The sequence below is a fragment of the Spirulina subsalsa PCC 9445 genome (assembly GCF_000314005.1).
Classification (GTDB): Bacteria; Cyanobacteriota; Cyanobacteriia; order Cyanobacteriales; family Spirulinaceae; genus Spirulina_A; species Spirulina_A subsalsa.
Window position 1 is genome coordinate 2,877,981 of record NZ_JH980292.1, and the last position, 57,671, is coordinate 2,935,651.

Genomic DNA, 57,671 nt, shown 5'->3' on the forward strand with positions numbered 1-57,671 from the left:
CCACAGAATCTCAAAACCGCTTTAATTTAGTCTTTCAAAAGTTTATTGCTGTCTTTACCCAAGCAGAACACCCCCTCGTTATCTTCTTAGATGATTTACAGTGGGCAGACTCTCCCTCCCTTAAATTTCTTAACCTTTTAGTCACCAATCCTGAAAGCCGTTATTTACTCATTATTGGGGCGTATCGAGACAATGAAGTTAGCCCATCTCATCCCCTAATGTTAACCCTTCATGCCATTGAAGAAAGCGAAGTTATAGTTAAAACAATTGAAGTAAAACCGCTTGACTTAGACACAACAAACAAGCTAATTAGTGACACATTATATCGACCAACAGAGGACACCTTAGAACTCGCTCAACTTTGCCATAATAAAACGGGTGGAAATCCCTTCTTTTTGACCCAACTCTTGAAATCTTTGTACAGTGAAGAACTTTTTTATTTCGACTACATTAACGGTCAATGGAATTGGGATGTCGCAGCCATTCGTCAGTGTGACATTACCGAAAATGTCGTTGATTTAATGATTAACAAACTCAGGAAGCTGCCAGCCACCACTCAGGAAAGTTTAAAACTCGCCTCCTGCATCGGGAATCGTTTTAGTTTACACATTTTAGCCACCGTCAGTGAGCAATCCTTACCCGAAGTTGCCAACTCCCTCTGGGATGCCTTACAAGAGGGCTTTATTATCCCTTCTAGTGATACTTATAGAATTCCCTTACTGTGGCAAAAAATAGAGGAAGTAGACAAAATCTCTGTCGATTACCGCTTCCTCCATGACCGAGTACAACAAGCTGCTTATACCCTGATTCCTGAATCAGAAAAAGCCATCACTCACCTCAAAATGGGTCGCTTACTACTGAAACAAGTGACCAACCTTGAGGAAGACGAAAAACTATTTGATATTGTCAACCATTTAAACGCAGGGTCGGCTTTAATTGAAGAAGACAAGGAGAAACATCATTTAGCCTCTTTAAATCTCGTTGCCGGTCAAAAAGCTAAAGATTCCACAGCCTACGAACCCGCCTTAAAATACTTCTCTTCTGGGTTAGTCTATTTAGGTGATAATGCTTGGCAAATGGATTATGATTTAGCCTTTAATTTATATCAAGAACGCTCAGAATGTGAATATTTATGTGGCAATTTTGAAACAGCAGAAAATTTATTTGATCTCATTATTACCCAAGCAAAAACGAGTTTAGAAAAAGCGCAAGTTCAAATTGTCCGCCTTGCCCTATATGACAATACAGGCAAGTTTGTTGAAAATATTCGTCTAGCGTCTCAAACCCTTGAGGTATTTGGCTTAAATATACCCACTGGAGGAGATGATATTCCCCCGGCTTTTGAGGCAGAACTCACAGTTTATCGGGAAAATTTAGCAAAACATAAAATTCCTGAACTTGCATTAATTCCAGATAATACAAACCCAGAAATTGAGATTTGTATGAATGTCTTGATGAATATGACAGGCCCAGCTTATTTCACCAATCAAGACTTACTGGCTTTAATTACTCTTAAAATGGTGAATTTATCGATAGAATACGGCAATTCGGAAGCTTCCGCTCATGGTTATGCCTTTTGGGGAATTGTGGCAGGTTCTCGACTCTTAGAGTACGAAAATGGCTATGAATTTGGGCAATTAGCCTTAAAAATGAATGAAAAGTTCCACACCGCTAACCTGACTTGTAAAGTCTTTAACTTGGTTGCAGGTTTAATTAGTCATTGGCGCAGTCCCATGAAAAATAATCTCCCTATTTTGCGTCAAGGCTATCAAGATGGAGTAAATACGGGAGATGTTTATACCAGTTATATTTCCTATCATGTTATCTTGCAACGGATTTTAATGGGTCATGATTTTAACAGTATTTTAGATGAGTCGGACAAGTTTTTAGACTTTCTGCGGCAAAGTAAAAACCACGTTTTTGTTGGGGTTCAACAAACTTATCAACAAGTCATTCGCAACTTACAAGATTTGACCCGTGAGCAAGCTTCTTTAAGTGATGAAAACTTTGATGAGATGGCCTGTGTACAGATGTGGATGGATAATCAATTCCTCCCCGGTGTTGCGATGTACAACATTTTTAAAATGCAACTGTTATATCTCTATGGGTCTTATTCAGAAGCCTTAGTTTTTGCTAAAGCGAGTTGTAACACCGTTGTTTTTGTCTCAGGCATTCCCAACCAAGTAGAACACAATTTTTATTATTCCCTCACCTTAGCTCAACTCTATCCTACGGCTTCTCCCTCAGATCAGCAACAATATTTTGCCCAACTCGACGAAAATCAAAAAATGCTCAAAATTTGGGCGGATAACTGTCCTGAAAACTTTGGTCATAAATATCTCTTAGTGGAAGCAGAAAAAGCCCGTATTCAAGGCAAGATTCAACAAGCTTTAAACTTGTATGAAGAGGCTATTAGTTCAGCCCAAGTTAATGACTTTATCCAGAGTGAAGCCTTAGCCAATGAACTGGCTGCCCGTTTTTGGATTCAGCAAGGAAATCAAAAATTTGCGAAGTTATATATGACCGAGGCTTATTATGGTTATACCCGTTGGCAAGCCACCCGTAAAGTGCAACAACTGGATCAAAATTATCGACATTTAATTAATAAAGTTGCCACGGCACCCCTGTATAAGAAGACTCGGACAACCAGTTCTAGCAGTTCCACGGAAATGGACACGGGATCTTCTTTAGATTTTGCCACAATTATGAAGGCTTCTCAAGCCTTAGCGGGTGAAATTTTATTGGAACGATTGCTGACTAAGTTAATGGAGATACTCTTAGAAAATACGGGGGCAACTGTTGGTTATTTACTCCTGAATAAATCTCCTGAAACGGCAATTAGTCATCTGGAAGATTTCCTCATTGAAGCGTCTGTCAGTGTTACCCATAAAAAGGTGGCGGTTTTACAAAGTTTAGCTATTGGGAATAAGTTGCCAAAATCTATTATTAACTATGTCCTCCGAACCAATCAAAATTTAGTATTAGAGGATGCAAATCAAGAGCATAAATACAGTGGAGATCCCTATTTTCAACTTTTCCCACCTAAATCTATTCTCTGTACTCCTTTGTTGAATCAAGGTAAATTGACGGGCATTATTTATCTAGAGAATAATTTGACGGCTTCGGCGTTTACCTATGACCGGATTGGGGTGGTTCAGTTACTCTCAGGACAGGCGGCTATTTCGATTGATAATGCCCGCCTTTATAAGAACTTAGAAACGAAAGTAACTCAACGTACCCAAGAACTGCAAAAAGCTTTAGAAGAGTTACAAGCGAGTCAACAGCAGTTAATTCAATCCGAAAAAATGGCGGCACTGGGTCAACTGGTGGCTGGAGTGGCTCATGAAATTAATACTCCATTAGGGGCGATTCTTTCCTCTTCTGAAAATACCAGTAAAGCGTTAACGGAAACGTTGGCGGAGTTGCCGAAAATTCCAGAAAAGCTAAATACGGAACAACAGAAGTGCTTCTTTGATTTACTAGAGGCTTCTTTAGAAAGTTCTACGGCGATTTCATCCCGTGATAAACGTCAACATAAGCGCAATGTTATTCGGGAGTTGGAGGCTTTGAATATTCTCAATAATCGCCGCATTGCGGACAGTTTAACGGATATGGGGATTTATAAGAATGTGGGGGAATTTTTGAGCATTCTACAAAGTCCTGATGTGGACTGGTTGCTGAAGATTGCCTATAATATCGCCCGCTTGCAAGGCAACAATCGGAATATTATAACGGCGGTGAATCGCGCCTCTAAGGTGGTGTTTGCGTTAAAAAATTATGCTCGTTATGACCATTTAGGTGATCCTCAAAGGGTTAATATTATTGAAAGTATAGAGACGGTGCTGGAGTTGTATCATAATCAACTTAAACATGGGGTAGAAGTTCATCGAGATTTTGCGGCTATTCCCGATATTCCTTGTTTCCCGGATGAGTTGATTCAGGTCTGGACGAATTTAATTCATAATGGGATTCAAGCGATGAAAAATCAAGGAGATTTAAGGATTCGGGTGTTGACAATAGAGGATGAAGTTCTGGTTCAGATTGAGGATTCAGGACAGGGAATTCCGGTGGAGATTCAAGACCGGATTTTTGAGCCGTTTTTCACGACAAAACCGGCCGGAGAGGGGAGTGGTTTAGGTCTGGATATTGTGAAGAAAATTATTGAGAAACATCGGGGAACGTTGAGTTTTACCTCTCAACCGGGGAAAACGGTTTTTACGGTGGCTTTGCCGATGGTTTAATGACTGAGGGGCAATTCCCCCCTTGCCCCTATAAACTGCCTAGAACTTTAATCAATTGATCCATTTCTGAGGGGAGGGTGAGATAGTGGACACAAGCGCGAATACAGTCGGGGTTTTTGAGGGTGCGGACGAAAAAGCCCTGTTGTTCTAGGGCTTGGGCAAGGCGGGGGTGTAGGATTTCGTTGGTGGTGAGACGGAAGGAGACTAAACCGGATTCGGGGGGAAGGCTGCGTAAACATTCGATTTGGGGTAGGAGATAGAGGCCTTGCCAGAGGTATTCGCTGTTGTAACAGATTTTGGTGTAGCGTTCTTCGGGAGGTCCCCAAGCTTGATGGGTTGCGATCGCCTGTCTTAACCCCGCATACTGAGGATAGGCGGTAGTGGCGACTTCAAAGCGTCTCCCGTCGGGTTGCCATCCGGTGGGCATTCCTGCCCCATCCATGGTAATACTCCGCCAACCGATAAAAGTAGGATTCAGTTCTTCTAAGGCGTGGGGATGAACGTACAACCCCCCCACTCCAGCCGGCCCACAGAGCCATTTATGCCCGGTGAAGGCGTAAAAATCCACAGCCAGTTCACTGAGATTGAGGGGCAATTGTCCGACGGATTGGGCGGCATCGACGAGAATCTGAATAGGACGTTCACTTTTAAAGGTGCGACAAGCTTGGATAATCTCCGGGAGGGGTAACACTTGGCCGCTATTCCAGAGGACATGGGATAACACGACTAAGCGGGTGTTGGGTTGTAGGTGTTGCTCGATGACGACGCTGGGGTTGCCTCGGTTGAGGGTGGCCATGATGGGGCAGGTGGAGACGCGCAAACTAAAGCGCCGGGCCACTTCTTTGACGGAAGCAATAATTCCGGGGTGTTCACAGTCGGTGATTAGGATATGATCCCCTGCTTGCCACTGAATGCCCCAGAGGACGATATTACAGCCTGTGGTGACGCTATCGGTGAGGGTGATGGTGGCGGGGGAGGTGCGCAGTTCTGAGGCGATCGCATGGCGTAATAATTGACATTCCTGTTCAATCCAATCATTGACCTGGCGAGAAAAGGGGCCTTTTTCTTGCAGGAATTCATAGGCCTGATAAATGGCTTTTAAAGAGGCTTGGGGCATAGTTCCCTGTCCCCCAAAGTTAAAATAAGCCTTGTCCGCTAAACCCGGAAAGGCTTGACGATGCTGCTTGAGGGGAACGGTGGCAGGGGTCTGATTGGTCATCTTGAATTTAGGGGACAAGTCTCACGGTTTCCCCTACTTTACCCTGAAACGCGACCCCGCTTTTGTTAGGCGGGGGACTTCACAAGGGGAGAGGAGGACTTTAACTGATTGACGGCAAAACGCATCAATTCCGCTTTCGTTTCTGGGGAGAGCAAATGAATTAATTCCACTAATTCCTGCTCCCGATCTTCACAGAGCAACTTAAGGGCCGCAATGGAAAGCGCTCGTAAAACGTGATCGGGTTCGTGATGGGTCAGAGGGGATACGGGGGGAGGAGTCATGGGCGTAGGACAAACTCATGGATTTTACCGTTGATTTTAGAAGAAAGTTGTGGTAGGCGGCGCAAAACTTTGAATAATGTTACATTCTCTCATCAAGGTAAATTCAGACTAACTCGATCTGTCTGCGCACCACCCCAGCGCGATCGCATTTTGCCGTCACCTCTACCGTTCCCCCAGCAGGCGCACGAACAATCCATTCTATTTTAGCGCGATCGCTCGTTTCATCCCCCACCCGTCCCGCAGGCGCAGAAGGCTTATAAGCGCGTCCCTCCAAATGTCCCACATTCACCGTCCTTTCCCCTAACTCCAAACTCGCCCCCTCCGGCAATTTTAGCGTAACAATACAACCCTGAACTTGTTTTTTCCTCCGTCCCTTTTGGCTAATATACGTCGGCAACCAGCCCGTATTTTGCACCAAGACCCGCAACAAAAACACCTCACTCCCCACCCGTTGCACCTTCATTTCATACCAATCTAATAGAGGTGAAATCAACAAATGCCACACCAACCAACCCGGAAACCGAGACACCTCCTTTTCTAACAATTCATGGGGAGGATTGCGCCAAAAATAGACCTCATCCCAGCCCCCCAACTCCACCATTCCTAACTGAGGATGTTCAAAAGGATACCAGTTAATATAACCCTTCCCCCCCAAAACTTGATCATTCCAAGCCAATAACTTTAAATCATCTTCTAAGGGATGCTCCTCATACCATTTCACATAATCATAATCCGTAATTCCCGCCTGTTGTTGAGGACTCCAAATTTCCACTGTCCAAGCAAATAACCCTAACGCTTCATAACACCAATCATCAAAAGCTCCCGTCACATAACTCTCATGATGTTGGCGAAAACCATGATAAACTGAAACCGCCGGATAGCCTGTTAATTCCGTCCCTTTCTTAGCAATTTTTTGATAAATTGTCAAGTCTTGATGGGAAAATTTTTCATCATCTTGATAACTATAGGGACGCAATAAAACCCCGCTCATCGTATGAAAAGAAACCGCCCCGGTAATATTGGGATGTTGAGTAATAAAATCCACTAACGCCCTAACTTCTGGTTCAGAAGTAGGATAATCTCCCGCCCCTTGTTGTTCCCCCTCCTCCCGCCAACAAACGGGAAAATTTCGGTTAAAATCCAACTGTTGTTTAAGGGGTTTTGTGGGAATTAATACCCCATCATACTGATCTATTTTTCCCTCCGGTAACAGTCGGTAATATTCCCCTCCTACCTCCGTCGGTTCTCGGGGAATCATCAATCGAGAATCATCAGGACATACCTTCCAGTTGCCATTGCCATCAGGAATTCTCATCATTAAAATTCGTCCATCCCCATCTATATCTTCCATCACTAAACCCGGTAAATCTAGGTCAGAATAGGGGTAAAAACGAGTACCAGAACGGAGGAATTGCGGAGAGTCAGCTAACGCTAATTCTGCCCCATCAGGATTCACCCGAGGGCAAATATAAAACGCCCGAGTTTTGAGGCAGCGCGTAATATCAGGATCTTGTTCATATCCCCTCACTAACGTCTCCAAAAAATACACACAAGCCACCGAAGGGGCTAACTCAACAGAGTGAATATTTCCATCGACCCACAGGGCGGGTTTTTCCCTCGCTAAACCCGTTTCCCAACAAGTCACCGTCACTAACCACAAATCCCGGTTTTCATGACTTTGACCCATAGTTTCTAAGCGTACTAAATGGGGGTAATTGTTGGCGTAGTTTTGTAAAACCGTCACCAGTTCATTGTAACGGTAATAATGATTAAACGTCGGAGGATTGATCATGATTTCAAAGAATAAGCTATCATCATTGAACGAAGGTATACATTTTTTAGATAATTTGTTCCCTATTCCCGATGCCTTGTTCCCTCAAACCCAAGATTCTGTAACTCAACACTTCTGGTAAATTACTATAGATTAACTCAAGGGTTTATCCGCTTTAACAAACATTTGCTTACCAATGAAAGACCAAAAAATTGGTAAATTTAAATAAAGCCGTAATAAACGAGTAGATGTGGGTGCATTGTGGGTAGAATAGGGGAGAAATCGGGGGATAAGTACAGGAATTTTAAACCCAATAGCATAAAGAATTTCTTGTAAAGAAATATGGGTTAAAGGTAGTTGATGATCAATGAAATCATAATACTCACGATAGGCATACTTAAAGTTTGGTTGAATGACTAACAAACTCCCCCCGGGTTTGAGCAACTTAAAACATAATACTAATACTTGTAATAATTCTTCTTTTGTTGCCAGATGTTCAAAAAAGTTAGAAATAAAAATAACATCAAAATAATTGTTTTGTGGTAAATATTCGGCAACACTCAAAAAGTCTACCTGTAGGACTTTAACATCAGGATTGGCATAAACTTGAGCGTCAGGATTGAGATCAACGAGATATTTTTCCCGGGCTGTGACTTGATTAATAAATTCACAATACCCACCTCCTACATCTAAAATGGTCGCATCTGTTTTAATATATTGCTGTAAAAAAACATCAATTAGAACCCGCCATAATCGAGTTTTGGATTTAAGTAATTTTGCGTCAAATCGATTCGCATAAAGTCGCTGAAGATAGGCTTCAATTTCAATCAGTTGGCTGTTCATACAATTTATTTCTTAAAGAGTTTTAAACGGATGATTCTCGCGCATTTGTTACCGAAGCAGACTCGACGGTATCAAGGGGGAAGATCTAGAAGATACTCACCTAGTATGACACAAGGATAGCGCGAGAAAGCAACAAAGCCAAAAAACGAAAGACTTTGGGAAAAGAGGAAGAAAGATGACAGAAAATCTAGGATTGGCTTTCCTGCTTCTAATCACTTGTGCAGTTTAGCGGGGGATTCTCGATTCTCAGGCTCTTAGCTAGGGCGTTACCGTTGAACCGTAACTGTTCTTTGTTAAGCGACCCAAGTTTGTTGAGCAAAACGAATGGTTACTGTCACTAAAAGTAAGCCCAAAAAGCCCATAAAACCATAACCAAATCGGGGATATCTTGCCAAAACAACCCCAGCCGCCATTGATAAACTGACAATACCATAGGCCAGACGTTCCGACGAACTACTGCGACCTGAACTCAAAATAATTCCCAAATTAAACAAGCCATATAATATCACCCCGGGGGGAAGTTTACGACAGGTGATTAACAACAAAATCAATCCCCCCCAAACCATCCCTAATCGCAAAAAAGAATCCCCAGCTAACAGCCAGAGAATCACCAACAAAACCACGGTACCATAGGGGGAAATTGCCCCCAATTTCTGGCGAAAATACCAAAAAATGAACCCCAGCCCTGCCACTAAAAGCATTGCTACCGGATAAAAAATATCCTGAAGTTGTCGAGCATTCCAATTCGGCACGCCAATGAGGGTATACATAACAATCCGTTGCCAATCGGTCCAATCAAATCCCCTCGTTCTCCCCCAAGCGACTTGTACATGAACAAATGCTAAAGGATCACCAAATTTTAAACCACAATAGACACTATAAGCAACAATTCCTCCCGCCATTGCTAAGGAGGCTAAATAAGCTACTGGAGGCTTACGTTTCCACAGGGCTATGATTAAAAAAGCTGGAATCATAGCCACCCCCGGAGAACGAGTGGCTGTGGTTAATATTCCCAATAATGCAACCCTACCATACTGTTCTTTTTCAAACGCCCACAAGGTCGCTGTTGTGAGCAATAAAAACAGGCCTTCTGTATAAAGAACTGTGCCGTAAAGAGAGTAAGGACACCAGCTTAAGGTGGCAATAGCCCACCGCGCTACATTTTCCCCCTGCTGTTGTTTTAACCAGCGATAGATGAGCCACAATGCCCCAAAAAAGGCTGTATTATTGATTAAAATTCCAGCGACCAAAGGCGAAATTCCGAACACCATTAACCCACGCATTAGTAAGGGTAAAAGGGGAAAGAATGCTACGGAATGGTATTCTAAATCATTAATATAGCTATATCCTTCTGTTGCAATTTCAATATACCAGAGTCCATCCCACCATGAGAGTGCTTCTAAGCCAATTACAGCCCTTGCGCCTCTTGGTGGAACAGGAATAAGCGGTGCAATACCCCAAAAACTAAATAAAATCAATAGGCGACTCAAGCCCCACATAGTAAGGACAAAATTAAGGTCATTTTTGAGGGCAATTTTTTTAATATTAAACTGTTTGAATTTATGGATATTTGAGCTAATGTTAACTGGGTCTTGAGCCATTGTTTTTGCAGATTGAGTATGAGTTTTGACTAAATCATAATGTAGGTTCAGCGAGGGGCAACATTAGGGTTAGGTTGGGAGTATTTATATCATAGATTTTTAAGGGTGTGTTGACGGCCTACAGTCGATTGATTCTGTTGGTTGAGAATTCATCCCCAGTCTTCTATAGAATGGGGAATTCTTTTTGACATTTCCGTTAAAATACTAAAGACAGTTGTGTGAGGGCAAGGAAAATCATGGGACATCGCTGGCAATACTGGGCTTTAGCCGCAGGAGTGATCATAGGAGTCCATCTAGGGGAGGCGGTTTGGGCAAAGCCTACCCCCCCTATTGTGCGCCAGAAACAGGTGATTGATGGCCTCTATACGGAGGATTTAGACGCGGCGATTCATTTCCAGCAGGGGGTGTTGCGTTACCAAAAGGGGGAGTTTGCCCGGGCTGAAACGGAATTTCGGGAGGCTTTGCGTTTTGATCCTTTGATGGCGATCGCTTACTATATGCTGGGGAATGTCCTAATCCAGCAGGAGAGTGTTGATGAGGCGATTGGACAATTTCAACGGGCGATTAGTTTAGACCCCTCCCTCAATGATGCCTATTACAATTTAGGGGTGGCTCTCTTTCGCCGAGGGGCCCTCCCTCAAGCGTTACAGGTCTTTGAGCGGTCGGTACAACTTAATCCTAAGTTTAGCCCAGCTATCTATAATTTAGCCCTCACCTTGGACGCGCTGGGGCGTTATCAGGAAGCGAGTCAAGCCTATCGTCAGGTGATTTTACTAGATCCCCGCAATGCTGAGGCTCATTACAATCTAGCCTTGATTTTGGCACGGGATGGGTCTACGGGGGAAGCGATTTCCCTCTATAACCGGGCGATTGAAATTAACCCCAGATTCATTGATGCCCATTATCAAGTGGGGTTACTCTATGCTCGTCAAGGTCAGTTAGAATTGGCGCGGGATGCCCTACAGCAGGCGGTGAATCTGGCCCCAGATAATGCGTTAGCCCAGTATCATTTAGGCTTAGTCTTTGCTCGTTTAGAACAGCCGGGGGCTGCGGTGGGGCGTTTGCGGGATGCGATCGCCTTAGATCCCAATAATGCCATAGCCTACCAACAACTCGGAGCCGCCTTAATTGAAAGTGGCAACCCCCGCGAGGCTATTTCTATCCTACAACAGGCCATTCGCCTGAATCCCGATGAGGCGAGTAATTATTACAATTTAGGCATTGCTTACCAAGACACGAATCAATGTGAACTTGCCGTGGAAGCCTATCAAAACACCCTGCGGCGAAATCCCATTTCGGCTGATGCCTTCTTTAACCTAGGGGTGTGCTATGGGGAGTTAGAATTGTATGAGGAGGCGATCGCAACCTTAGAACAAGCGAAAACTCTCTTTCGCGCTCGGAATCAACCCGATAAAGTCGAAGCAGTAGACGAGCATCTACAAAATACGATCCTCCCCGCCCTCCAACGTTTACAACCCCCTCAACCTGAACCTGAACCTGAACCCCCAGAATCCCTTCCCCCTTTACCACCAGAATCATCCCCCGAGGAAGCGGAAGAGGAAACCCCGATAGAACCTGTCAGGCAACAACCGATTATCCCCTTCTTTGAACAAACGTGATCTGTGGACTCAGGATTGTCCGGGATTGTTGCAAGATTGCCCCTTTTGTTCTACCCCAAAGCCTACTAATAACAGGGTATCTAAGGGTTGTCCTGCTTCGGGTCGTTGGTAGTTATAAATGCGACGAATGCGCAGAGTAGGATTAATCAGGGTGATAGAGTCTACCGAGACAACGCGGGTGTATTGGGTGGTCATTAGTAGTTCTCGGGTGCTGTTGTTGAAGCTAAACTGAGAAATAATCGGTCGAGATTCTTCATAGGCGCGATCGCGTAAATAATCCCCCGTTAAGATCTCCCCCGTTTGCTCTTGCGGCACAAAAAGCAAATTGAGGCTTTGAGATACCTTGTCCCCATGTTCAGAAACGGTCTGAAAGCCCAAGGAAAAGCCCGGTAAGGGGTCTACATCGGGCATCGTGGGGTAGAGGTTATCGGCGAGGACTTTGAGCTTGAGAGCGGCGGAAAGGGGGGCGATTTGGAAATCAGTATGCGATCGCTCTACTTCCTGCTTGGTCAAATAATGATAAGTCCGTTCGGTTTGCCAATTGCCTACACAATGGTCAAAAAACTGATGAAACACCGTAGTATCCATAAGCCAAAATCTGAAAAAATCAACGTTTGCGGAGAACTTCTAACAACGTGAGGAACTCTGGGGGAGGAGGTGCGATCGCCTCAATTCTCTCCCCCGAAACAGGATGCTCTACAATCAAACGATAGGCATGGAGGGCTTGCCCCGTCAAGTTCACCCCTAGGGAACGCCCCACCCCATAGACCCCATCCCCCACAATCGGATGACCCATCGAGCTACTATGAACCCGAATTTGATGGGTGCGTCCCGTTTCTAGCTTAAACTCCAACAGCGTAAAATTGCCCAACCGTTCCCCCACCCGCCAATGAGTCACGGCCGGCCGCCCCCCCTGAGACTCCGGCACAATCGCCTGTTTCTTTCGGTCTACGGGATGACGACCAATCGGCGCATCAATCGTTCCCTCAGAAGCCCTTGGCGCGCCGTAGACCACGCCTAAATACTCCCGTTGGGCAATTTTGGTCTGAATCTGCTTTTGTAGGTGTTGGTGAGCCTGATCCGTCTTCGCCACCACCATCGCCCCCGTAGTATCCCTATCCAAACGGTGGACAATACCCGGCCGTTCCACCCCCCCAATTCCCGCTAAATCCTGACAGTGGTAGAGTAACCCATTAACCAAAGTTCCCCCACTGTGACCGGGTGCCGGATGAACCACCATCCCGGCCGCTTTGTTAATAATAATCAGGCTTTCATCTTCGTAGAGAATATCTAGGGGGAGGTTTTCCGGTTCCAGTTGGAGGGATTCTGTGGGGGGAATTTCGAGGGTAATTTGATCCCCAACTTTGACCACCGTTTGCTTTTTCTGGCACGGTTGACCATTGATTTGAACTTGTCCCCCTTCAATTAATTTTTGTAAGCGAGAACGAGTTAATTCCGGGAGTTCGGCCGCTAACCAACGGTCTAAACGGGTCGCTTTTCCGGCAACAGTTAAGGAGAGATGATGGGGCATGAGTTGGGGGGTAAAAGCTAGGGGAGAAAATGTAACATTAGGGGGTTACTCACGGGGTCAGAAAAAGAACCCGGATTAAAAGGAGAACGAGGGAACAAGCAAACATTGTCCCACAAATTGGGAAAATGCGGTTAGCCAACCACAGGGGGAGAAAAATATCGGCTACCGAGCCTTTTTCATGACCGAGGCGCTCCACCCAAAGAGTCAGGGGACAAGTCCACCCCGACAGCATTAAAACAACACTTTCAATTAACACTAAGCCAACGGCAAACCAAGTCCACAACGTGATTTTACCAGACACTGCACTAAATAGGGAATAGAGGACACATAGGCTCAAAATCCAGAAAATAATCGTATGAAGAACCTTGATCTGGGTGACTGTAATTTTCATCAAACCTCGGCAAATTTTACTGAATAAGGGAACAGGGAACGGGGAACAGGGTAATAGGCAATCTTGACAAGTTAGGGTTCAACGTTACAAGCTGCACACCAGCTTAACTTGTCAAGGTTGGATGGGGGGGTAACGTTCCCAAAGTCCTACAATCTAGAAATTTCTAGAGGGGTTGGGGGGATATAGGGAGCAGGAGAGACAGGGAGAGGGGAAAGAAATCCGGTTTCAAGCTTGAGGTCAGAAACCCATATTTTTAGGGGGTTCGAGATATTCAGGAGAGGATAAATGCAACCCGGGTTCTTGTTTTGTTCGTCTAATGATTGTTAAATGACCACAGAAATGATAGTCTCAATCCAGTTTTGTCTGAAAAGGGGCCGAGTGTTTGCTCCATCTACCTCACCCTAATTCAATTGCCGTGATTATTTTTCTATGAAAAAAATAGCTCCTTGGTTAAGATCGGCGCTCGTTGTTACAATGACAGCGATCGCCTCGGAAAGTTTGTTCCTCACTACTCCTGCGTTGGCAGACCCTTCTGATTTTACGCCAGAATTGACCGCCCAAGTCAGCCCAGAACTTCCCCCAGAAGCCCCTCCAACGGTGGCACAAGCGGATAGTATTCCTATCTATGTTCCCCCCCCGGAACGTAATACACCGGGCATTTGTGAGGAGTTTTTAGAACCCAATATTACGGAGATTATTCAACGTCGTGGGGGACGTTGGGGGGTTTTAGTGCAAACCTTAGACGGTCGCACCCTTTACAGTTATAACGCCAATACTCAGTTAATCCCCGCTTCTAATATTAAACTATTCACCACGGCGGCCGCCTTACAACGGCTGAACTTACAAAGTTCTATTCGTTCTCAACCTTTAATCAATTGGATTAATGTCACGAATTTGAGGAGTAATAATAACTATGCCGATGTGCTATTAAGTACCCTCGGGGGGGTGCAAGCGGCACGGCAAAGCCTCACTCAGTTGGGGGTGAATGGAGGATTTCGCCAAGTGGATGGGTCTGGTCTATCGCGCAATAATTTAGCCACAGCACAATCCCTGGTGGAAACCTTGCGGGCGATGTATTTTAACGATAAACGGGATGTGTTTATTCGCTCGTTGCCTGTGGCCGGAAAAAGTGGCACCCTGAGTCGTCGTTTTCATAATACCCGCGCTCAAGGTCGAGTCTACGCGAAAACCGGAACCTTAACCGGAGTGCGGGCTTTATCGGGTTATATTGAACATCCCGAATATGGGATGTTGGTGTTTAGTGTGTTGGTGAATAATCCCTCCCAATCGGGGGCTAATTTGGTCAATTCTGTGGATTCTATTGTGATTGCTTTATCCCAAGTGATGCGCTGTTAAAGTGGGTTGGGGTTGGTAGAGGGTGGTACGTTCTCGCGCTGGACGGTTCAGGGAGGCGATCGCACTCCGTAACTCCTCCACGGTCAAAGACGTGCCACCCTGCGCCCCCGCCATGCTGGTAATATGTTCTTCCATTAAGGTCCCCCCCAAGTCGTTACAGCCCCATTGCAAGGCCGCTGTGGCCCCCTTTAAGCCCAGCTTGACCCAACTGGGTTGATGATTAACAATCCAGCGCCCCAGATAAAGGCGGGCAACGGCGGTTAAGCGCAACACCTCCTCTAACACAGGTTGATCTCGTCCCACTCGGCGACGGAGGGGGGCGGGGGCAAATTGTCCCACAAAGGGCAGAATAATAAACTCAGTAATGCGGGCTGGGTAATGATGGGCGATCGCCTTTTCTTGCAACTGTCGCAGTAATTCTAGATGGTGAATCTGCTGCATGGGGGTTTCAATATGACCAGACATCAACGTGCTAGTCGTGGGTAAACCCTCCTGATGGGCCGTTTCCACCACCTCCAACCAGGTGGCCGTGTCGATTTTTTCCGGGCAAATCACCCGACGCACCCGATCATCCAACACCTCCGCGGCCGTGCCGGGTAAGGAACCCACCCCACCCTCCCGCAGCGCCACAATCACCTCTCGCAGGGATAAACCATCTTCCCGGGCGATAAACTGCACCTCTTGGGGGGAAAAAGCGTGAATATGAAGCTGGGGAAAATCCTGTTTAATGGTTTCCACCAAGCGCAGATAATAGCGCAACGTGGAACCGTTGAGTTTCGCGGCCGGATTTAACCCCCCCTGCATACAAATCTCACTCGCTCCCTGTTTTACCGCTTCCTCGGTTTTGGCCCGGATTTGCTCCCACTCCAACCAATAGGCCCCCTCTTCCCCTTCATCCCGACGGAAGGCGCAAAAATTACAATGTTGTTCGCAGATATTGCTGTAGTTAATATTGCGGTTCACAATATAGGTGACGGTTTCCCCCACTTGTTCTTGACGGAGGCGATCGCTCGTTTCCCGAATCTTCTCCACCACCAGCGGATCCGTTTGCTGTAATAAAAGCACCGCTTCCTCTGGGGTTAAATCATAGCCATCACAGACCCGATTAAGTATTTGTTCAATCAACTTCATCTTTACTTACCGTTTAAGTTTTCATAGTTTTTTCTTGATAACTGATATGGCTAAAGAGAAACCCCTGAGCGACAGCGAACCCATGCTAAGATAAATATATCTTGACCACTAACTCCCAAAGCGAAAACCAAGCTAAAAAGGGCTGTGTTGCAAGAGAAAATTTGGGTCTTAGGAACTAGGACTTCTGCCTGGGGAGGGAAGATAAGACGGGCTATATTTCGGTATAGAAAGCACTTCCCATTGAATCAGGAAGCTCCATCCTCGCGCCTAGGCAGGGTGGGGTAGTTCACAATGGTCCCGTATTTCATTATAAAAGCCCAATGGAACGAGGATTATTATGGTTGCCCTTATTAGCTGCTTTTATTGGACTAGCTTGGGCGGGGTGGAATGAATACCAGAAATTGGCGGCCTATGAACGGTGGGCCCAGCAGTTTGACAAGACCAAGTATGATATTTATGCCGTCTTGGGTTTAAAAGGCGATCGCATTACTTGGGGCAAACCCACCCGCCAAACCCCCATCAATCTCCAAACCTTCTCCCTGCAAGACGTAGAACAGATTAATCTGTTAATCAATCAACAACCCGTTGCTTGGGATAAACTAGACGGCAAAGGCTCGATTGCCCTCCAATTCCAACTTAAGCCCAACCAAAGCATAGAAATTCCCTTTACAGATGCCCAACTCGCCGCCCAATGGGGTCAATACTTATTGAAGCTCACCCGTTCGTAGTTGCGCTTCAGCGCGAATCATTCCATTCGTAGAGGCCAAGTATCAAAACTGTGAGTCTTGCAGGGAACAAACTTCCATTTTCACTTGTTCTCCGAGTGCATCTTCAGCTACATCCAGATCATAGGCTTGAGAAATTCTTCTAACAGGACTTCGCTAGGATGTACAGGGGTCAATTTGTCTAATTTATCTTTTGTCATGATTCAACCTCGAAGTTTTGTTTTTGTTTGCTGAAGCACAGAGCCAAGTAGTTAGCATAATCCCTTTTTTGAGACAGAATTATCATAACGAATACTTCCCCAGATAATTAAATCCTTGTTACACTAAGGAAACTGAACTAAAAACCACTCTGGTAAATACTATGGACTTATCTAAAAAGCCCTTAGAAGAGGTAATCCGTGAACTATCACCAGATTTGAGAGCCGAGGTAAAAACATTTATTAGTGTTTTGCTAAAACGGGTTAACGAAAATAGCAAGACTAAATTACGGCAAGATTGGGCAGGGATGCTAAAAGCAGATGGCTACACATCCGTTGAGTTACAGCATCTTGCAGTTGAATGGAGAAATGGCTAGTGTTTCTTCTCGATACGAATATTTGGCTAGGCGGTAATATTTGTATTTTCCTAGTTGCGCTTCAGCGCGAATCATTCCATTCGTAGAGTCCTAAATCTGTCCGCCTACACCTTTAAACTTCTCAACAAACGCCGAGATTTTTTGAAAAACGCTCTGTTTCTTGGTTTTGTATTGTGGATTAAGCGGACTCATTTTAGGCAGTGTTGAATTTAACTCCGTCCCATTCTCGCTGGCGAACTCCCGTTTTAGAGAGGCTTTGATATAGCGCTTGGCTGCTTCGACATTCAAGCCTTCGGAACGAATCAACTCATCAGCTTCGCGGGCTTGCTCGGCTTGGGCAAATTTAAAAAACGCATCAATGATGGTGGCTTTATCGGCTATCTCATCGAGATTAGTTTGATTAATGAAATCCACAATTAGGCTTTCTTTTGCTCGATTGCCTAGGCTGGCTCGAATCAAGCGGCGCACGTCTTCGATTAATTCACCTTTATTTTTATTCTTTTTATTCTGCTCAAAAATTAGTTCAAGAATGTAATCCAGATTAATCTCTTGAGATTTCAGCAAATCCACCTCAAACACCACATCATCCCAATCCATGGCGGATTCTGCGTTTTCACTGTCCGCTTTTTTCCGGCGCAACCAGTCGCGGATATCGTTGTAGGTGGAGCGGTAATCTTGAAGGGTGCGATCGCTCGGAACCTGGATTGCTTGCAGTGCCGTCAAGTCTTCATCACTTAAATAGTGTTCTGCTTTAAAGGCTTCAACCGCCGCCGGGTCATTGATATCCACCTGTTGCAAGGCTTTCAGGCTAGCAAACTCATCGTAGTTTTGCAGCACATTTTCAACGCGCAAATATTCGCCAAATAGCTTGGCAAAGTCTTTTTTGTCCTTTTCTAAAACAATCTCATCGGGGTTGGGAAAACGCTGCTCTAAGTCCGTGACTACTTCTATAAAGCCGCGCCGGGCTTCACCCGTCACCACATCGGTAAAGCCTTCCATATATTCCCTGTAGCTTTTTTCTAGCACTACGTTTTTAGTGTTTTTATCGCCAAACAGGGTAATAGCGTCAATGGTAGCTTGTTCCAAATCGCGGAAGGTGACGATATTGCCAAAGGTCTTAGTAGCATCATAAATCCGGTTAGTGCGGGAATAGGCTTGCAGCAAACCGTGATAGCGCAGGTTTTTGTCCACAAATAAAGTGTTAAGGGTAGGCGCATCAAACCCCGTCAGGAACATCCCCACCACAATTAGCAGGTCGATTTCTTGGGCTTTGACTTGCTTGGCCAGATCGCGGTAGTAGTTTTGGAAACCGTTGCTATCAACGCTGAAATTGGTTTTAAACAGGGCGTTATAGTCATTAATAGCAGCACTTAAAAATTCTTTAGCGCTGCTGTTCATGGCGGAGACATTAAAGCTTTCATCCAAAATTTCGCCCACGGTTGCCTGTTCTTCATTAGCGGCAAAGGAAAAAATAGTAGCGATTTTTAGGGGTTTATCGCGGTCTTTTTGCAACTGCTTAAAGGTTTCGTAATACAGCTTGGCCGCGTCCACACTGCTCACGGCAAACAGCGCGTTAAAGCCTTTGCTGCCAGCTTGCAAGCGGTGGGTTTTTTGGCGGAAGTTATTTAAGATATATTGGGCAATCTCGCCAATGCGATCAGGGTGTAACAGGGCTTGTTTATTTTCGGCGGCGCTCAGTTTTTGCTCATCCTGTTCGGTTTCAATGGCTTTGAACTTGGGGCGCACATCGTTATAGTCCACCTTGAATTTCAGCACTTTTTCATCACGGATTGCGTCGGTGATTACATAGGAATGCAATTCACAACCGAATACGCTGGCGGTGGTGTCTGCACCTAGGGCGTTTTGCTGAAAAATGGGGGTGCCAGTGAAGCCAAACTGATAAAATTTCTTGAATTTTTTCCGTAAGTTCTTCTGTGCCTCACCAAATTGGCTACGGTGGCATTCATCAAAAATAAACACGACCTGCTTGTTATAGATGGCTAGGTCGCTTTCGGCTTTCATCAGGTTATTGAGTTTCTGGATAGTGGTGACGATGATTTTGTTGTCATCTTTCTCCAGATTTCGCTTTAGCCCGGCCGTGTTATCGGAGCCGTTGACGCTATCGGGAGAAAAGCGTTGATATTCTTTCATGGTTTGATAATCGAGGTCTTTTCTGTCCACCACAAAAAACACTTTGTCGATAAATTCTAGTTCGGTGGCTAGCCGCGCCGCTTTAAAGCTGGTTAAGGTTTTGCCGGAGCCGGTGGTGTGCCAGATGTAGCCGCCGCCTTCAGTTTTGCTCCAGTGTTTGGCTTGGTAGGCACTGTTAATTTTCCACAAAATGCGCTCAGTGGCCGCAATCTGGTAGGGGCGCATCACTAGCAAGGTATTATTAACATCAAATACGGAATATTTTAGCAGGACACTGAGCAGGGTGTTTTTCTGAAAAAAGGTGGCGGTAAAGTCTTTGAGGTCTTTAATCAGGCTGTTATCAGCTTTCGCCCAGTGCATGGTAAAGTCAAAGCTGTTTTTATTGCGTTGGGTGGTATTGGCAAAGTAGCGGGTATTGGTGCCGTTGGAAATGACAAAGAGTTGTAAATATTTATAGAGGGAATGTTCAGCGTTGAAGCTTTCTTTGCTGTAGCGATGGACTTGGTTAAAGGCTTCTCGAATGGCTACGCCGCGTTTTTTGAGTTCAATTTGTACGAGGGGCAAGCCGTTGACTAAAATAGTCACATCGTAGCGGTTGGCTTGGGTTCCTTTTTGTTCAAATTGTTGGATGACTTGGACTTGATTACGGGCAAGGTTCTTTTTATCGAGGAGGTAGATGTTTTGAATGTGGCCATCATCAAATACAAAATCATAGATGTAGTTATCATGGATTTTACGGGTTTTATCGGTGATGCTGTCCCCCGGTTTATCTAAAAAGTTTTCTACAAAACGCTGCCATTCACTATCGGTAAACTGCACATGATTGAGGGTCTGCAATTGCTCGCGGACGTTGGCTAACATGGCTTGGGGGTTGGTTAATTTGGGCAGGTATTGATAGCCTTGATTTACTAAGTCCTGAATCAATTCGCGCTCTAAAGCGCTTTCGCTTTGGTAGCTATCGCTTTGGGGGATTTTGGTGTATTTATTCAGAACGATGAAGTTATTGGATTCGGCGATCGCGTTGTAGTCGGTCATTGGTTTTTGTCCTCTAAAAACTTCTGCTCCGCTTATTCTAATTGTTCTTCTAGTTAAATAAAAGCAGCAGGAGAAACATTAAAATACTCTCCCAATTTCTTGGCTTGAGTTTTGCTAATTTCTCTTTTGCCGCTAAGTATTGCTGATACTATTCCTTTATTTAAACCAGTTTCTCTAGCTAGTTCAACTTGCTTGATTTCCCGTGCTTCCATTAAATGCTGTAAGAATTCATGGGGCTTGGTGTTTATCCATTCTTGAAAAGAATAGGTTTTTTCTTCATAGTCTCGAATGAGTTTTACCAGCAACATAAATAGAGCCGTTTCGGCTTCGTTGCGTTCATGCTGCTTAGATAGAAGATTTTCTGTCACCGTAAGAAAATGCTCGTATTCTAGCTGCGTTTCGATGATCTTTGGACTGATTTCGTATCTATTAAGCAACTCTATATAGCTATCTCTGTTAATAGTGAGGGTCATTTTTCCATTCATCCTTACTGTAGTCAGCGTGGTTGAGAAAGTATTTGAAGGATGCGACTTGGCTTTCATAGTCGATCGCCAGTATTAGACGATATCTATTGCCTTTAATATTGAAAACTGTAAACCTACCAACGGCTTCAGCAGAAGGATAGTCGGCTTGCACATCGATCAGATTTCTCCAGTTAGAGTTCTCAACTTTTTTGGCGAAGTTTTTAACTATTTCGACTGTATTAGGGTATTGAGCAGCAGCTTTAATAAGTTTTCCGACCGAGATAAGATGCACGGGATCTTCCTTGTGAATGCAAGTTTGTCATGAGTCACAATTTATCTCTTTTCGCAGTTAGATTCCTATTATTAGTATCCATGTTTACATATTGACAAAGAGTTGTCAATATGTAAACAATTTGTATTATTGTTGCCGCAGGGCGATTTCACGGGGTAAGCCTTCGATAACTCTTGGTTGCTTGCTGTATTGTTCTAGAACAATACAGTTATTGGCTTCGGCGATCGCGTTGTAGTCGGTCATTGGTTATTTTCTCCTGTATTGTTGTTACATTGCCATCCCATGTCACTAGCCATTCTCTGCAAGCCAGCAATAAACACCTGAAAACTTTTTGATTTATTAATGTTTTCAATATTTAATCCAATATTTAAATGGTCGCCCATTAAGCGGGCGCTGCTAGCTTTTTGAAATTCAGGAATTAAACGAGCAACTTCAATAGAAGGCTTTTGCCATTCATCTGGTACAGAAAACCGTTTTACATTTTTGGGAGTATTGAGCTTAGGGTTGTTAAAAGCAGAGGCTAATGCTGATAAATCACCTAAATACCATCCTTCTAACTCTTGGCAAACTAATCGCACTAAGGTATCTGAACGCCCATTAGCTTCACATATAGCTAACAAGCGTGATTTTAATAATATACAATCTGTGTTATCGTTATCACGAACAATCACAAAGCGATCATCTGGAATTTGCCACGCCTTTAATTTTCTAGGAATACTTTTATCTAAGTCACTCTTGCCTTGATGCGGTATACAAAGAAAATGTTCACCTTCAATCCAGCCCGGAAATAACCTTGGCAATAAACCTGCCAATAAATTTTTCATGGAAGGCTCTTCCAATAAAAAGATAATTCTTCCTTGCATTAATTTAGACCCTCAAACAAGCCTTGTTTCCATAGGTATCCAGGTAAGTCACCCGCCTCAAATAAAGCTTTGAGATTTTGAGAATCATTAGCACAGGTCACTTTTGTAAATCCAGAATCTTTGCGTAAACAATAAATTTCAGCCAGTGTGAGGGCATTTAAAAAATCAGGGGAGTGGGAGGAAATAAATACTTGTCCGCCGCGACGAGCATAAGCCCTAAACTCTTCGGCTAACTCAGGTAATAATTCTGGATATAACTGATTTTCAGGTTCTTCTACAGCTAAAAGAGGAAATGGTTTTGGATCATTTAATAAAATTAAATACGCAAACATTTTAATAGTGCCATCGGATACATGGCGAGCAATAAAGGGGTCTTTAAAACTACCGTCCTGAAAGCGCAATACCAAGCGACCATCTTCTGTTTGTTTGGGTTCTATAACGGATACTCCAGGCACCCTGACGCGCATAGACTTTAATACACGCTCAAAACTTTCAGGATGATGTTCAAATAAATAATTTGAGACAACGGCTAAATTGTCGCCACGAGTTGATAGATGTTCAGCAAAACCATCTTCTTGACTGGGGCGTGCTTCAGAAATATGAAAATCGGAGATGTGCCAATTTTCAATCATTAATCGAAAAGCACTAGCGGCTTTAAAACGCTCAAACTGCCCTAAACCTTTAATGGCTAAAATATCAGGAGAATCTAATTCCTGTTCTTCTCGTTTTAATTCTTCATCGGGCTTAGAAAAATCTTCTTCATTGATAATGGAGTAACCTTTACCATAAGTAAAGTCTAGGAAGTGGCAGGGTTTGCCATTAGCGCCGCGTTTGTAATGCAAAATTTCACGAGCAATAACAGGTCTGCCTATTGTACTAGGTTCAAGTTTTAAAATATAGGTTACTAAACGATCATAACCTGTTATTTCCATACGGAACTGCATAGAAATTTCAATAGGTTCGGACGCAAAGCCACGACTTGCTAACTCTTTATACCCGCCTCTTTTTGAAATAGCCTTAGTCACGTTCATAGCAAGAGAATCTTTCAAAAACGAAAAAACATCAAATAAGGTAGATTTTCCTGTGCCATTAGCGCCGACAAGTACACACAATCGCGGGATATTAGTCAGCTTGGTATCACGAAACAAGCGGTAGTTTTTTATTTCCAGTGATTCAATTTGCATAACGTGAACCTTTAATCGTGAGTAATGAACATCTAAAGAATATGGGGGATTACTAACTGATTTAGCCGATTATATCGCTGCCTAGAGAGTTATTGGATTCAGTGATCGCGTTGTAGTCGGTCATGGTCGCTCTCAATCTCGTCCACTGTCGGCAGATGTGACTACACCAATCAGGGAATATTGTCCCACAGGCGGCGGGACTAATTCAACTCGACACTTAAAATAAATGGGTATAATAGATAGACTCAATCAAAAATGTGTTGTTCTGTTTAGAGGGTATAACCATGACAAATCAAGAAATTTTAGATGAGTTTTTATCTTTGCCTATTGAAGCACAGAAGCAAGTCGTCAGCCTCATCACTTTTTTGAAACAGAAGTATTTATGCTCTGATTCTTTACCTACCTCATCAAGTGTTGATTTAGTCAGTGATCCTTTTGTGGGAATGTGGCGCGATCGCGAAGATTTAAGTAGCACTACTTGGTTGCGAAATTTGCGAGAAAGTGAGTGGTGAAAGACTCATGGCTAGTTCAACTTGCTCATTTTTTCTCCTTAGTTTTGGGAAAGTTTAACAACAGGTCGCGGTAATATTCGTATTGCTGTTGGCGCAGGGCGATTTCACGGGGTAGGCCTTCGCGGATGGAGGTGGTGAGGGTGTCGAATTTGTCGAGGATGGCGACGATGCGGGCTTGTTCTTCGAGAGAGGGAACAGGGACTTTCATTCTGTTTAGTGCTGTTAGGGTAATGGTTTTTTGTGCTGCACCAACAGCTACCGCATAAGCTTGTTTCAAAAAATCAGAACTGCGGAGTACATGATAAAGATATTTAGGAATAATTACATTTCCATTTGGGCGCAAAATGGCGATATGTCGTTGAAATGTAAACTTCCTGTTTTCATTTATAAAAACTGGAATGCCAAACGAACCCACAACGGTATAAAGAATGTCATTTTTTCTCGCTTTGCGTTTATCATCAAGTTCAGTATAGTAAGCTTCTGAAACAAATTTTGTATTGATAAAATCTATTTGATGTGAATTTGAAACGTTTGAAATGGTAATAAATGGAATACCTGTATTAGTTTTTGGTGGTGCTTGATGATCACCGTCGGCAATACTTACACAACATTGTGAAAGTTGCATAATGGGTACTTCACCCCCAAAGGTAAACAACCGATCGCGGTAGTAGTTATATTGTTGTTGGCGGGCGGTCAACTCGGCGGTCAACTCGGCGGTCAACTCGGCGGTCAACGCTGTAAAAGTGTCCAAAATCCGCACGATTTCGGCTTGAATGGCAATGGGTGGGATGGGGATTTGGAATTTGTCAGTATCAGGTGTTGCAATCTGTGGCATCTGCATTTTACTGCCAAGATTTTGAAAATATGGCTCATTAATTTTAAGAAAGTAGTACACAAACTTAGTGCTAATACTCTCATCTTTTGAATGATAAGACCACATTTCATTTTTATGTGAAAAGGGCTTATCGTAGTAATCAAATTCAATAAAACCACGCGATTTTACAATAATTGAAGGCTCTCTATTTATATCCTTCTCTGGAATATCCTCAAAATCAACAAATGCAACAGTTTTACCGCCTGCAAAGATTTTTAATGGCGCATCTTCTTTGTGCATTTCTTTCATTTGCCCAGCAGTTATTTTAGTGCCTTTGGTACGAGCAAGAGCTTTCCCCAACGGCTTCCACTCCACCGCCACCCCATCTAACAACCTTTCCATAAAACTCATCCCACACCTCCATCAAACCCTATTAATTCCCGCTCAATCTCTTTAATACAAAATTCGGCGCAACGGGTCATTTCTACATACACCTCAATGCAGTCATAGCTATTTCTCTGAATTACTGTTCCATCCATGAATAGGATCGATTTCATTACAGAGTATTTCTTCTTCTAAGTCAGAAATATCAGTTTCTCCAGATTGACCCAGAGCCGCAATGCTGAGGAGGAAATTTTGTTGAGGTGGGGATGTTTTTTGGTGGCGGGTTTTGTATTGTAGATATTCGAGGAAGTTGGCAAGCTCGATAAGTGCTTCATCGGGTAATGCGTTAATCGATTGAATCAATTCTTGTTTTTGAACTACTAAGTTAGACATTATTTTTTCCTCTGTTTGCACGATCTTAATTTAAGTTATCTTTTTTTAACCCTCAATCTCCGCCACAATCGCATCAATCTCCGCCCGCAAACGATCAATCTTCGCCACAGTCGTTTTTAACTCCGCATTCAACGCCACAATATCCACCTTTTCCCGCGTATCCTCCGCCTCCACATAACTACTCACTGAAAGATTGTAATCATTCGCCGCAATCTCTTCAAATACAAAGTTCAACATAACGAGTCATATCAGCCTTGTTCTGCATTAATCAATCCTGCTTTATTGAGCCGCTCCCATGCTAGGTAAATATGATGGGGAGTAAACATTTTCTTACGAGGACTCCAAGCATGAACTTGCGTCACTGCTAACTCCGGAGTGGTGGCTTGTTCATGAGTAGCGACCCAATGCACCGTAGATAATAACTCCATGCCAAAAGTTGTCTCAAAACCCTTAATCAGATTAGCAACACGCTCAAATCTTTGCTGAGTTATTTGATGGTTTGAAAGAAAGATTTCAGCTTGTTCAGAAGCATAGGGCTTTAATTCAAGGGGTTTGTCTGGCTGATCTCCGCCATCGCCATAACCACTGATAAAATGCCCTTCAATATGATTGAGAACATGGCGCAGATTTTCGGCATAGGGACCGTAGGGAGCTTTTTGAAATTTTAGCCGTAAAGGTTCCCCTGCTTCCTGCATGAAGTACATCAACTTATGGACTTCTAGAAGTGTTACGGTGGGATCCATAACGGCGGCAAGATAACGACGCATCAGCCCCAGTAAAGCAGCTCGCCCTGGGGTCATTTTAGGGGGTTCTGCTTGGGGAGTTATGTCTACGGTTTGGGGTGAATCAATAGGTTCAAATAAGAGAATTTTGACCTCTGGTACAGACTGAAAGGCCTCGATAATTAACGGCTTAACATCATCCCAATTTAGCCCCCCTAAACCACAACCCAAGGGAGGAATGGCGATGGAGCGAATTTGCTGTTTTTTGACAACTCTTAGGAGATCAATGAGTCCTGTTTTAATATCGGCAATCTGGCTTTTATTCTTCCAGTGACGTTTAGTAGGAAAGTTGATAATAAAGCGAGGATTATATAGACAGTTGAGGTCATAAACAAACATCTGCCCCAGTTGCACTTGATTAACTTTACAGGCGGCTGCATAGGCTTTGAAATTTTCTGGAAAGGCTTTCTTAACTTGCAGGGCAATGCCACGCCCCATGATGCCCACACAATTAACTGTGTTGACTATTGCTTCAGTGTCAGCTTTGAGGATGTCTCCTTGGGTGAGCGTAATCATGGTTTAGGGGGTTCAATCAAAAGTACCAGTCAGGCTCTATGGTAATTACAGGTTGATGCTCTGCTTGGGCTAGAGTGGTTTTAACCTTGGTGGCAATTGTGCTATTGATTGTCCCAATTTTTTCGATCAATGTCCAGGGAAAGACATCAAACATCAAAAAGTCGGCTTGCTTGCCCTCTTTGATTTTGGCATCTCGAAAATCTCTAGCACCCACAGCGCGCCAGTCAATTTCACCCAGTTGGTTAGGATCGTTATAGAAAGCAGTGAGAAACGCTCCTGCATTACCATTGCTAAAAGCCCAAGGAACTACATTGGCATCAGCCCAGTTGATGACCTCATAAAAGTCTGCTTGTAGGTGGACGATCTGGCTCTGCCCATCTCGGTAAGTAATCTCAGGATGATTGCCCATGTGGAGGATGTACAGCATGATCGAGCGTGGACAAAAGTAAAATGGCACATACTGCCCAACTTTTGTATTTGAATGACAAGGAACTTCTATTTCTTCAAGGCGGCGTTGTTTGATGGTTGACATCCCGACTAATGAGCAAGATATTCCTTGAGCGATACGGTTGGCATCAGAGATTAACTCCATGCTGGCGGCAATACTAGGGAGATTATCAATATGGGTGATGTGATAAATCTTGGGGCGATCGGGAGTGATTGTCATCCCTCAATCTCCGCCACAATCGAATCAATCTCCGCCCGCAAACGATCAATCTTCGCCACAGTCGTTTTTAACTCCGCATTCAACGCCACAATATCCACCTTTTCCCGCGTATCCTCCGCCTCCACATAACTACTCACCGACAGATTGTAATCATTCGCCGCAATCTCTTCAAACGGCACCGATCGCGCAAAATGGGCAACATCTTCCTTGCTCTCAAACACCCCCATAATTTCCGCAATATGATCATCCGTCAGGGTGTTATTATTCGTTTCCTTCTTAAACAACCCACTGGCATCAATAAACTGAGTTTTAGAGTCTGGCTTGTGCTTCGATAACACCAAAATTGTCACCGCGATGGAAGTACCAAAAAACAAATTAGGCGCAAGCGCAATCACCGTTTCCACATAATTGTTATCTACCAAATACCGTCTAATTTTCGCTTCCGCACCCCCCCGGTAAAAAATCCCCGGAAAACAGACAATCGCCGCCCGCCCCTTACTCGATAAATAACTCAAACAATGCAACACAAAGGCAAAATCAGCCTTAGACTTCGGCGCAAGCACCCCCGCAGGCGCAAAGCGATCATCATTAATTAACGTCGGGTCGCCACTCCCAACCCACTTCACCGAATAAGGCGGATTAGAAACAATCGCATCAAACGGTTTTTCATCCCCAAAATGTGGGTCAGTCAACGTATTGCCCAACTGAATATTAAACTTGTTGTATTCGATGTTATGTAAAAACATATTCATCCGCGCCAAGTTGTAGTTAGTATGGTTAATTTCCTGCCCATAAAAACCATCCTCAATCAGGTGAGCATCAAAATGCTTTTTCGCCTGCAACAACAACGAACCCGAACCACAAGCCGGGTCATAAATTTTATTAACACTGGTTTGCTGGTGCATCGCAAGCTGGGCAATCAACCGAGAAACGGGCTGCGGTGTAAAAAACTCGCCCCCCGATTTCCCCGCATTGGCCGCATAGTTCGAGATCAAAAACTCATAGGCATCCCCAAACAGATCAATATGGCTGGCATCAAAACCCCCAAAATCCAGCCCTGCCACCCCCTTCAGCACCGCCCCCAAGCGTAGGTTTTTATCTTTAACCGTATTGCCAAGGCGGTTGCTCGTCGTGTCAAAATCCGCAAACAGCCCCTTAATATCCGGCTCCGAGGGGTAGCCATTGGCAGAACTTTCAATCGCCGAAAAAATCGCCGCTAGGTCAGTATTTAGGCTTTCATTCGTGTTAGCACTGGCGACAACATTGACAAACAATTGACTTGGATAAATAAAATAGCCTTTGGTTTTAATGGCATCTTCTTTGATGTCGTCGGTAATCACACTATCGGGCATCTCCGCATAGTGGATGTTGTCATCACCCGCCTCAATGTAGCTAGTAAAGTTTTCACTAATAAAGCGATAAAACAGCGTGCCTAATACATATTGCTTGAAATCCCAGCCATCCACTGAGCCGCGCACATCATTAGCGATTTGCCAGATTTGGCGTTGTAGGGCGGCGCGTTGTTGGGTACTCGTCATTATGAAAATTCTGGTTCAAAGGTTTTGAATAACAGTCAGTGTGACCTCGGTTTTGTATTTTAACAAGTACAGGTGCAGATGGATCTCCGGGATCTATAGTTATAAGCTAGACTTATGTTTAGGTGTGACAAGGCTTTCAAGCATTCTCCGGTCTGCAAAGTGTGTAATTTGATATAGTTTGTCCCACTAACCCGGAAGAACCCAAACCTGAACAAAAAATGGATATTAACCAACAGATTCAACGACTGATTGACAAAGCCCCCCCCGATGGGACAGGTGTCCTGATTGAGCAAGTCATTGGCCCGGTTTTGCGCGCCTTTGCCGCACAGGTCGAGCATTTAGAATATTATGTCATGCAAAGCCTAACCCAAGAGTGGGTATTAACCACCCTCAGCAACCGCGCTCAACCCCAACAACAGAAAAAAGTGATCTATGCGTTCGCCACTCTCAAAGATGCCCGTCAGTTTCAAGAAACCCCCGACCCCAGTTTAATGGCGGTGTGCCTACCTGTAACCCATATTTTGTTTCAACTGTTGGCAATGGAACCGGTGGATAGTGTGGTGTTTATGGATGTTCCCAAGAATTTAAGCCAAGGCAAGGAAGTTAAGCGCCAAGATTTACAAAACTTAGTAAAGAGTCAAATGGAACAGGTGAAACCCTCGCCCGGTGCGGGATCTCGTCCCATCCCGCCCGATTTTGCTTAGAGGGCAATTGTGGGGAGAAGACAAAGAAGAGTGAAGGCGGAGGGTTGGTCGCGCTAACATGGCTGCATGATGGACAGATTCGGAAAGCGACAGTTCTCGCCTCGCTTTCTGCTCCCGTTTTCCCCTAACTGGATGTCATTGGGCGGGAGTTCCTCTAGCGAGTTTTATTTGATGGAGCAAGATTCACTACCGACTGATATTATTTTGACCCACCCCCAAGAACATTTAGGGCAAATTCAACTGGATTGGACTCCACAGCCCGGAAATTATCTCAATTTGCACGGGAAAACCTACGCCATTTTGGAGCGCCATCATCATTATCAGTATCGGTTGGGGGGGTATCGTTTACACAAGATTTCTGTGTATGTACAGGCTGCCCAAAAACCCCAAGAAAAGAGTTGGATAGAGGGGCGTTGGGTGATTGGTGATGCTAATTGTCGCCTCAATGCACGGTCAGAACTCCTACGCTGTGCGGTGAATCCGATGGGGCCTTGTGATGGGTGTCGGTATTTTGTGGGTAGGGAACAGGGGAGCGGGGGAGCAGGGGAACAGGGGAGCAGGGGAGCAGGGGAATAGCCAAAACTCTTTTATTTTAGGGAACAGGGAACAGGGAACAGGGAACAGGGGGGGAGAGTTCCCGGACTCCCGACTCCCTAGGGCGCAAGCATTGCGCCCCTACACAGATTCCCTCTCTTTAGGGAACAGGGAACAGGGAACAGGGAACAGGGGGGGAGAGTTCCCCGATTCCCGACTCCCTAGGGCGCAAGCATTGCGCCCCTACACAGATTCCCTCTCTTTAGGGAACAGGGAACAGGGAACAGGGAACAGGGGGGAGAGTTCCCGGACTCCCGATTCCCTAGGGCGCAAGCATTGCGCCCCTACACAGATTCCCTCTCTTTAGGGAACAGGGAACAGGGAACAGGGAACAGGGGGGGAGAGTTCCCCGACTCCCGACTCCCGATTCCCGATTCCCGACTCCCGACTCCCGATTCCTGACTCCCGATTCCCGACTCCCGATTCCCGACTCCCGACTCCCTATTCCCGACTCCCGACTCCCTATTCCCGACTCCCGACTCCCTATTCCCGACTCCCTATTCCCCGTTCCCCGACGGTTAACCGTTGACCGTTGACGAAATCCCAACCGGATTGGGGCTTTTTCCCGGCGGGTTGTACGGCTTGAATGAGTAGGGGGCCGTCTCCGGTTTGCAGGACGAAGCCCTGTTTTTTGACGAGGTGTAGAATTGCGCCCGGTGGCTCGTTTGAGGGGGTGAGCAGGGTTGGGGCTAGATCCCGTAGGGCGGGGGGGAGTTGGGGGGTGTATGGCTCTCCTAGGGGGCTGGTGGCGAGGATTTTTAAGGGGGTGCCTCGGAAGGGGGTGACGCAGTTGGGGTAAAAGGCGCGGATTTGATGGTGGAGGGCGATCGCGGATTTTGTCCAATCTAGCTCATAATCCTCTTTCTGAATCAAGGGCGCGTAGGTGGCTTCTGCGTTGTTTTGAGGTGTGGGGGTAATCGTCCCCGCGTCTAATTGCTCCAAGGTTTCCGGGAGTAAATCCGCGCACTGTTGAGCAAGGATCTTCCCGACCTCTTCGGCATTATCCCACAAACCAATCTGAACGGAGGATTTCAGCAACATAGCCCCGGTGTCCATGCCTTCATCCATTAGCATCGTTGTCATCCCTGTTTCCTGTTCCCCATGATACAAACACCACTGGATGGGAGCCGCGCCCCGATATTTGGGCAGTAGGGAACCATGACCGTTAATACAGCCTAAACGGGGCAGGGCAAGGATTTCTGGGGATAAAATTTGACCGTAAGCCACCACAACAAAGGCATCGGCTTGACTCTGACGCAAAAAATCAAGGGTGTCTCGGTCTTTTTTAACCCGTTTCGGTTGCCAGACGGGGAGATGATGCTCTAGGGCGACTTGTTTCACTGGGGAGGGGATTAATTTTTTCCCCCGCCCTCGGGGTTTGTCGGGCTGGGTGACAACGGCTAAAACCTCGAAATTCGGGGCGTTGAGGAATCGTTCTAAACTAGGGACGGCAAATTGTGGGGTGCCAAAAAAGATGATTTTCATAATGGGGTCAATATGTTGATGTTATAATCAATATTTAGTGTTTTGTGGCTGAAAACCGAGATTAAGGGGGCGAAATTATGGCGATTATCGCACTGCGGGCGTGGTATTTAGAAGATTATGAACCGATTGGGGAAATTGTCAAACGTCCCCATGATTTGCGCCTCAGTCGCAACAGTTTGTTAAAGTCGGGACTGCGGGCGGATTTTTTGGATGATCGGGTGGAGGTGGAAACGTCGGGCTGGTTTCGGCGTTATTTGGCGGGGGAAACGGTGGAGTTTTACATTGAGGGGAGTGGGGGCTATGCCATTTCTAACATTGATTTGATTTCTCAGGAAATTTATTTTACCAAGCAGGAAACTACGGCGGCTTTGGAGCCGGTGATTTTTTTCAGTTACCAACGGGAGTATCCCCCCGCTAGTGAGATGATTCGGGAAGTGTTGGAGGAGGCGATCGCACAAATCAATGAGAAATCCCGCCATCCCCTCACCCTACAACTCGCGGCGCGCCCCACGGAAGCCCCCCTCCGTTTAAGTTCCCATCAATTCCGGCAGATTCGCAAGAGTTTATTAGTCATCTTTGATGGTACCCCTGTTTCCTCCCTTGAAGGAGACAAAACCCCGCAACTCCTCCTCAGTCCGGCCGTCTGTGCAGAATTGGGCTATGCTTTAAACTACAGGCGTTCTGGACAAGTGCTTCTCCTCCAACAAGAGCGCCTAGAGGGTCAGATGCCCTTTGACCTAATGAACCTGCAACAGTTATCATTTAAAGCGGCCCACGAACTTAAAAAAACCCTCCCTCCTCTGTTGCAAACTCTGCTAAAGCCTTTCCATCTCGTGGTCTGAGTATCTTGCTCTAGCATAATTCTGTCACGAGAGAATCAACATTCGATAGACTGGGGAGGGAACAAGGAGATATCTTTATGCCGAGAAAGCCAGACGAATATATCGTCTTTATTTTATTGTCCACGGGACACCGTGAAGAGGTTCGTTTTAACAGCATTCAGGAGTTCCAGAAGTGGTATAGCGGGGAGTTTATTCCCAAAGCGAATGATGATACATTCATCAGTGTTCCGATTAAGAACCTACAAGGAGAATACATGGTGCTGCGTCCTAACTGTGTAGCCGCCATCCGTGTTGAACCTGTATTTGGCGGCAGTGTGGAACGGTATTAATAAGAATTAATAATTATCAATTCTTAATGGCTTAATCGCTTAATTGATAGTTTTTAATTCTTCCTTTGACAAATAAGGACTATCTGCCCTAGGGCGTTTTCCTTTTTGGAACAATACTCAAAAAAGTGTTATTTTTGGATTTTATCGCCAAAAAATAACACTTTTTTGGCTTGAATTCAAAATAAATTTAAATAGGGCTTGCTGAATAACTCTACTCGTAGGGCTAGGAAACAGGTAATAGGTAATAGGTAATAGACATCTCCCCCTGTTCCCCGTTCCCTGTTCCCCGTTCCCTTAAATTCTAACGTTGAACCTTAACTTGTCACCCCCATCAATCCCCTTCCCCAATTTTTGGCTTCCGCAAAATTTGCCGTAGTGTCCCTTCTACAAAATTAACAGTTTGGGGTAAATACCCTAATTGACCACTACCTCCATTGAGCCAGTCTGCCAGATCAAAATATTGATCACAGACTCGATACAGTTTCACCCCATTATAAACCCCGTTTTGGTTTTGACATTCTTTAATCCAGACCGTTGATGATAAATCGGGGTAGGGACGAGCCGTAAAACAAACTTTAGGATAAGGAATTTCTAGCTGATCAAATTGTTGTATCTGTTGGGGGTTAAAATATTGAGGATAGAGTTCAGCATAATCACAAAACTTGACAAAAAAATTAGGATTATTCCAATCAATTCGTTCTAAGCGTCTTTGCCATTTTGTCCGAGCTTCCTCAATGGTTGAATAATGGAGAAAGTGGATTTCTATGGTTTCATTTAAAAGCCCGATTGGATATTTTTTCTTAATTTGATTCGATATAATAGGTCGAGAGGATTGGTCAATAAATAATAGGGAAGATTGGAGGTATTTAGGAATATTTTCCAATAATTTCAGGTAATCATCGGGCAAAATAAATAAGCCAACAAAAGGAGATTGATAAGGAATATTTAGATCAGAATATAGAGTCGCTCCCCAACAATTATTTGTAATAATAGTTAGATTCCTTAATTTAACCCGCCTTTGAAAAATTAATTTCCTAAGATTGCTAAACATAGAAAGATTCGCCATTTAATTTAACATAAATCTTGATTGTTAAACGCCTACTATGCTATATTAGTTGTGGTGTATCTTTTTTCCGTCACGCTGGACGATTTTAACGAATCTTCGGCATCACAGCCAAGGAGAGAATCAGGGGTTGAACCTGATCGGACAGAAGAGAGAGAGTCTTAATCTTTCGGTAGCAAATTTAATTCACCTGCTGGAGTAATTTCGAGAGGGGTTTGAGGGAAATCACTCCCATTTAAACGGCGAATCAGTTGGATAGTACGCCCTTCAGGATCAGGATAGGGAATCCCGTCTGGGGTTAACCGTAAGGGAATAATTTGCCCCCCTAAGAATCGACCATCTGCCTCTAATTCTACGGCTAAAATGAGCGAATAACCATTATATCCTTGGGTGTTTAAGGTACGATAGCCGACAAAGTTTCCTAAAGAATAGGCAATTAAACGACCTCGATAAAGTTCGATGGCTCGGGGAACATGGGGGCCATGTCCTAAAATTAAATCGGCTCCATGATCAATCATAGTACGGGAAAATTGTACTAAATTCCCACGATTTTCTCCTAGAAACATTTCCGTTTGATTGCGGGTGTGGATGGCGTTCATCCCTTCTGCCCCTGCATGAACGGAAATGATCACAATATCGGCGTTTTGACTGGCTTGTTGGGCGAGGTTGCGCGCTTGGGCGAGGTCATGGATGGAGTTATGATGTCCTAAGTAACTAAAGCCAATCCAGGCCACTTTAAGCCCGTTAGCTTCGGTATAAACAATCTTATTTTTTTCGCCGACGGCTAACATTCCCTGATTTTGAATATGGCGGATAGTGTCTTGATAACCTTGCACAGAAAAATCATGGGAGTGATTATTAGCCACACTGAGAATGGTAAATCCAGCCCGTTTTAAAACGGCGCTATGTTCCGGGGGACTGCGAAAGGCGTAGACTCGCCCCGCAGAGGGGCGTTTCGGGGTGTGGGGATGATTGGTTAGGGTACTCTCAAAGTTGGCAAAGACAAAATCGGCATCGGTGAGTAAGGATTGTACTCGTTGAAACAAAGCATCGGGCTGGGGGGGGAGGCTGTTACTGGGGTAGTTAGTGCCTAAAATTGTGTCCCCGACGGCTTTAATGGTGACGGTAGAAATTTCTGGGCCAATGAAGGGGGGGTGAGGGGGTTCTGGAATTTCCCACTCGGGTAATATATCGCTAAAGGTTTGAGCCACTAAGGGGGGAGTCCATCCCGAGGCCCCTAGCATGACTGTAAAACCTAATAGGGTGAGGGAAAGCCCTCTCGTTCGCCAGACTGAAAAACCAAACATAATCGCTCAAAACCTTTAAGATTGTCTTAGCTTGTGATGGCTTGACATCCTCACCACCTTGAACGGACGGTGCTAAGATTTATATTCAAGCCGCCCTAAAAGGGCGGGGTTTCAACCCCAAAGTTTTCGATGAAGTTACATGAATTCTAACAACCGTAGACTGTTGATATTCGCAAGTATTATTTTAAGTTTAGTTTTGGTGGGGATTATCTGGGCGCTGACGTTGCCTGCGACTTCGGCTCAATATCCTCGGGTGAGTCCTGCTGTGCCGATTGTACAGGCGGAACGGAAACCAGATAGCGATCGCCTACAAGCCGTAATTGACTGTCTACCACCTGAATTAAGTATCAATAACAAGGATACTCGCGATCGCATTAACCGGGCGCTTGATGAAATGCAGAACGAACAACTAGAGCGAATGTTCCAAGTCAAGGACAATCCGAAACTGAATGAGGCGGAGGAGAAGTTTGAGCGTTGTCTTAAAAATCAATAATCATTCCCCACTCTCCAGAAACCTCAGCCTTCAACTAACACTATGGCTCAAAAATACTATAGTAGACTGAATATTCTATGTAAGACGTAGTTCACCCATAAGGACTCACCGTGACACCACAAGAACTAATTATCAAGGGCGGAATTGCCATTTGGCCGATTCTCTTTCTGTCTATACTCGCCCTAGGCGTAATTCTCGATCGTCTATGGTTTTGGGCGAGAGTTCTGTTGCAAGAACGGCAAATTCTGAACACGATTATGGAGTCTACCTTTCGCAACTGGGAAAGTGGCTCAGAAATTGCGAAGGACTACCGTCATCATCCCATTGGGCGGTTTCTCTTTGCCCCCCTCCAACTGCCCCAACCCGAACCGGATGTTTTCCACCTCGCCCTAGAAGCGGCGGCGGACGATGAGTTAGCTTTAATGCGACGGGGTGACAAAATCCTAGAAGCCGTGATTGCGCTTTCCCCCTTATTGGGACTCCTCGGCACCGTATTAGGGCTGATTAATTCCCTCGGTTCCATCAGTATCAGTGACTTAGGAACCGCTTCCACGGCGGGAGTTACCCTAGGGATTGGGGAGTCTCTCATTTCAACGGCGGCGGGTTTGGTGGTGGCCATTGTGAGTTTAGCCTTTTACCGTCTGTTCCAGGCCTTTCTCTTTGGTCAGGTGCGGATTTTTCGCAAGGCGGGGAGTGATTTAGAACTGCTCTATCGCCAGCATTGGGTGGAAAAGGAAGACCTGAAGTTTACGATTAATCCCCCAGCTTTGGTTAAAGGCCCTAAGAAAATTATTGACCCTCAAACGGAAAAGTAGGGGAGCAGGGGAGCAGGGGAGAATTGATAATTATTCCCTCTTGCCTCTTCCCCGATTCCCGACTCCCGACTCCCGACTCCCGACTCCCGATTCCCGACTCCCGATTCCCGACTCCCGACTCCCGATTCCCGACTCCCGATTCCCGACTCCCGACTCCCGACTCCCGACTCCCGACTCCCGACTCCCGACTCCCGATTCCTGATTCATTCAGCCAGCCTTAAATCTGTCCCAACTTGTCCTAACGGTGTTGAAATTATGACTTCTGTTAATCCGAAGCGGAAACCCCCTAAAGCTCGTCCCTTGGCCTCTACGGTTCAACCTCTGAAGTTGTGGGTAGATAATCACCCTAATCAAGAGGTACGGATTGAAATTATTCCCTTAATTGATGTTATTTTCTGCATTCTGACCTTTTTCATTTTGGCGGCTGTGGGGTTTTCTCGTCAGCAGGCCATTAGTTTGGACTTACCCCGCGCTTCGACGGGGGCGGCACAAATGCGGGAGATGTTGATTGTTAGTGTGGATGATTTTGGTCAGGTGTATGTGGAACAACAGCCTGTTTTAAATAAAAATCAACTGTCCCAAACGGTAGAGAATTATTTTCTCACTCGGCCCGATGGGTTAATGGTTTTATATGCCTCGAAAAGTAGCCGTTATGACGATGTAATCCAAGTTTTGGACATTTTACGTCAGGCGGGAGGCGATCGCGTGGCCTTAGCAACGTTACCGGAAGGCAGCACCGCACCGGAGGATCTCGCCCCCATGCCTTCGATTCCCACCACTCCCTCTAGTCCTATCCCCACCCTTCCCAGTCCCAATTTACCCACCAGTCCAGACCTTCCCGCTAGTCCTGATTTACCCACTGGGGAGGAGTAGGGGGGGCAGGGGAGAATTGATAATTCTTCCCTATTACCTATTACCTATTCCCCGTTCCCTGTTAACTACCGTAACGGCCACCATGAGACTTTATCCCGCGTGGCACTGTAGACCTCTTTTAAGCCTTCTGGGTCAATAACTTGGACTAAATCCCCTGATGCGTCATGGCCTTTAGCCGTTTGGAGTAAGCCAATTTGCTGCATTCCCTTGAGGACTTGCTCCACAGTGCGCTGATTCAGTTGACAAGCACGAGCAATCACATCTACAGGGAGATCAAAACTATATATCTGCTGGGAGTCGGGTTGATTGCCTAACTCTCGCTCTTGATAAATGAGGGCGCGGAGGAGGGCGGCGACGGCTTGGGGGGGGTAACTGCTACAGTTTAGGAGATGGTACTGGAACTTGGTGCGCAGTTCAAATAATAAACGGTAGCGATCGCGAAATTCCCCATTGTTCTCATAAAGACGCTGCACAACATCTAGAGGAATTTTAATCACTTGGGTGGTTTTATAGGCCTCTACCTGACTGGGGAAAGCCCGGTGCGCGGTGCCGTAACTAAACGGTAAACTCCTCATGCCAAAACACCCCCCCGGATAGGTAATCGCAATAATCCGGTCAAGGGGGGTGCTACGGGTGATCACTAGACCCTCATTGAGAATCACATACAAAACATCTAGAAATTCATCCGGCAGGTAAGCCGTAAACACCGGACGGTTAGAAAACAGTTTCTCTACCTTTAAACTCTCCGGTGGCAGGTCATTAGCCAACTCTGCCGCCTCTAAGCCTCGAAAGAGAAAATTCTGTTGGATCAAAAGTTCTAATAAATTCGGTTCTAAAACCTTGGCGCGCTTTGCCATCCCTATTAAATCCCGTAGTCTCGCCTCCATCATGGCATAAAGGCTCATGGTTTCCATTTTTCCTTGAATTTGTTTTTAATTTGTATTGCAATACAAACACAAATCGGGTAAAGTCAGAATACGATTTAACAGAATTTGTCCTGTAATGTCCTTGTCCGCTATCAATCGGAGTTAAACCAGAACAATGAATCAGCCCAGACGCTTCATCAGTTGGCTATTTGCCGGAATTTTTGCCAGTTTTGCGATCGCCGCCTGCACCACACCACAAGGCGGCACATCTGGAACGGCACAACTCACCCTTGTTTCCTATGCCGTCACCCAGAGAGCCTATGAGAACATCATTCCCAAGTTCGCCCAAGAGTGGGAAGCCAAAACCGGACAGAGAGTAGAATTTAACCAAAGTTACGCCGGCTCCGGGTCCCAAACTCGCGCCGTTATTGATGGATTAGAAGCCGATATTGTCGCCCTTGCCTTAGCCTTAGATACCCAACGCATTGAAGAAGCAGGACTCATTGAATCCGGTTGGGAAGACGAACTTCCCAACGGTTCCATCGTCCATAAATCCGTCGCCGCGTTAGTGAAACGAGACGAAAATATTAACGTTGAAAACTGGTCTGATCTCGCCAGAGATGACATTCAAGTAGTCACCGCCAACCCCAAAACCTCCGGGGGGGCAAGATGGAATTTTCTCGGCCTCTGGGGAGCCATTACCCAAGCCGGAGGCAGTGATGCACAAGCCTTAGAATTTGTCGAAGCTGTCTTTAAAAACGTCCCCGTTTTGCCCAAAGATGCGAGGGAATCGACCGATGTTTTCTATCATCAAGGTCAAGGGAATATCTTGATTAACTATGAAAATGAGGTAATTTTAGCCGCACAACAAGGGGATGTCAAACCCTATGTTATTCCAACAGATTACAACATTTCCATTGATAATCCTGTTACCCTTGTTGATGTCAATGTAGATAAACACGGCACAAGAGAAGTCGCCCAGGCATTTGTTGAGTTTCTCTTTACCCCAGAGGCACAACGGGAATTTGCTAAAGTTGGATTCCGTCCTGTAGATGAAACCATAGCCGCCGAATTTTCTGCTCAATATCCCCAAGTTAATAACCTGTTTACCGTGACAGATTTAGGCGGTTGGGATGCGATTCAAACCAAGTTTTTTGACGATGGGGCAATTTTTGATCAAGTATTAGCCAAGGTTGGTAAATCCTAGGTTAAGGGAACGAGGAACAGGGAACAGGAAGGGGAATCGGAAAAAGGCAAGCCTTTTTGATGATTTATCCCTAAAACCTTGCAACTTCTCGCTGTTAAAAGGGAACAGGGAACGGGGAACGGGGAACAGGGGAAATTCAGGTTTTTGTCCTCAAGTCTATTTAATTTGGTATAAACGCCTAAAATTCCTAGTAACAGTGCTTAGAAGGATATTTAGCAGACCCTAAATATATAGCCACAACAAAACCTCACATAATCTATTCTATTCCTCTGATGAATAAACCTCCTGCTTTAGACCAAAACCAGCGTAAAACGGAAGTCCGTTTGAGGGTGAGAATCCCCCAACAATACCATCAAGAACCCGTCATCACCCACCTAGCCTCAAAATATCAACTAGAAGTGACCATCTTAGCCGCCATGTTAGGCGCAAATGCGAAAGGCGACGGCTGGTTTGATTTAGCCCTCAGTGGTTCAGTCTCCCAGATTGAAAGTGCCTTAGTTTATCTCTCAGATTTAGATGTGGAAATCTTGAGCGGTAGTGCTTCTCTTGCGGGGTTACTCCGAGAACAAGAACCCGACGGTTGGTAAACCCAATCATCCAAAATCTAAACTTCTCGAAAACTGAGTAAACGAAAAAATAGAGCCAATGAATTCCCTTTTGTCAAGTTCTTTTAATCACAATTTGAAACGTATTTCTATCCCCAAGTTGCCCATTTCTATTCCTTGGTTTGTCACCCTAGGATATTTGGTTTTAATGTTGCTACTCCCCATCACAGCACTAATCACAAAATCCCTTACCCTAGGAGTAGATGAATTTTGGCGCATTGCGACCCAGCCCGTTTCTTTATCAGCTTATGGCGTGACCTTTATCACCGCTCTAGCCGCAGGATTAATTAATGGGGTAGTGGGAACATTAGTCGCTTGGGTGTTAGTTCGTTATGAATTTCCCGGTCGAAAAATTATCGATGCGGCCGTTGATTTGCCCTTTGCCTTACCCACCTCTGTAGCCGGTTTAGTTTTAGCGACGGTGTATAGTGAACGGGGATGGATTGGTCAACTTTTTGCGCCCTTTGGTGTCCGAATTTCCTTTACTCGGCTAGGGGTATTTATCGCCATGTTATTTATTTCCTTACCCTTTATTGTGCGTACCCTACAACCTGTTTTACAGGAAATGGAAAAAGAAATTGAAGAGGCGGCTTGGTCTTTAGGTGCGTCCTCTTGGCAAACATTTAGCCGGGTTTTATTGCCCCCCTTAATTCCCCCCATTTTAACCGGGGTAGCCTTGGGATTTTCCCGCGCTGTGGGGGAATATGGCTCAGTGGTGATTATTGCCTCAAACATCCCGTTTCGAGATTTAATTGCTCCGGTTTTAGTCTTTCAGCGTCTGGAACAATACGATTATGCGGGGGCAACGGTGATCGGAACGGTTTTATTAATGGTGTCACTGGTGCTGTTATTAGTGATTAATTTCTTACAACAATGGGGTCGTAGTTATGCCATCAAGTAACCAACCGAATCAGAGAATAAAATGGCTTTTAATTGGGTTAGCGGTGGGATATTTAGCTTTGATTTTGTTTATCCCGGCAGCGACTCTAGTTTATGAAGCTTTTCACCGAGGATTTATGCCTTTTTGGGAAGCGGTGAATACTCGATTTTTCCAAGCCGCTGTTTCTTTAACCTTAATTGCTGCCCTTATTTCTGTACCCATTAATACTATTTTCGGACTTTGTGCTGCTTGGGTCATTGCGCGCAATCAATTTAGAGGTCGGGCTTTATTAATGAGCATTATTGATCTGCCGTTTTCTGTCTCTCCCGTTGTGGCAGGTTTGATGTTAATTCTGCTCTACGGTCGGATAGGTTGGTTTGGTCCGTTGTTAGACGGTGCAGGAATTCGGGTCATTTTTGCCCTACCGGGGATTGTGTTAGCGACGCTCTTTGTTACCCTGCCTTTTGTCGCCCGGGAAGTGATTCCGGTGTTGGAGGAAATGGGGTCAGACCAAGAGGAAGCCGCTCGAACTTTGGGCGCAAAAGATTGGCAGATTTTCTGGCGTGTTACGTTGCCTAATATTCGTTGGGGTTTGCTCTATGGGGTGTTGTTAACCAATGCGCGGGCAATGGGTGAATTTGGGGCGGTGGCGGTGGTTTCTGGGAGTATTATTGGTCGGACTTCAACCTTGCCAATTTTTGTCGAACAGGTCTACAAAAACTATCAAACCCAAGCGGCTTTTAGTGCGGCGGTGGTGTTGGGATTACTGGCGGCGGTTACGCTGGTGGTGAAAGATATTTTGGAAAAAAGAACTCACACAATTTAGGAGGAAAAAATGGGAATTATTATTGAACAAGTTTCTAAAGCCTTTGGTGATTTTCAAGCCTTACGTGATATTGATCTAGACATCAAGGATGGGACATTGGTTGCCCTATTGGGGCCGTCGGGGTCGGGGAAATCAACCTTGTTGCGGACGATTGCAGGATTGGAACAACCGGATAGGGGGTCGATTTGGATTAATGGTCAAGATACGACTCATTTGGATGTGCGCGATCGCAATATTGGTTTCGTCTTCCAACATTACGCCCTGTTTAAGCATCTCACCGTTCGTCAAAATATCGCCTTTGGTCTAGAAATTCGCAAAACTCCCCCCAAATTAGTTAAAGAAAAAACCCAAGACCTGTTAAGGTTGATTCAACTGGAAGGTTTAGGCGATCGCTACCCCAACCAACTTTCCGGGGGACAACGGCAACGAGTCGCCCTAGCGCGGGCGCTGGCCGTCAGTCCTCAAGTCCTCCTCCTCGATGAACCCTTTGGAGCCCTAGATGCTAAAGTGCGCAAGGAATTGCGCGTTTGGTTACGGCGACTTCATCAAGAGGTTCATGTGACCAGTGTTTTTGTCACCCACGACCAAGAAGAAGCCATGGAAGTGGCCGATCAAATTGTGGTAATGAATGAGGGGAAAATCGAACAAGTGGGCACCCCCACCGAGATTTATGATCATCCGGCCACACCCTTTGTCATGAGTTTTGTCGGGGAGGTAAACGTTTTACCCAGTCATGTGGATTTAATTCCCCGGAACGCGAAAGGGCGGGATGGTGCCGCCTTCATCCGCCCCCACGAGTTGGAAATAGTCCCCTTGGGTGCAGGAGAAGGCACCCCTGCCATTGTGCGTCATATCACCCATTTAGGCTGGGAAACTCAAGTTGAGTTAGCCGTCGGTGAACTGGAAATTACCGCCCATTTAAGCCGAGAACAGTTTACCCCCCTTAATTTAACCCTCGGCCAAAAGGTCTTAGTGCGTTCTCGCCATGCGAGATTCTTTCCCCAAGTCGCTTGATATATTGAGGATCTGCTGAATGACTGGCCTAGGGAACGGGGGGCAGGGGAGAGGAGGAATTAAGACTTATTACCTATTGCCTTTTCCCTATTCCCTATTCCCTAGCCCCACGAGCAGAGTTATTCAGCACACCCTAAGATAAGTGTATTGACTTAGGGTATGCTCATAATTCCTCAATAACCGTTGTGCTTCTTCTAAGGTAATCCGATGCTCCTGTAAAGCCTGTTCTGTCCGTCGCCGTACCGTTTCAATGAGGTCATCAGGTTTATATTGAGCATAGTGTAGAACTTCGCTAATGGTGTCCCCTTTCACAATGGATTCTACTTGATACCCTTGGGGAGTCATTTTGATATGCACTACATTGGTATCCCCGAATAAATTATGGAGATTGCCCATAATTTCTTGATAAGCCCCGACTAAAAACATTCCTAAATAATAGGGGGTCGGGTGGTGATTAGAAACCCATTCTAGGGGGTGGAGTTCGAGGGAATCTTTAATGTCTCGCAGATCAATAAATTTATTAATTTTGCCGTCACTATCACAGGTTAAATCGGCAAGGATAGCGCGTTCTGTGGGTTCTTCGGTGAGGCGATGAATGGGCATAATAGGAAATAGTTGATCTAATGCCCAAGCATCAGGGGCAGATTGAAAAATCGATAAGTTGGCGTAATAAATGGCCGTCATGTTTTTTTCTAAGTCGGCGAGATCGTCGGAAACGTAGTCCTGTTGACGGGTGATGTGCAGGATTTTCTCACAACAAACCCAGTAAAGTTGTTCGGCGATCGCACGTTCCTGTAAACTCAGATAGCCAAAGTTAAATAAACTGATGGCTTCTTCCTTGAACTGCACCGCATCATGATAGGCTTCTTGGTAGTTTTCCGGGGTGATGGTGGTGTAGGTGTCCCGTAAGTTGCGGATGACGAGGTTTTCTTTAGCGCTGGTAATCTCTGGGTATTCTAAGGTGGGGTAACTGGTTCCGAGAATATCAAAAATGAGTACCGCTTGATGACTGGCGATCGCACGGCCACTTTCACTGACGAGGGTAGGCGCTGCTACCTTGCGCTCCTCACAAGCTTCTTTAACCTCGGCGACAATATCATTAGCGTAGTTCTGCATATTGTAGTTTTTCGAGGCGTAGAAGTTGGTTTTTGAGCCGTCATAGTCCACCGCTAAACCGCCCCCTACGTCCAAATACTGCATATTCGCCCCCAGTTTGACCAATTCGACATAGATTTGACTGGCCTCACGGATGGCATCTTTAATCGTGCTAATCGAGGCGATTTGGGAGCCAATGTGGAAATGGAGGAGTTGTAAACAGTCCAACATCCCCGCGTTTTTGAGTTGGGTGACGACTTCGAGGATTTCAGGAATAGTCAGGCCGAATTTTGCGCGATCGCCTGTAGACTCTCCCCAGTGGCCGGCTCCCTTGGCGCTCAGTTTCGCCCGCACCCCCAGAATCGGCGCAATATCTAGGGTTTTGCTCAAGTCCAAGGCAATGGCTAACTCGGATAATTGTTCAATGACAATCACTGGAGTATGACCCAAACGAGTGGACAACAGCGCCGTTTCAATATAATCCCGGTCTTTATAGCCGTTACAAATGAGCAAAGTGGCCTTTGAGTCCAAATTAGGGTTTAAGGCAGGTTCTAGGGTCGCTAAAGCAATCATTAGCTCCGGTTTAGACCCGGCCTCCAGCCCAAATTGATAGGGTTTCCCGAACTGAACAACAGACTCCACTAGATGGCGGTGTTGGTTACACTTCACGGGATACACCCCCCGATATTCTCCCGGATAGTTGTAGCGTGCGATCGCCTTAGCAAAACAAGCATTGAGGCGTTCAATTCGATCGGCGAGAATATCAGAAAAGCGAATCAGGAGGGGTAAATTCACGTTGCGTTGCCGCAATTCCTGCACCAGTTCATAGAGATCTAGAGATCCCCCCCGTTCCCCTTGAGGAGACACTAGCACATGGCCAGCCGCATTAATGGAAAAATAAGGTTCTCCCCAGCCTTGAATCCGATAGAGGTTTTCGCTATCTTCAATCCGCCAAGGGGTTTGAGGGGAGGATAAGGAATTATATAGGGTTTGGGTTGTCTCTAGGGGTTTATCTGTCTGCAAGGCCATTGCTTGTACTCCGGATGGGTAGGGGATAGGGAACAGGGAGAGGAGGCTCGCGCAACAAGGCGAGAAACTGTTATATTGATTGATATAGCCGTTGCTTGTCAGTGACCTCAGTCCATCTCTCTTCTTTCCCTTGAACCTTCTTTGAGTCCTGACTACTCTTGTTTACGCTATGCACCCATTATCTCCTACTCCGGTTCCCGACTCCCAACCTCCTGTAAAACAGAAGAGGAAGAGGAAAGCCTTTCATTTAACCGTCGGTCAAAAGATTAGTATAGGTTATGGGGTGGCACTGGCGATCGCGGTTTTGGGGACGACAGGCGGCGTTTTAATGGGAAACCAGTATCAGGAAAGAGTCCGCATTCTCAGGAATACGAGCCTTGAGGAGAGTCATTTAATCAACTCCCTAGAAGTCGCTCTTTTACATGGTCAACTCCACTATTACGAGATCAAAGAACCCTCGCCAGACTCCAATGATTATGAGACAATCCGAGGGAATTTGGAAGGCGTGGCGCAGGAAATCCAAGAATTGCAATATCTTTGGCTAACCTTCCAAGAACGCTATACAGAGGGGAATTTCAGTAATTCTCAGGGAGAGGCGATCGCCTCTCAACTCATTGCCCAGTACGATCCTATAGTGCAGGAAATTCTACAGCAAATTGATCCCCAGTGGTTAGAACAACTTCAAGAACTTAGCACCTCAACCAATCTCAATCAGCTTCTCCTACTGCGGGATCAAATCGGCTCCATCTACACTCTAGAACAGGTGGAAGCTATGCACAATTTGTCTAGAGAGTTAGGCCATCTCTATAAACAACTAGAAAGCCAATGGGAAAATGCCTCAGTTTTAAGTGAACAAGCCTCTCTCTTACGAACTCAAATTATTGTCCTTAGTATGTTTATTTCCTGTGTGATGGCCATTTTCTGCGCCATCATCACCAGTCGGGCTATTACCCAGCCGTTGCGTTCCCTCACAGAAGTAGCAGAAAAAGTGACAGAAGAATCAGATTTTTCCCTACAAGCACCCGTGACGACTCAAGATGAAATCGGTATTCTCGCGGTGGCTTTAAATAAACTCATTGCACGAGTGCAAGAACTCCTCGCCGAACAACAAGCCGCCAACACCGCCCAATTATTACAAAGTGAAAAAATGTCCAGTTTAGGACGAATGTTAGCCGGAGTAGCCCATGAAATTAACAATCCGGTTAATTTTATGTATGGCAATATTGCCCACGCAACAGAGTATGTTGACGACTTATTGAGATTATTGGAAACCTATCAAAGGGAAATCCCCAATCCCCCAGAATCCATTGAAGAACAAGCCGAGGAAATTGATCTAGAGTTTTTAGCCGATGATTTACCCAAACTTTTAAGTTCTATGCGAGTGGGGGCCGATCGCACCCGACAAATTGTTTTAAGTCTTAAGAATTTCTCCCGTTTAGATGAAGCACAACCACGCCCTGTTAATGTAAAAGATTGCTTAGAAAGTACATTATTGATTCTCCATAATCGCTTAAAGAAAGGGGTTCAGGTCACTTGTGATTATGGCGATATTCCCGACATTGAGGGTTTTAGTAGTTCCCTCTATCAGGTCTTTATGAATTTAATTAGTAATGCGTTAGATGCCTTACCTGAATCTCCACGCAACCGACCAAAATTAAGCATTAAAACGGAATTATGTCAAGACAAACCGGGCTGGGTGGCGGTGCGTATTGCAGATAATGGCTGTGGGATTCCCCCAGCAGAACAATCTAAGATTTTTGAGGCTTTTTATACCACTAAACCTGTAGGAGTGGGAACAGGTTTAGGGTTAGCGATTACGCGGCAGTTAGTGATAGAAAAACATGGGGGGGAAATTCAACTCAATTCTGAGGTGGGCCAGGGGACAGAGTTTGTTATTTTCTTACCCATTAAACATCCGGGTGAGGTGCTGGCGGCGTGATTAAGTTGTCGTTTTTGTGCCAAGCTTGACGAATGCGTAACCCTAAACCCAAGGTGATTTCTTTCATGACCCAGTAGAGAATGGTTAACACCCAGAAGGTAATAAACATGACGACCACCGGGCGCTTGCTGGTGAAGTCGTCTAAGATGCGGTAGGTGATGTCATCAGGATTGGTGATTAAGTCCCAACTGTTGAAGCGTTGAAAGCGCCCTAAATAGACTCCAATGGCGCATAAAACATGAATCCCTAATTCTGCGAGAAAAACGGCTTTTTTTGCCCCAATTTTGCGGAGATAATGCCCCAGATTCATCACGGAGATCACATAGGCTTCAAATCCGGCAATAATGGCGAGTAGATGTTGAGGGATTAAGATTAGGGTGATTACCCAAGCGGAAAATCCGGCGCGGGTGGCTCGGATCAGGTGAATAATATCTGTGAGGAGGTAGGGTGCATTGGGGAGAAAGGCGATAAATACGACGAAATTCAGCCACCAAAAGGTGGAACGTCTGAGGGAACGACGACGGAAGAGGTAAAAGCTTAAAGCGAGGGGAATAAAGGCAAGAAATAAGTTCCAAATAATCCAGCCGCTATGAATGGATAGGGCAATTTGGGCTTGTCTCAGGAGGTTATTCATAAGTCGTTTCAGGAAATAATGCTTAGAGGGATAGATGCAAAAAAAGAAGGTATAGCGCCCTAGCGCGGCTGGTGTTTCTCGGCGCTCAAGGCAAGGGATTCGCTGCACCTTTGAACTATTTTAATCAAAACAAATGGGCTGTTGGGGGATGTGTGCGGGTGAAGGCAAGACGGAGGGTGAGGTTTAGCTTTTTTCCGGGGATCTTTTGTTGCGCTTGGAAAAGTTGCACAGTGGGCGTTTTTTCCCAAATGCTTAGGGGTTAGCTTGTAGATCAAAGGAAGGAGTTATGAATCCCCCGGAGTGTTAGAGGTCATATTGATTATGTTTAACCCAAAAATTTTAGTAACTTTTGTATTAAGTGCATTTGTTCCCTTATGGTTATTGGCAGGCTGTGCAACGCCTGAATTGTCCCCCCTTGAGGAGGGGAATGGTAGCCCCGAAAGCCCAGAAACGACGGTAGAAAGCCCGACAGAGACGACGACGGAGCCGGAAAGCCCCCGGACTGAACAAGTCCCTCAAACGGCCGAGGAGGAAGAGGTGGCGGTGCGGGTGTATTTTGCCAAAAGCCCAGAAAGTGATGAAGATTTTACTTATGTTGAACCGGTTTGGCGAAAAACCCAAAGTCAGGGGGTGGCGCGTTTTGCGGTGAATCAGTTGATGGTGGGGCCAACGGAAGCGGAGGCTAGACTGGGGTTAAAGTCGCTGTTGGAATTAAGCGGCCCGTCGAATTGTGGGGAGGATTTTAAGTTAGCGATCGCCCAGCAAGTCGCGGATCTCCAATTTTGCCGTCAGGTGATGCTGAAAGGGTTAGGTCATGATGCCCAGTTACTCAGTACCCTAGAAGCAACGCTGAAGCAGTTTCCGACGGTGGATCAGGTGGTGATTCGCGATCGCAATGGCAACTGTTTAGCGGATCAAAGTGGGGAAAATCACTGCTTAGATAAACTCCCCCGCCAACCCCAATCTAATCATAACCAACAATCCACTACCCCCCTGACGGAACAATCTAAACTCACCCTAACAGGTATGGGGGCGGTGCAAGTGGGGATGACAATTGCTCAAGCGTCACAGGTAACGGGGATGCGGTTTACCCAACAGGCAAGCGGTGGGGAGGAGTACGGATGTTTGTTCTATCGTCCCCCGAATCTGAGTGATGTGTTCTTCATGGTGACGGAGGGGAAAATTGCCCGGGTGGAAACAGGCAACCCCCGGATTAGCACCCTCAGCGGGGCAAAAATTGGGGATACAGAGGCGCGGATTCGTTCTCTCTACCCCGGTCAAATCGTCGCAGAACCCCATGAATATGTGCCGGGGGGGAAATATCTCTTTTTCATGCCCCAAGACAGCGCACAGCGCAATTATCGCGTAGTCTTTGAAACCGATGCTCAAGGGCGAGTGACACGGATTCGGACGGGGAAAATGCCGGAGGTGGGTTACATTGAGGGCTGTGTTTAGGGGGATTTATTTGAGTTCAGCAAAAAATCCCTTGCATTTGTGTCCAGTCAATTCATAATAGGGAAGGTCATTCTGCTCTGCTCGTCCCCTTGATTTGGCATGAAATTACTATGTTTGAGTAATGGTCACGGTGAAGATGCGATCGCCGTGCGTATTTTGAAACAATTGCAAGAACACCCGGACGCGCCGGAGGTGGCGGCCTTGCCCTTGGTGGGGGAAGGACACGCCTATGTTCAAGCAGGCATCCCGATTATTGGCCCGGTGAAGAAAATGCCCTCTGGGGGATTCATCTACATGGATGGGCGGCAGTTATGGAATGATGTGCGCGGGGGCTTAATTGGTCTGACTTGGGCGCAGTATCGCTTAGTGCGCAAGTGGGGCAAACGGGAAGGGGTTATCTTGGCGGTGGGGGATATTGTTCCTTTACTCTTGGGGTGGTTGAGTGGCGCACCCTACGCTTTTGTGGGGACGGCTAAATCTGAGTATTATTTACGGGATGAGGCGGGCTGGTTATCGAAGAATCGCAAGCGGGAAGGTTGGTCGGGTTCGGTTTATTTGCCTTGGGAACGGTGGTTAATGCAGCGCCCCAATTGTCGGGCAGTGTTTCCGAGGGATACGATTACCACGAACACTTTAAACCGTTTGGGAATTAAGGCCTTTGATTTGGGTAATCCCATGATGGATGATATTGTGGCCGAGTCCTCGAACCCGGATTATATTAAGAATATTCCCGAATGGCAGGAGAAGAATCGACCGTTAACGGTGGTCTTACTGCCCGGTTCTCGCGCTCCGGAGGCTTATCACAACTGGGAAACGATTCTGGAGACGTTGCCGGGAGTACAGGGGGCGTTTGAAGGGCGATCGCAAATCTTCCTCGGCGCGATCGCACCCAGTTTAGACCCTCAACCCCTCATTCAAGCACTAGCCGAGGCGGGCTGGCAAGAGGAAAGCGACTTTCCTAAAACCGTCCCCTTTTTAGACCCCGACGCCTTTATTTTTAGTCAAGGGAAAGCCCAGTTAGTCCTAACCCAACAAGCCTATCATGCCTCCTTATTAGCAGCCGATGTAGCCATAGCCATGGCCGGCACCGCTACAGAACAATTCGTCGGTTTAGGCAAACCCGCCCTCTCCCTCCCCGGCAAAGGCCCCCAATTTAACCCCCAATTCGCCGAAGCTCAAACCCGTTTACTCGGGGTTTCCGTCATACTGGTTAACAAACCCCAAGACCTAGGCAATACCATGAAAGGGGTCTTAAGTAAGCCCGATTTATTACAAATCATCGGCGACAACGGCAAAAGACGCATGGGAACCCCCGGCGCCGCCCGTCGCCTTGCTGATTGTTGTCTGGAAGTGTTATCGTCAACCTAGATTTTAACGGCTTCTAATTCTTGGCTTTATGGCTAAATCTGACAGATCCCTTATTCAGCGTATTTTAATTATTGTCTCCGGTTTCGCCTTCTTAGGAACGGGTGCCTTTGGTGCGGCCAGTTTATTAACCAGCAATCGTCAACGGGGGGAAAATGCCCCCCAAACGGAAGAAGCCGCCATCAATCAGCAGTTAGCCATCCAAGAACGCAATTATGAGCTTATCTTAGAACGGGAACCCGACAACCGAACCGCCCTCGAAGGATTAGTGCAAACTCGCATCGGCATGGGAAATGTGGCCGGAGCATTAGAACCCCTCGAAACCTGGGCAGAGTTGGAACCAGAAAATATTGATGTTTTACAAGGCATTGCCGCCGTTCATATTGAACTACAACAGTATGATCAGGCCATCAAACAGATTGACAAACTCATCGCTTTAAATGCCGATTCTCCCCAACAACAGGAAGAATTAAGAGCCATCAAACAGCAACTCGAAGCCATCGAATCTGGCGAAATCGTTGTCCCTCCTCCTGATGGGGAATAGGTAATCCTGACAAGTTAAGGCTCAACGTTAGAAGTCAAGGCATCGGGAGTCGGGAGTCGGAAGATTGCCTCTCCCCTGCCCCCCTCTCCCCTGTTCCCTCTAATCAAAATCGCGCAAAAAAAACTTGACAGGGGTTTATTTTTCTGGGAAAATAAAAATAATTTCATCATAATGGGAGTGGTTGCGCCTAATGATAAGCAAAACCACTCCCATTATGTAAGAATATAGTACCAAAAATTCTCAACTTTAGCAACCCCCTAAAAAAACTTAATTTTTTTTCGACCTTAATTAGGGTTTACTAAATAAGTCGGGGAGTTGGGAATAGGGAACAGGGGGGAGTCGGAAAAAGGCAAGACGGAGAGTTAATAATTATCACCCATTACCTATTACCTATTACCTACCCATGTCTTCCTCTGAACTAGACCGTATTATTCCCCCGGAAATCAAACATGATGAATTTTACGATCTCATCGTGCAGCTTGCCCAAAACGAACCCCTACAAACCGTCTTAGAAATTGGTTCATCCTCCGGGGGGGGTAGTACTGAAGCCTTTGTTAGAGGATTAGCCAATAACCCTCACCACCCCCGGTTATTTTGCCTCGAAATTTCTAAACCCCGCTTTCAACAACTGAAAACAACCTATCAAAACTCCCCCTTTGTTCACTGTTATAACCTCTCCTCCGTCCACTTAAACCAATTCCCCACCCCCAACGAAGTCGAGGAATTTTATACCCAATATCGCACCGGATTAAATGCCTATCCCCTCCCCACCGTTTTAAACTGGCTACAACAAGACCTAGACTATGTGCAACAGTGGGGCGGCACAGAAAACGGCATAGAATACATTAAACGAGAACAACAACTAGAACAATTTGATCTCGTTCTCATCGACGGTTCAGAATTCGCCGGAGAGGCGGAACTTCAAGCCGTTTATGGCTCAACCTTTATCCTGCTGGATGATATCAACACCTACAAAAACTATAAAAACTACTACCGTTTAGCCAAAGATTGGCAGTATGAACTGATTGCCGAAAATCGCCAAATCCGCAACGGTTACGCCATCTTTAAACGCAACACATCCCCTTACAAAAAACAAGATATTCTCGCTCAACTTGCCCTCAATCCCGAACAAAAAGAACAAAAACTGGTAGAAAATTTAGTCCCCAAAGGCGGCACCGTCTTTGATGTGGGGGCAAATGTTGGTGATTATTCCATCCTCTTAAGTCAGTTAGTCGGCTACTTTGGGCGAGTCTACGCCTTTGAACCCACCTCTAGCATTTTTATGCAACTGCAAACCCGTTTAACGGAGTATCAACTCAATAACATTACCCTGACTCAAAAAGCCGTCTACGCCGAAAATACCACCCTAGAATTTAACGAGTTTCCCGATGATTATTCTGCTTGGAATAGCTTAGGAAAACCTGTGATGAGTGACCCTCACGGCAACTATGAAATTGTGCCGATTGTTAAAACAGAACAGGTCGAAGCTATCACACTAGATACATTTTGTCAAGAGAATAACATTGAAACAATAGACTTTTTAAAAGTCGATGTAGAAGGCGCAGAAAGTTATGTTTTCCAAGGGGCGGAACAACTCCTTGCCCAGAAAAAAGCGCGGTTTATTCAATTTGAAATCTCGCAAAAAATGCTAGAAGGCTTGAATAAAACCGCCCAGGAAACCTTTAACCTTTTAGCGGCTCAAGGGTATGAGTGCCACGAAATCACTCCAGAGGGAGAAATCGGCGAATTAGTCCATGATTCCCAGGCTTTTTATGAAAACTATATCGCCTTTCGGGCCTTACCCGTCCACTTTTTCACCATTGTTTTAAACGGTGAACCCTTCATCCGTTATCATATTGAAATCTTGCAACAATTACCCTTTCCTTGGCACTGGCATATTGTGGAAGGAGTCGCTGATTTAAAACATGATACGGCGTGGAGTGTGAAGTTAGGAGGACAAGTCACTGATGCCATCCATCGAGACGGATTGAGTCAGGATGGCACCTCAGACTATTTAGATCAATTAGTTGCCCAATACCCAGATAATATTACCCTCTATCGTCAGCCTAAAGGCACATTCTGGGAGGGGAAACGGGAAATGGTTAATGCTCCCCTCAAAAATATTCAAGAAGAGTGTTTATTGTGGCAGATTGATGTCGATGAATTATGGACAGTTGAGCAGATTAAACAGACGCGGAACTTATTTATTAGTCACCCGGAAAAAACCGCCGCTTATTATTGGTGTTGGTACTTTGTGGGAGAGGATTTAATTGTCACCACGCGCAACTGTTACAGCCAAAACCCCCAACAGGATTGGCTGAGAACGTGGCGCTATAAACCCGGTTATTTTTGGGCTGCCCATGAACCCCCTGTATTAGTTGAACCGTTAGCCGATGGGAAGTTTAAGAATGTCGCCGCCGTTAATCCATTTAGGCATGAAGAAACATCCCAAAAGGGCTTAATTTTTCAACATTTTGCCTATGTTCTGCCGGAACAATTACAGTTTAAAGAACAGTATTATGGCTATACACAGGCTTTGAATTACTGGCAACAGTTGCAGAAAGCGGAACAGTTTCCGGTGTTATTGCGGGAATATTTCCCTTGGGTGGGGGATGATACAATGGTAGATCATAGTATCCCTTTGGGGATTGAACCGATTATGAGGAAAGATGGAACAGGGGCTTGGAATTTTAACTTAAATGCCCTGCCATTATCCCCGCCCCAACTTAGCCCCCCGAAACCGATTATTGTCATTGATGGGGTATTTTTTCAACGCTATCAAACGGGAATTGCGCGGGTGTGGCGCAGTTTATTGGAAGAGTGGGCTACACAGGAATTCGGGCGACATCTAATTGTAATTGATCGGGCAGGGAGTGCGCCAAAGATTGCCGGGATTCAATATCAAACCTTACCAGAGCATAATTATAACGATTTGGCGGGAGATCAAGTCCAATTACAGGAATTATGCGATCGCAATCAAGCCGACTTATTCATCTCAACCTACTACAGTTTCCCCACTTCCACCCCCTCCGTCTTCATGGCTTATGATATGATTCCCGAAGTCTTAGGGGCTAATTTTAATAATCCCATGTGGCAAGAAAAACACGCCGCCATCCAACGCGCTAGCGGCTTTCTGGCCATTTCCCACAACACCGCCCAAGACTTACAAAAACTCTTCCCCCACGTCTCCTCCGTCACCGTTGCCCACTGTGGCGTAAAAGCCCCCTTTATCCCTCCCACCGCGTCAGAAATTGAACAATTCAGGCTAAAATATGGCATCCAAAAACCTTATTTTCTCCTCTCCGCCCCCGGCACAGGCTATAAAAATGCCCCCCTATTTTTTAAAGCCTTTGCTCAACTGTGTTCTCGGCAAGGTTTTGAATTAGTTTGTACGGGAACTTACGGCATTTTAGAAGATAAACTTAGAAATTTAGTTCCCGGTACCGTTATCCATTTATTAACCCTCACCGACGAAGAATTAAGATTAGCCTATGGGGGAGCAGTTGCCCTAGTTTATCCCTCCAAATATGAAGGCTTTGGCTTACCGATTTTAGAAGCAATGGCCTGTGGTTGTCCGGTGATTACTTGCGCCAATGCCTCTATCCCGGAAGTCGCCGGAGATGCGGCTATTTATATTAACGAATATGATGTAGAGGGGATGAGTAATGCCCTCTGTGAGGTACAAAAACCTTTAATTCGACAAGGATTAATTGCCCAAGGGTTAAAACAAGCCCAATCATTTCCTTGGGCAAAAATGGCTACTACTGTGCAGGAAAAATTATTACTCGCTACCCTAGATTTTTTACAACTCAAAGCCATTAATTTAATTATTTTTCCAGACTGGACACAAGAAGAGGAAACTATTGCCGAAAACCTGCGCCATGCCCTGTATACCCTCGCCCAACATCCCCAACCGGAAGCGGTGACATTACTGATTGATCATACGGGGGTGAGTGCGGAAAATGGCAACTTAATCCTTTCTTTTGTGGTGATGAATGTCTTAATGGAAGAAGAAATAACCGTGAGTGAAGAAACCGCTATTAGTTGGCTGGGAGAACTTTCCCCCTTACAATGGCAAGTGTTACTTCCCCGACTGACGGGACGGATTGCCTTAGCCCAAGAAAATGAGGCTAAAATGCAGGCCGTTGGGGCTGATGTTTTAAGGGTTTATTCAGTAGACCCCAGTTAAAGGCTTACTTTTTTCCGACTCTCCCTGTTCCCTGTTCCCGACTAGCAGAGTGATTCAGTAAGCCCTACAATAGTCAAGGCACTTCATCCGGTTTAAGCATCGTGACTATTTCCTCTCCTTCCCTCACCCCGAATGACGTTTTACTGGGTCAATCTTTAGCCGAATTAACCCATTGGGTTGAATCCCAAGGTCAACCCCGTTATCGAGGGAAACAGTTGCACCAATGGCTGTATCAAAAAGGGGCGCATTCTCTAACGGAAATTTCAGTGTTTCCCAAAGCGTGGCGAGAGGCCCAAGAAAACGTCACCATTGGCCGTTCTACGGTTCATTATCGCACCGTTGCCCCAGATGGTACCCGGAAGTACCTGTTACGCTTGACAGACGGTTTAATCATTGAAAGCGTGGGCATTCCCAGCGCCAAACGTCTAACGGTTTGTGTGTCTTCTCAGGTGGGGTGTCCGATGGCCTGTGATTTTTGTGCCACAGGAAAGGGGGGATTTACGCGCAATCTCCACCCTCACGAAATTGTTGATCAGGTGTTAACGGTGCAGGAGGATTTTCAGCAACGGGTGAGTCATGTGGTGTTTATGGGGATGGGGGAACCGTTACTGAATTTAGAGGCTGTAGTGACGGCGCTGAGGGTATTAAACCATGATGTGGGGATTGGACAGCGATCGCTCACAGTGTCCACCGTTGGCCTCCCTAAACGCATCCTTCAGTTAGCCCAACACCAGTTACAAGTCACCTTTGCCGTCAGTCTCCATGCCTCTAACCAAGCGTTGCGAGAAAAACTCATCCCCAGCGCCCAACATTACACCCTAGAACAACTGATGGCCGACTGTCGCCAATATGTGCAAATCACCGGACGACGAGTGACGTTTGAATATATCTTATTAGCCGGCGTGAATGATTTACCCCAACACGCGGCCGAGTTAGCCCAACATTTACGGGGTTTCCAAACTCATGTAAATCTCATCCCCTACAATCCCATTTCTGAGGTCGATTATCAGCGCCCCAGCCACGAAGGGATTGAACAGTTTATGCAGGGGTTAAAGCGTCATAATATTGCTGTCAGTGTGCGTTATTCCCGAGGATTAGAAGCCGATGCTGCTTGTGGTCAATTGCGGGCGAGTCGGGCTGGGTGAATCACTGGGCTAGGGAACGGGGAGCAGGGGAGCGGGGGAATAGTGGATAGTGAATAACCAAAACTCTTTTATTTTAGGGAACGGGGAACAGGGAACAGGGAACAGGGGTGAGGTAATAGGTAATAAGTCTTAATTCCTTGTCTCCCTCTCTCCCCCTCCCCCCGACACCCGATTCCCTACACCGGATTCCCAACTTCCGTCTAAGAATTAGCCTAATTCCCCACTAATCCCCCCGGGGAAAATACCGCTTGAAAGGCTTGTAACTTTAAATCAACTCCCGTAATTGCCCCCCCCACAACTACAGAATAAGCCCCTAACTCTAACGCTTTTTTCGCCATCTCTGGGGTAGCAATTCCCCCTTCACAAATCACAGGAACCTCAAATTCTTTAACCATTTCTTGTAATAAATCCCACCCCGGCGGTTCACAGGTTTGGGTTTTTTCTGTGTAACCGTATAGTGTCGTTCCCACGATATCTACACCCGCTTTAACAGCCATTCTAGCACTCTCTAAATCATCTACATCCGCCATGACTAATTTTCCTAAGTCTTGATGAATTTTATAGATTAAATCTGTCACTTTTTCTAGATTAGGTCGTGGTCTGGAAGTGGCATCAATGGCGATAATATCGGCTCCCGCCTCCCCAATGGCGATCGCATCCTCAAAACGGGGGGTAATATACACGGAATAGCCCGGAATTTGCTGTTTCCACAGCCCAATAATCGGGACTTCTGGCAACTGTTGCCGCACCGCTTTAACATGAGTTGGGGTGTCAATTCTCACCCCCACCGCCCCCCGCAAAATAGCCGCTTTAGCGAAGGCTGCAATGATTAATGGATCATGTAAGGGAGAGTCTACTGGCGCTTGGCAAGAAACAATGAGTTGGTGTTTTAAGGAGTCTAACATTAGGAATCAAAGGTTGTGTTAAAATCAGCGTTGTTCAAATGAGATTCAAGATATTTAATCCGCTTTTCTTGGCTCTCAATTTGTATTTTAGCCTCTAGCAATTGTTCGTAAATCTCCTTATTTTCTCGCTTTTGTCGAGTGATTTGGGTATTTTTAGCAAAAAGGGTAGGAATAGCACAAATTAAGCCAATAATCACCCCACTGGCTAGGGTAATGACTAACAGCAGAGCGAGGGGGGTTTCTCCTTCCCATTTGATAAAATTAATCGCCACATAGTCGGGATTTTGTAGGACAAAAATCAGGGTTAGGGAAGCAATAATAAACCCCAAAACCAGTAAAGCATGAACTTGTCTTTGCATGGTGCCTTATTCCTCCTTGATGGGGTCAGAATCTGGAGTTTCGGGTTTTTCTAGATTGTCTTCAGTGATTATATCATGGGTAGGGGGATTTGAGTCTCTGGGGTCTGCTTCGTTATTTTGCCGGAATTGGGTCATTGATTGAGCCGTATCTTTTAACCGTTCAGTGACCTGTTTTGTTCGGTCTAAAGTTGCTTCTAAGGTTGCATCTAAATCTTGTTTAGTTTTTTGATA

At 45.6% G+C, this 57,671-nt stretch carries 54 protein-coding genes and 1 pseudogene (2 of these 55 cut by a window edge); 24 read left to right on the forward strand and 31 right to left on the reverse strand.

Annotated elements, in window-relative coordinates:
* Positions 1-4,241, forward strand: partial view of a trifunctional serine/threonine-protein kinase/ATP-binding protein/sensor histidine kinase gene (locus SPI9445_RS0113135; RefSeq protein WP_017305215.1) — the 3' portion only. The gene continues 1,291 nt to the left of window position 1, outside the view; 4,241 of the gene's 5,532 nt are visible here — the last part of the coding sequence; its start codon lies beyond the left edge, outside the window; it ends in the stop codon at positions 4,239-4,241.
* Positions 4,242-4,269: 28 nt separating this feature from the next.
* Here the strand turns inward: SPI9445_RS0113135 and SPI9445_RS0113140 are convergent, their stop codons facing one another.
* The 5 genes from SPI9445_RS0113140 to SPI9445_RS0113160 form a co-directional block, all read right to left on the reverse strand.
* On the reverse strand, positions 4,270-5,460 hold the full coding sequence (locus SPI9445_RS0113140; RefSeq protein WP_017305216.1) for an aminotransferase class V-fold PLP-dependent enzyme: 1,191 nt from the start codon (positions 5,458-5,460) through the stop codon (positions 4,270-4,272).
* A 65-nt stretch (positions 5,461-5,525) separates the two neighbouring features.
* Positions 5,526-5,741, reverse strand: coding sequence for a hypothetical protein (locus SPI9445_RS0113145; RefSeq protein WP_017305217.1), 216 nt, complete (start codon positions 5,739-5,741; stop codon positions 5,526-5,528).
* Positions 5,742-5,844: 103 nt separating this feature from the next.
* Positions 5,845-7,533: a M14 family metallopeptidase gene (locus SPI9445_RS0113150; protein WP_017305218.1), complete on the reverse strand. Its 1,689-nt coding sequence runs from the start codon at positions 7,531-7,533 to the stop codon at positions 5,845-5,847.
* 132 nt (positions 7,534-7,665) lie between these two features.
* A complete protein-coding gene (locus SPI9445_RS0113155; RefSeq protein ID WP_017305219.1) occupies positions 7,666-8,355 on the reverse strand; it encodes a class I SAM-dependent methyltransferase in 690 nt (229 codons plus the stop codon).
* A 293-nt stretch (positions 8,356-8,648) separates the two neighbouring features.
* On the reverse strand, positions 8,649-9,956 hold the full coding sequence (locus tag SPI9445_RS0113160) for a hypothetical protein (protein WP_017305220.1): 1,308 nt from the start codon (positions 9,954-9,956) through the stop codon (positions 8,649-8,651).
* A 236-nt stretch (positions 9,957-10,192) separates the two neighbouring features.
* Between SPI9445_RS0113160 and SPI9445_RS25495 the strand changes: the two genes are divergently transcribed.
* Positions 10,193-11,575, forward strand: coding sequence for a tetratricopeptide repeat protein (locus SPI9445_RS25495; protein ID WP_017305221.1), 1,383 nt, complete (start codon positions 10,193-10,195; stop codon positions 11,573-11,575).
* 9 nt (positions 11,576-11,584) lie between these two features.
* On the opposite strand, the gene SPI9445_RS0113170 is transcribed toward SPI9445_RS25495, so the two are convergent.
* The 3 genes from SPI9445_RS0113170 to SPI9445_RS0113180 are packed head-to-tail and all read right to left on the reverse strand — an operon-like array spanning position 11,585 to position 13,497.
* The gene (locus tag SPI9445_RS0113170) at positions 11,585-12,163 is read right to left on the reverse strand and encodes a phycobiliprotein lyase (RefSeq protein ID WP_017305222.1); all 579 of its coding nucleotides are present in this window, start codon (positions 12,161-12,163) and stop codon (positions 11,585-11,587) included.
* Positions 12,164-12,182: 19 nt separating this feature from the next.
* On the reverse strand, positions 12,183-13,106 hold the full coding sequence (locus SPI9445_RS0113175; RefSeq protein ID WP_017305223.1) for an RluA family pseudouridine synthase: 924 nt from the start codon (positions 13,104-13,106) through the stop codon (positions 12,183-12,185).
* A 49-nt stretch (positions 13,107-13,155) separates the two neighbouring features.
* Positions 13,156-13,497 (reverse strand): hypothetical protein, encoded by a 342-nt coding sequence (locus SPI9445_RS0113180; protein ID WP_017305224.1) that lies wholly within the window; start codon positions 13,495-13,497, stop codon positions 13,156-13,158.
* 429 nt (positions 13,498-13,926) lie between these two features.
* On the opposite strand from SPI9445_RS0113180, the gene dacB reads away from it, so the two are divergent.
* Positions 13,927-14,853 (forward strand): D-alanyl-D-alanine carboxypeptidase/D-alanyl-D-alanine endopeptidase, encoded by a 927-nt coding sequence (dacB, locus tag SPI9445_RS0113185; RefSeq protein ID WP_100227085.1) that lies wholly within the window; start codon positions 13,927-13,929, stop codon positions 14,851-14,853.
* On the opposite strand, the gene cofH is transcribed toward dacB, so the two are convergent.
* Entirely contained in the window at positions 14,830-15,984 is a 1,155-nt protein-coding gene (gene cofH, locus SPI9445_RS0113190; protein WP_017305226.1) for a 7,8-didemethyl-8-hydroxy-5-deazariboflavin synthase subunit CofH, read from the reverse strand. The genes dacB and cofH overlap by 24 nt on opposite strands.
* Before the next feature lie 320 nt (positions 15,985-16,304).
* Between cofH and SPI9445_RS0113195 the strand changes: the two genes are divergently transcribed.
* The gene (locus SPI9445_RS0113195) at positions 16,305-16,712 is read left to right on the forward strand and encodes a hypothetical protein (protein ID WP_017305227.1); all 408 of its coding nucleotides are present in this window, start codon (positions 16,305-16,307) and stop codon (positions 16,710-16,712) included.
* Between the two features lie 358 nt (positions 16,713-17,070).
* Entirely contained in the window at positions 17,071-17,283 is a 213-nt protein-coding gene (locus SPI9445_RS0113200) for a DUF2281 domain-containing protein (protein WP_017305228.1), read from the forward strand.
* A 90-nt stretch (positions 17,284-17,373) separates the two neighbouring features.
* Here the strand turns inward: SPI9445_RS0113200 and SPI9445_RS0113205 are convergent, their stop codons facing one another.
* From SPI9445_RS0113205 to SPI9445_RS0113230, 5 genes are all read right to left on the reverse strand, one after another.
* Entirely contained in the window at positions 17,374-20,469 is a 3,096-nt protein-coding gene (locus tag SPI9445_RS0113205) for a type I restriction endonuclease subunit R (RefSeq protein WP_017305229.1), read from the reverse strand.
* A 53-nt stretch (positions 20,470-20,522) separates the two neighbouring features.
* Positions 20,523-21,011, reverse strand: a complete 489-nt coding sequence (locus SPI9445_RS0113210; RefSeq protein ID WP_237747960.1) for a helix-turn-helix domain-containing protein — start codon at positions 21,009-21,011, stop codon at positions 20,523-20,525.
* Positions 20,926-21,225, reverse strand: a complete 300-nt coding sequence (locus tag SPI9445_RS32125) for a type II toxin-antitoxin system HigB family toxin (RefSeq protein ID WP_017305231.1) — start codon at positions 21,223-21,225, stop codon at positions 20,926-20,928. Before SPI9445_RS32125 ends, SPI9445_RS0113210 begins: the two co-directional genes overlap by 86 nt.
* 239 nt (positions 21,226-21,464) lie before the next feature.
* Positions 21,465-22,088 (reverse strand): DUF4276 family protein, encoded by a 624-nt coding sequence (locus tag SPI9445_RS0113225; RefSeq protein WP_017305233.1) that lies wholly within the window; start codon positions 22,086-22,088, stop codon positions 21,465-21,467.
* On the reverse strand, positions 22,088-23,272 hold the full coding sequence (locus SPI9445_RS0113230; protein ID WP_026079770.1) for an AAA family ATPase: 1,185 nt from the start codon (positions 23,270-23,272) through the stop codon (positions 22,088-22,090). Before SPI9445_RS0113230 ends, SPI9445_RS0113225 begins: the two co-directional genes overlap by 1 nt.
* 284 nt (positions 23,273-23,556) lie before the next feature.
* On the opposite strand from SPI9445_RS0113230, the gene SPI9445_RS0113235 reads away from it, so the two are divergent.
* The gene (locus SPI9445_RS0113235; RefSeq protein WP_017305235.1) at positions 23,557-23,784 is read left to right on the forward strand and encodes a hypothetical protein; all 228 of its coding nucleotides are present in this window, start codon (positions 23,557-23,559) and stop codon (positions 23,782-23,784) included.
* Between the two features lie 25 nt (positions 23,785-23,809).
* On the opposite strand, the gene SPI9445_RS0113240 is transcribed toward SPI9445_RS0113235, so the two are convergent.
* From SPI9445_RS0113240 to SPI9445_RS0113265, 6 genes and pseudogenes are all read right to left on the reverse strand, one after another.
* Complete coding sequence (locus tag SPI9445_RS0113240; protein ID WP_017305236.1) at positions 23,810-25,009, reverse strand: restriction endonuclease subunit S; 1,200 nt, start codon at positions 25,007-25,009, stop codon at positions 23,810-23,812.
* 99 nt (positions 25,010-25,108) lie between these two features.
* Entirely contained in the window at positions 25,109-25,375 is a 267-nt protein-coding gene (locus SPI9445_RS0113245) for a DUF2281 domain-containing protein (protein WP_017305237.1), read from the reverse strand.
* Positions 25,376-25,420: 45 nt separating this feature from the next.
* Positions 25,421-25,597 (reverse strand): annotated as a pseudogene (locus tag SPI9445_RS0113250) (type I restriction-modification system subunit M); the annotation flags it as partial.
* Positions 25,598-25,623: 26 nt separating this feature from the next.
* Positions 25,624-26,673, reverse strand: a complete 1,050-nt coding sequence (gene darG, locus SPI9445_RS0113255) for a type II toxin-antitoxin system antitoxin DNA ADP-ribosyl glycohydrolase DarG (protein ID WP_017305239.1) — start codon at positions 26,671-26,673, stop codon at positions 25,624-25,626.
* A 16-nt stretch (positions 26,674-26,689) separates the two neighbouring features.
* Positions 26,690-27,340 (reverse strand): type II toxin-antitoxin system toxin DNA ADP-ribosyl transferase DarT, encoded by a 651-nt coding sequence (gene darT / locus SPI9445_RS0113260; protein ID WP_017305240.1) that lies wholly within the window; start codon positions 27,338-27,340, stop codon positions 26,690-26,692.
* Complete coding sequence (locus tag SPI9445_RS0113265) at positions 27,337-28,878, reverse strand: type I restriction-modification system subunit M (protein ID WP_017305241.1); 1,542 nt, start codon at positions 28,876-28,878, stop codon at positions 27,337-27,339. Before SPI9445_RS0113265 ends, darT begins: the two co-directional genes overlap by 4 nt.
* Positions 28,879-29,096: 218 nt before the next feature.
* Between SPI9445_RS0113265 and SPI9445_RS0113270 the strand changes: the two genes are divergently transcribed.
* Together SPI9445_RS0113270 and SPI9445_RS25500 are read left to right on the forward strand one after the other, a co-directional pair.
* Positions 29,097-29,582 carry a hypothetical protein gene (locus tag SPI9445_RS0113270; RefSeq protein ID WP_017305242.1) on the forward strand — a complete coding sequence of 162 codons (486 nt, stop codon included), beginning with the start codon at positions 29,097-29,099 and terminating at the stop codon, positions 29,580-29,582.
* A 171-nt stretch (positions 29,583-29,753) separates the two neighbouring features.
* Entirely contained in the window at positions 29,754-30,158 is a 405-nt protein-coding gene (locus SPI9445_RS25500; RefSeq protein WP_017305243.1) for a DUF6464 family protein, read from the forward strand.
* A 280-nt stretch (positions 30,159-30,438) separates the two neighbouring features.
* On the opposite strand, the gene SPI9445_RS29970 is transcribed toward SPI9445_RS25500, so the two are convergent.
* Both SPI9445_RS29970 and fmt read right to left on the reverse strand, forming a co-directional pair.
* Complete coding sequence (locus SPI9445_RS29970; protein ID WP_164674523.1) at positions 30,439-30,723, reverse strand: hypothetical protein; 285 nt, start codon at positions 30,721-30,723, stop codon at positions 30,439-30,441.
* On the reverse strand, positions 30,660-31,661 hold the full coding sequence (fmt, locus tag SPI9445_RS0113280) for a methionyl-tRNA formyltransferase (RefSeq protein WP_017305244.1): 1,002 nt from the start codon (positions 31,659-31,661) through the stop codon (positions 30,660-30,662). The genes SPI9445_RS29970 and fmt overlap by 64 nt, the downstream gene beginning before the upstream one ends.
* A gap of 77 nt (positions 31,662-31,738) precedes the next feature.
* On the opposite strand from fmt, the gene SPI9445_RS0113285 reads away from it, so the two are divergent.
* Entirely contained in the window at positions 31,739-32,503 is a 765-nt protein-coding gene (locus tag SPI9445_RS0113285; protein ID WP_017305245.1) for a hypothetical protein, read from the forward strand.
* A 77-nt stretch (positions 32,504-32,580) separates the two neighbouring features.
* Positions 32,581-32,832: a hypothetical protein gene (locus SPI9445_RS0113290; protein WP_017305246.1), complete on the forward strand. Its 252-nt coding sequence runs from the start codon at positions 32,581-32,583 to the stop codon at positions 32,830-32,832.
* 331 nt (positions 32,833-33,163) lie between these two features.
* Here the strand turns inward: SPI9445_RS0113290 and SPI9445_RS25505 are convergent, their stop codons facing one another.
* Positions 33,164-33,898, reverse strand: coding sequence for a DUF1919 domain-containing protein (locus SPI9445_RS25505; RefSeq protein ID WP_083883536.1), 735 nt, complete (start codon positions 33,896-33,898; stop codon positions 33,164-33,166).
* A 158-nt stretch (positions 33,899-34,056) separates the two neighbouring features.
* The gene (locus SPI9445_RS0113300) at positions 34,057-35,202 is read right to left on the reverse strand and encodes a CapA family protein (RefSeq protein ID WP_202803693.1); all 1,146 of its coding nucleotides are present in this window, start codon (positions 35,200-35,202) and stop codon (positions 34,057-34,059) included.
* A 139-nt stretch (positions 35,203-35,341) separates the two neighbouring features.
* On the opposite strand from SPI9445_RS0113300, the gene SPI9445_RS0113305 reads away from it, so the two are divergent.
* A complete protein-coding gene (locus SPI9445_RS0113305) occupies positions 35,342-35,695 on the forward strand; it encodes a hypothetical protein (RefSeq protein WP_017305249.1) in 354 nt (117 codons plus the stop codon).
* Between the two features lie 110 nt (positions 35,696-35,805).
* On the forward strand, positions 35,806-36,510 hold the full coding sequence (locus SPI9445_RS25510; protein WP_017305250.1) for a MotA/TolQ/ExbB proton channel family protein: 705 nt from the start codon (positions 35,806-35,808) through the stop codon (positions 36,508-36,510).
* 30 nt (positions 36,511-36,540) lie between these two features.
* Here SPI9445_RS25510 and SPI9445_RS27640 read toward each other — a convergent pair whose 3' ends face one another.
* Entirely contained in the window at positions 36,541-36,717 is a 177-nt protein-coding gene (locus tag SPI9445_RS27640) for a hypothetical protein (RefSeq protein ID WP_017305251.1), read from the reverse strand.
* 48 nt (positions 36,718-36,765) lie between these two features.
* Here SPI9445_RS27640 and SPI9445_RS0113320 point away from each other — a divergent pair, with 48 nt between their 5' ends.
* The gene (locus SPI9445_RS0113320; protein ID WP_017305252.1) at positions 36,766-37,383 is read left to right on the forward strand and encodes an ExbD/TolR family protein; all 618 of its coding nucleotides are present in this window, start codon (positions 36,766-36,768) and stop codon (positions 37,381-37,383) included.
* Between the two features lie 65 nt (positions 37,384-37,448).
* Here SPI9445_RS0113320 and SPI9445_RS0113325 read toward each other — a convergent pair whose 3' ends face one another.
* Positions 37,449-38,240, reverse strand: coding sequence for a Crp/Fnr family transcriptional regulator (locus SPI9445_RS0113325; RefSeq protein WP_026079771.1), 792 nt, complete (start codon positions 38,238-38,240; stop codon positions 37,449-37,451).
* Between the two features lie 184 nt (positions 38,241-38,424).
* Here SPI9445_RS0113325 and SPI9445_RS0113330 point away from each other — a divergent pair, with 184 nt between their 5' ends.
* The 5 genes from SPI9445_RS0113330 (at position 38,425) to SPI9445_RS0113350 (ending at position 42,781) form a co-directional block, all read left to right on the forward strand.
* On the forward strand, positions 38,425-39,456 hold the full coding sequence (locus SPI9445_RS0113330) for a sulfate ABC transporter substrate-binding protein (protein WP_017305254.1): 1,032 nt from the start codon (positions 38,425-38,427) through the stop codon (positions 39,454-39,456).
* Between the two features lie 272 nt (positions 39,457-39,728).
* Positions 39,729-40,043, forward strand: coding sequence for an NIL domain-containing protein (locus SPI9445_RS0113335; RefSeq protein WP_017305255.1), 315 nt, complete (start codon positions 39,729-39,731; stop codon positions 40,041-40,043).
* Positions 40,044-40,101: 58 nt separating this feature from the next.
* Positions 40,102-40,962 (forward strand): sulfate ABC transporter permease subunit CysT, encoded by an 861-nt coding sequence (gene cysT / locus SPI9445_RS0113340; protein WP_017305256.1) that lies wholly within the window; start codon positions 40,102-40,104, stop codon positions 40,960-40,962.
* Complete coding sequence (gene cysW / locus SPI9445_RS0113345; RefSeq protein ID WP_017305257.1) at positions 40,949-41,767, forward strand: sulfate ABC transporter permease subunit CysW; 819 nt, start codon at positions 40,949-40,951, stop codon at positions 41,765-41,767. The genes cysT and cysW overlap by 14 nt, the downstream gene beginning before the upstream one ends.
* Before the next feature lie 9 nt (positions 41,768-41,776).
* Complete coding sequence (locus SPI9445_RS0113350) at positions 41,777-42,781, forward strand: sulfate/molybdate ABC transporter ATP-binding protein (protein WP_017305258.1); 1,005 nt, start codon at positions 41,777-41,779, stop codon at positions 42,779-42,781.
* Between the two features lie 123 nt (positions 42,782-42,904).
* Here SPI9445_RS0113350 and speA read toward each other — a convergent pair whose 3' ends face one another.
* Complete coding sequence (gene speA, locus SPI9445_RS0113355; protein WP_017305259.1) at positions 42,905-44,905, reverse strand: biosynthetic arginine decarboxylase; 2,001 nt, start codon at positions 44,903-44,905, stop codon at positions 42,905-42,907.
* 169 nt (positions 44,906-45,074) lie between these two features.
* Between speA and SPI9445_RS25515 the strand changes: the two genes are divergently transcribed.
* Complete coding sequence (locus SPI9445_RS25515) at positions 45,075-46,844, forward strand: sensor histidine kinase (RefSeq protein ID WP_071525291.1); 1,770 nt, start codon at positions 45,075-45,077, stop codon at positions 46,842-46,844.
* On the opposite strand, the gene SPI9445_RS0113365 is transcribed toward SPI9445_RS25515, so the two are convergent.
* A complete protein-coding gene (locus SPI9445_RS0113365) occupies positions 46,813-47,478 on the reverse strand; it encodes a DUF1361 domain-containing protein (RefSeq protein ID WP_017305261.1) in 666 nt (221 codons plus the stop codon). The genes SPI9445_RS25515 and SPI9445_RS0113365 overlap by 32 nt on opposite strands.
* Before the next feature lie 321 nt (positions 47,479-47,799).
* On the opposite strand from SPI9445_RS0113365, the gene SPI9445_RS29300 reads away from it, so the two are divergent.
* From SPI9445_RS29300 to rlmN, 5 genes are all read left to right on the forward strand, one after another.
* Positions 47,800-48,933, forward strand: a complete 1,134-nt coding sequence (locus SPI9445_RS29300; RefSeq protein WP_017305262.1) for a GerMN domain-containing protein — start codon at positions 47,800-47,802, stop codon at positions 48,931-48,933.
* Between the two features lie 99 nt (positions 48,934-49,032).
* Positions 49,033-50,301 (forward strand): lipid-A-disaccharide synthase-related protein, encoded by a 1,269-nt coding sequence (locus SPI9445_RS0113375; protein WP_017305263.1) that lies wholly within the window; start codon positions 49,033-49,035, stop codon positions 50,299-50,301.
* A gap of 28 nt (positions 50,302-50,329) precedes the next feature.
* Entirely contained in the window at positions 50,330-50,842 is a 513-nt protein-coding gene (locus SPI9445_RS27645) for a tetratricopeptide repeat protein (protein WP_017305264.1), read from the forward strand.
* 403 nt (positions 50,843-51,245) lie between these two features.
* Entirely contained in the window at positions 51,246-55,031 is a 3,786-nt protein-coding gene (locus tag SPI9445_RS0113385) for an FkbM family methyltransferase (protein WP_017305265.1), read from the forward strand.
* Between the two features lie 101 nt (positions 55,032-55,132).
* Positions 55,133-56,176, forward strand: coding sequence for a dual-specificity RNA methyltransferase RlmN (rlmN, locus tag SPI9445_RS0113390; protein WP_017305266.1), 1,044 nt, complete (start codon positions 55,133-55,135; stop codon positions 56,174-56,176).
* Positions 56,177-56,388: 212 nt separating this feature from the next.
* Here rlmN and SPI9445_RS0113395 read toward each other — a convergent pair whose 3' ends face one another.
* The 3 genes in view from SPI9445_RS0113395 to SPI9445_RS25530 are tightly spaced (at most 6 nt apart) and all read right to left on the reverse strand, a layout consistent with a single transcriptional unit that may run on beyond the window.
* Positions 56,389-57,081, reverse strand: a complete 693-nt coding sequence (locus tag SPI9445_RS0113395) for an N-acetylmannosamine-6-phosphate 2-epimerase (RefSeq protein WP_017305267.1) — start codon at positions 57,079-57,081, stop codon at positions 56,389-56,391.
* A complete protein-coding gene (locus tag SPI9445_RS0113400; RefSeq protein WP_017305268.1) occupies positions 57,081-57,440 on the reverse strand; it encodes a LapA family protein in 360 nt (119 codons plus the stop codon). The genes SPI9445_RS0113395 and SPI9445_RS0113400 overlap by 1 nt, the downstream gene beginning before the upstream one ends.
* 6 nt (positions 57,441-57,446) lie before the next feature.
* On the reverse strand, positions 57,447-57,671 hold the 3' portion of the coding sequence (locus SPI9445_RS25530; RefSeq protein WP_017305269.1) for a PRC-barrel domain-containing protein. 549 nt of this gene lie beyond the right edge of the window; the window shows 225 of its 774 coding nt (coding positions 550-774); its start codon lies beyond the right edge, outside the window — the gene reads right to left on this strand; its stop codon occupies positions 57,447-57,449.

Coding starts and splice junctions, on each gene's coding strand:
- SPI9445_RS0113285 (WP_017305245.1), top strand. CDS start 31,739: ATGGCGATTATCGCACTGCGGGCGTGGTATTTAGAAGATTATGAACCG.
- darT (WP_017305240.1), bottom strand. CDS start 27,340: ATGACAATCACTCCCGATCGCCCCAAGATTTATCACATCACCCATATT.
- SPI9445_RS0113395 (WP_017305267.1), bottom strand. CDS start 57,081: ATGTTAGACTCCTTAAAACACCAACTCATTGTTTCTTGCCAAGCGCCA.
- SPI9445_RS0113335 (WP_017305255.1), top strand. CDS start 39,729: ATGAATAAACCTCCTGCTTTAGACCAAAACCAGCGTAAAACGGAAGTC.
- SPI9445_RS25495 (WP_017305221.1), top strand. CDS start 10,193: ATGGGACATCGCTGGCAATACTGGGCTTTAGCCGCAGGAGTGATCATA.
- SPI9445_RS0113245 (WP_017305237.1), bottom strand. CDS start 25,375: ATGTCTAACTTAGTAGTTCAAAAACAAGAATTGATTCAATCGATTAAC.
- SPI9445_RS0113375 (WP_017305263.1), top strand. CDS start 49,033: ATGAAATTACTATGTTTGAGTAATGGTCACGGTGAAGATGCGATCGCC.
- SPI9445_RS0113210 (WP_237747960.1), bottom strand. CDS start 21,011: ATGAAAGCCAAGTCGCATCCTTCAAATACTTTCTCAACCACGCTGACT.
- SPI9445_RS27645 (WP_017305264.1), top strand. CDS start 50,330: ATGGCTAAATCTGACAGATCCCTTATTCAGCGTATTTTAATTATTGTC.
- SPI9445_RS0113155 (WP_017305219.1), bottom strand. CDS start 8,355: ATGAACAGCCAACTGATTGAAATTGAAGCCTATCTTCAGCGACTTTAT.
- SPI9445_RS27640 (WP_017305251.1), bottom strand. CDS start 36,717: ATGAATCAGGAATCGGGAGTCGGGAGTCGGGAGTCGGGAGTCGGGAGT.
- SPI9445_RS0113300 (WP_202803693.1), bottom strand. CDS start 35,202: ATGTTTGGTTTTTCAGTCTGGCGAACGAGAGGGCTTTCCCTCACCCTA.
- SPI9445_RS0113175 (WP_017305223.1), bottom strand. CDS start 13,106: ATGCCCCATCATCTCTCCTTAACTGTTGCCGGAAAAGCGACCCGTTTA.
- SPI9445_RS0113400 (WP_017305268.1), bottom strand. CDS start 57,440: ATGCAAAGACAAGTTCATGCTTTACTGGTTTTGGGGTTTATTATTGCT.
- dacB (WP_100227085.1), top strand. CDS start 13,927: ATGAAAAAAATAGCTCCTTGGTTAAGATCGGCGCTCGTTGTTACAATG.
- SPI9445_RS0113290 (WP_017305246.1), top strand. CDS start 32,581: ATGCCGAGAAAGCCAGACGAATATATCGTCTTTATTTTATTGTCCACG.
- SPI9445_RS0113145 (WP_017305217.1), bottom strand. CDS start 5,741: ATGACTCCTCCCCCCGTATCCCCTCTGACCCATCACGAACCCGATCAC.
- SPI9445_RS0113140 (WP_017305216.1), bottom strand. CDS start 5,460: ATGACCAATCAGACCCCTGCCACCGTTCCCCTCAAGCAGCATCGTCAA.
- cofH (WP_017305226.1), bottom strand. CDS start 15,984: ATGAAGTTGATTGAACAAATACTTAATCGGGTCTGTGATGGCTATGAT.
- SPI9445_RS0113350 (WP_017305258.1), top strand. CDS start 41,777: ATGGGAATTATTATTGAACAAGTTTCTAAAGCCTTTGGTGATTTTCAA.
- SPI9445_RS25500 (WP_017305243.1), top strand. CDS start 29,754: ATGGAGCAAGATTCACTACCGACTGATATTATTTTGACCCACCCCCAA.
- SPI9445_RS0113385 (WP_017305265.1), top strand. CDS start 51,246: ATGTCTTCCTCTGAACTAGACCGTATTATTCCCCCGGAAATCAAACAT.
- SPI9445_RS0113160 (WP_017305220.1), bottom strand. CDS start 9,956: ATGGCTCAAGACCCAGTTAACATTAGCTCAAATATCCATAAATTCAAA.
- SPI9445_RS0113305 (WP_017305249.1), top strand. CDS start 35,342: ATGAATTCTAACAACCGTAGACTGTTGATATTCGCAAGTATTATTTTA.
- SPI9445_RS0113225 (WP_017305233.1), bottom strand. CDS start 22,088: ATGCAAGGAAGAATTATCTTTTTATTGGAAGAGCCTTCCATGAAAAAT.
- SPI9445_RS0113230 (WP_026079770.1), bottom strand. CDS start 23,272: ATGCAAATTGAATCACTGGAAATAAAAAACTACCGCTTGTTTCGTGAT.
- SPI9445_RS25515 (WP_071525291.1), top strand. CDS start 45,075: ATGCACCCATTATCTCCTACTCCGGTTCCCGACTCCCAACCTCCTGTA.
- darG (WP_017305239.1), bottom strand. CDS start 26,673: ATGATTACGCTCACCCAAGGAGACATCCTCAAAGCTGACACTGAAGCA.
- SPI9445_RS0113195 (WP_017305227.1), top strand. CDS start 16,305: ATGGAACGAGGATTATTATGGTTGCCCTTATTAGCTGCTTTTATTGGA.
- SPI9445_RS0113200 (WP_017305228.1), top strand. CDS start 17,071: ATGGACTTATCTAAAAAGCCCTTAGAAGAGGTAATCCGTGAACTATCA.
- SPI9445_RS0113270 (WP_017305242.1), top strand. CDS start 29,097: ATGGATATTAACCAACAGATTCAACGACTGATTGACAAAGCCCCCCCC.
- SPI9445_RS0113325 (WP_026079771.1), bottom strand. CDS start 38,240: ATGGCAAAGCGCGCCAAGGTTTTAGAACCGAATTTATTAGAACTTTTG.
- cysW (WP_017305257.1), top strand. CDS start 40,949: ATGCCATCAAGTAACCAACCGAATCAGAGAATAAAATGGCTTTTAATT.
- SPI9445_RS0113265 (WP_017305241.1), bottom strand. CDS start 28,878: ATGACGAGTACCCAACAACGCGCCGCCCTACAACGCCAAATCTGGCAA.
- SPI9445_RS0113330 (WP_017305254.1), top strand. CDS start 38,425: ATGAATCAGCCCAGACGCTTCATCAGTTGGCTATTTGCCGGAATTTTT.
- SPI9445_RS0113365 (WP_017305261.1), bottom strand. CDS start 47,478: ATGAATAACCTCCTGAGACAAGCCCAAATTGCCCTATCCATTCATAGC.
- cysT (WP_017305256.1), top strand. CDS start 40,102: ATGAATTCCCTTTTGTCAAGTTCTTTTAATCACAATTTGAAACGTATT.
- SPI9445_RS0113180 (WP_017305224.1), bottom strand. CDS start 13,497: ATGAAAATTACAGTCACCCAGATCAAGGTTCTTCATACGATTATTTTC.
- speA (WP_017305259.1), bottom strand. CDS start 44,905: ATGGCCTTGCAGACAGATAAACCCCTAGAGACAACCCAAACCCTATAT.
- SPI9445_RS25505 (WP_083883536.1), bottom strand. CDS start 33,898: ATGGCGAATCTTTCTATGTTTAGCAATCTTAGGAAATTAATTTTTCAA.
- SPI9445_RS0113240 (WP_017305236.1), bottom strand. CDS start 25,009: ATGAGTTTTATGGAAAGGTTGTTAGATGGGGTGGCGGTGGAGTGGAAG.
- fmt (WP_017305244.1), bottom strand. CDS start 31,661: ATGAAAATCATCTTTTTTGGCACCCCACAATTTGCCGTCCCTAGTTTA.
- SPI9445_RS0113170 (WP_017305222.1), bottom strand. CDS start 12,163: ATGGATACTACGGTGTTTCATCAGTTTTTTGACCATTGTGTAGGCAAT.
- SPI9445_RS29300 (WP_017305262.1), top strand. CDS start 47,800: ATGTTTAACCCAAAAATTTTAGTAACTTTTGTATTAAGTGCATTTGTT.
- SPI9445_RS0113150 (WP_017305218.1), bottom strand. CDS start 7,533: ATGATCAATCCTCCGACGTTTAATCATTATTACCGTTACAATGAACTG.
- SPI9445_RS0113205 (WP_017305229.1), bottom strand. CDS start 20,469: ATGACCGACTACAACGCGATCGCCGAATCCAATAACTTCATCGTTCTG.
- SPI9445_RS0113320 (WP_017305252.1), top strand. CDS start 36,766: ATGACTTCTGTTAATCCGAAGCGGAAACCCCCTAAAGCTCGTCCCTTG.
- SPI9445_RS0113235 (WP_017305235.1), top strand. CDS start 23,557: ATGACAAATCAAGAAATTTTAGATGAGTTTTTATCTTTGCCTATTGAA.